The organism is Lysinibacillus sp. fkY74-1 (assembly GCF_053165895.1).
The window spans coordinates 4,207,868-4,265,538 of sequence record NZ_CP170173.1 but is presented as its reverse complement, the minus strand read 5'-3'; the positions used below and the strand labels follow the sequence as shown (position 1 = coordinate 4,265,538).

General features: G+C 37.4%; 59 protein-coding genes, 1 riboswitch and 2 other annotated features (1 of these 62 cut by a window edge). Of the genes, 46 read left to right on the top strand and 13 right to left on the bottom strand.

Annotation, left to right across the window (positions count from 1 at the left end):
* On the bottom strand, nucleotides 1-348 hold the 5' portion of the coding sequence (locus tag ACE1MS_RS21080) for an exosporium glycoprotein BclB-related protein (protein ID WP_031416594.1). The gene continues 267 nt to the left of window position 1, outside the view; the window shows 348 of its 615 coding nt (coding positions 1-348); its start codon is at nucleotides 346-348; its stop codon lies off the left edge, out of view.
* Between the two features lie 169 nt (nucleotides 349-517).
* Nucleotides 518-1,717 (bottom strand): hypothetical protein, encoded by a 1,200-nt coding sequence (locus tag ACE1MS_RS21075; RefSeq protein ID WP_197150602.1) that lies wholly within the window; start codon nucleotides 1,715-1,717, stop codon nucleotides 518-520.
* Nucleotides 1,718-1,952: 235 nt separating this feature from the next.
* On the opposite strand from ACE1MS_RS21075, the gene ACE1MS_RS21070 reads away from it, so the two are divergent.
* The 4 genes from ACE1MS_RS21070 to ACE1MS_RS21055 all read left to right on the top strand — a co-directional run bounded on the left by ACE1MS_RS21070 (nucleotide 1,953) and on the right by ACE1MS_RS21055 (nucleotide 4,258).
* Nucleotides 1,953-2,591: a BMQ_0737 family morphogenetic spore coat protein gene (locus ACE1MS_RS21070; RefSeq protein WP_012295911.1), complete on the top strand. Its 639-nt coding sequence runs from the start codon at nucleotides 1,953-1,955 to the stop codon at nucleotides 2,589-2,591.
* An 86-nt stretch (nucleotides 2,592-2,677) separates the two neighbouring features.
* The gene (locus ACE1MS_RS21065; protein ID WP_036217671.1) at nucleotides 2,678-3,256 is read left to right on the top strand and encodes a hypothetical protein; all 579 of its coding nucleotides are present in this window, start codon (nucleotides 2,678-2,680) and stop codon (nucleotides 3,254-3,256) included.
* Entirely contained in the window at nucleotides 3,246-3,527 is a 282-nt protein-coding gene (locus ACE1MS_RS21060; protein WP_230584499.1) for a hypothetical protein, read from the top strand. Before ACE1MS_RS21065 ends, ACE1MS_RS21060 begins: the two co-directional genes overlap by 11 nt.
* 11 nt (nucleotides 3,528-3,538) lie before the next feature.
* Nucleotides 3,539-4,258, top strand: coding sequence for a hypothetical protein (locus tag ACE1MS_RS21055; RefSeq protein WP_447402598.1), 720 nt, complete (start codon nucleotides 3,539-3,541; stop codon nucleotides 4,256-4,258).
* Between the two features lie 76 nt (nucleotides 4,259-4,334).
* On the opposite strand, the gene rpmG is transcribed toward ACE1MS_RS21055, so the two are convergent.
* Complete coding sequence (gene rpmG / locus ACE1MS_RS21050) at nucleotides 4,335-4,484, bottom strand: 50S ribosomal protein L33 (protein ID WP_012295907.1); 150 nt, start codon at nucleotides 4,482-4,484, stop codon at nucleotides 4,335-4,337.
* A gap of 175 nt (nucleotides 4,485-4,659) precedes the next feature.
* Between rpmG and ACE1MS_RS21045 the strand changes: the two genes are divergently transcribed.
* On the top strand, nucleotides 4,660-5,847 hold the full coding sequence (locus ACE1MS_RS21045; RefSeq protein WP_012295906.1) for a GTP-binding protein: 1,188 nt from the start codon (nucleotides 4,660-4,662) through the stop codon (nucleotides 5,845-5,847).
* 18 nt (nucleotides 5,848-5,865) lie between these two features.
* On the opposite strand, the gene ACE1MS_RS21040 is transcribed toward ACE1MS_RS21045, so the two are convergent.
* Both ACE1MS_RS21040 and ACE1MS_RS21035 read right to left on the bottom strand, forming a co-directional pair.
* Nucleotides 5,866-6,408 carry an isoprenylcysteine carboxyl methyltransferase family protein gene (locus ACE1MS_RS21040; RefSeq protein ID WP_012295905.1) on the bottom strand — a complete coding sequence of 181 codons (543 nt, stop codon included), beginning with the start codon at nucleotides 6,406-6,408 and terminating at the stop codon, nucleotides 5,866-5,868.
* A gap of 1 nt (nucleotide 6,409) precedes the next feature.
* Nucleotides 6,410-7,492: a type III polyketide synthase gene (locus tag ACE1MS_RS21035; protein ID WP_031416591.1), complete on the bottom strand. Its 1,083-nt coding sequence runs from the start codon at nucleotides 7,490-7,492 to the stop codon at nucleotides 6,410-6,412.
* A gap of 391 nt (nucleotides 7,493-7,883) precedes the next feature.
* On the opposite strand from ACE1MS_RS21035, the gene rsgA reads away from it, so the two are divergent.
* The 4 genes from rsgA to metG all read left to right on the top strand — a co-directional run bounded on the left by rsgA (nucleotide 7,884) and on the right by metG (nucleotide 12,124).
* A complete protein-coding gene (gene rsgA, locus ACE1MS_RS21030; protein WP_171821127.1) occupies nucleotides 7,884-8,963 on the top strand; it encodes a ribosome small subunit-dependent GTPase A in 1,080 nt (359 codons plus the stop codon).
* A gap of 10 nt (nucleotides 8,964-8,973) precedes the next feature.
* Entirely contained in the window at nucleotides 8,974-9,399 is a 426-nt protein-coding gene (fosM, locus tag ACE1MS_RS21025) for a FosM family fosfomycin resistance protein (protein WP_031416589.1), read from the top strand.
* A gap of 15 nt (nucleotides 9,400-9,414) precedes the next feature.
* On the top strand, nucleotides 9,415-10,062 hold the full coding sequence (locus ACE1MS_RS21020) for an HAD-IA family hydrolase (RefSeq protein WP_447402597.1): 648 nt from the start codon (nucleotides 9,415-9,417) through the stop codon (nucleotides 10,060-10,062).
* Nucleotides 10,063-10,172: 110 nt separating this feature from the next.
* Nucleotides 10,173-10,433: a binding site (T-box leader), on the top strand.
* A 56-nt stretch (nucleotides 10,434-10,489) separates the two neighbouring features.
* Entirely contained in the window at nucleotides 10,490-12,124 is a 1,635-nt protein-coding gene (metG, locus tag ACE1MS_RS21015; RefSeq protein ID WP_036162391.1) for a methionine--tRNA ligase, read from the top strand.
* Nucleotides 12,125-12,171: 47 nt separating this feature from the next.
* On the opposite strand, the gene ACE1MS_RS21010 is transcribed toward metG, so the two are convergent.
* Both ACE1MS_RS21010 and ACE1MS_RS21005 read right to left on the bottom strand, forming a co-directional pair.
* Complete coding sequence (locus tag ACE1MS_RS21010; protein ID WP_447402596.1) at nucleotides 12,172-13,743, bottom strand: 2-isopropylmalate synthase; 1,572 nt, start codon at nucleotides 13,741-13,743, stop codon at nucleotides 12,172-12,174.
* Between the two features lie 92 nt (nucleotides 13,744-13,835).
* Nucleotides 13,836-14,074: a binding site (T-box leader), on the bottom strand.
* Between the two features lie 495 nt (nucleotides 14,075-14,569).
* Entirely contained in the window at nucleotides 14,570-16,264 is a 1,695-nt protein-coding gene (locus tag ACE1MS_RS21005) for a methyl-accepting chemotaxis protein (RefSeq protein WP_012295897.1), read from the bottom strand.
* A gap of 311 nt (nucleotides 16,265-16,575) precedes the next feature.
* Between ACE1MS_RS21005 and ACE1MS_RS21000 the strand changes: the two genes are divergently transcribed.
* The 4 genes from ACE1MS_RS21000 (at nucleotide 16,576) to ACE1MS_RS20985 (ending at nucleotide 19,074) form a co-directional block, all read left to right on the top strand.
* Nucleotides 16,576-17,070, top strand: coding sequence for a DUF1648 domain-containing protein (locus tag ACE1MS_RS21000; RefSeq protein ID WP_197224175.1), 495 nt, complete (start codon nucleotides 16,576-16,578; stop codon nucleotides 17,068-17,070).
* Between the two features lie 145 nt (nucleotides 17,071-17,215).
* Nucleotides 17,216-17,533 carry a hypothetical protein gene (locus ACE1MS_RS20995; protein ID WP_197224174.1) on the top strand — a complete coding sequence of 106 codons (318 nt, stop codon included), beginning with the start codon at nucleotides 17,216-17,218 and terminating at the stop codon, nucleotides 17,531-17,533.
* A gap of 138 nt (nucleotides 17,534-17,671) precedes the next feature.
* Nucleotides 17,672-18,049, top strand: coding sequence for a VOC family protein (locus ACE1MS_RS20990; protein ID WP_012295893.1), 378 nt, complete (start codon nucleotides 17,672-17,674; stop codon nucleotides 18,047-18,049).
* A gap of 44 nt (nucleotides 18,050-18,093) precedes the next feature.
* Nucleotides 18,094-19,074 carry a GNAT family N-acetyltransferase gene (locus ACE1MS_RS20985; RefSeq protein WP_036164845.1) on the top strand — a complete coding sequence of 327 codons (981 nt, stop codon included), beginning with the start codon at nucleotides 18,094-18,096 and terminating at the stop codon, nucleotides 19,072-19,074.
* Nucleotides 19,075-19,122: 48 nt separating this feature from the next.
* Here the strand turns inward: ACE1MS_RS20985 and ACE1MS_RS20980 are convergent, their stop codons facing one another.
* On the bottom strand, nucleotides 19,123-19,560 hold the full coding sequence (locus tag ACE1MS_RS20980; protein ID WP_012295891.1) for an Rrf2 family transcriptional regulator: 438 nt from the start codon (nucleotides 19,558-19,560) through the stop codon (nucleotides 19,123-19,125).
* Nucleotides 19,561-19,750: 190 nt separating this feature from the next.
* On the opposite strand from ACE1MS_RS20980, the gene hmpA reads away from it, so the two are divergent.
* The 11 genes from hmpA to ACE1MS_RS20925 all read left to right on the top strand — a co-directional run bounded on the left by hmpA (nucleotide 19,751) and on the right by ACE1MS_RS20925 (nucleotide 27,406).
* Nucleotides 19,751-20,917 (top strand): NO-inducible flavohemoprotein, encoded by a 1,167-nt coding sequence (hmpA, locus tag ACE1MS_RS20975; protein ID WP_036164842.1) that lies wholly within the window; start codon nucleotides 19,751-19,753, stop codon nucleotides 20,915-20,917.
* Between the two features lie 180 nt (nucleotides 20,918-21,097).
* Nucleotides 21,098-21,358, top strand: coding sequence for a metal-sensitive transcriptional regulator (locus ACE1MS_RS20970; protein WP_012295889.1), 261 nt, complete (start codon nucleotides 21,098-21,100; stop codon nucleotides 21,356-21,358).
* 42 nt (nucleotides 21,359-21,400) lie between these two features.
* Nucleotides 21,401-21,742, top strand: coding sequence for a rhodanese-like domain-containing protein (locus ACE1MS_RS20965; RefSeq protein ID WP_031416581.1), 342 nt, complete (start codon nucleotides 21,401-21,403; stop codon nucleotides 21,740-21,742).
* 11 nt (nucleotides 21,743-21,753) lie between these two features.
* Nucleotides 21,754-22,053, top strand: coding sequence for a rhodanese-like domain-containing protein (locus ACE1MS_RS20960; RefSeq protein ID WP_012295887.1), 300 nt, complete (start codon nucleotides 21,754-21,756; stop codon nucleotides 22,051-22,053).
* Nucleotides 22,054-22,116: 63 nt separating this feature from the next.
* Nucleotides 22,117-22,665, top strand: a complete 549-nt coding sequence (locus ACE1MS_RS20955; protein WP_031416580.1) for a sulfurtransferase TusA family protein — start codon at nucleotides 22,117-22,119, stop codon at nucleotides 22,663-22,665.
* A 16-nt stretch (nucleotides 22,666-22,681) separates the two neighbouring features.
* Entirely contained in the window at nucleotides 22,682-23,077 is a 396-nt protein-coding gene (locus tag ACE1MS_RS20950) for a DsrE/DsrF/DrsH-like family protein (protein ID WP_012295885.1), read from the top strand.
* Nucleotides 23,078-23,161: 84 nt separating this feature from the next.
* Nucleotides 23,162-24,289, top strand: a complete 1,128-nt coding sequence (locus tag ACE1MS_RS20945) for an MBL fold metallo-hydrolase (RefSeq protein ID WP_031416578.1) — start codon at nucleotides 23,162-23,164, stop codon at nucleotides 24,287-24,289.
* A 145-nt stretch (nucleotides 24,290-24,434) separates the two neighbouring features.
* Nucleotides 24,435-24,662, top strand: a complete 228-nt coding sequence (locus ACE1MS_RS20940) for a sulfurtransferase TusA family protein (RefSeq protein ID WP_012295883.1) — start codon at nucleotides 24,435-24,437, stop codon at nucleotides 24,660-24,662.
* A 68-nt stretch (nucleotides 24,663-24,730) separates the two neighbouring features.
* The gene (locus tag ACE1MS_RS20935; RefSeq protein WP_012295882.1) at nucleotides 24,731-25,516 is read left to right on the top strand and encodes a sulfite exporter TauE/SafE family protein; all 786 of its coding nucleotides are present in this window, start codon (nucleotides 24,731-24,733) and stop codon (nucleotides 25,514-25,516) included.
* Between the two features lie 2 nt (nucleotides 25,517-25,518).
* Nucleotides 25,519-26,223, top strand: a complete 705-nt coding sequence (locus ACE1MS_RS20930; RefSeq protein ID WP_036164834.1) for a DsbA family oxidoreductase — start codon at nucleotides 25,519-25,521, stop codon at nucleotides 26,221-26,223.
* A 232-nt stretch (nucleotides 26,224-26,455) separates the two neighbouring features.
* Entirely contained in the window at nucleotides 26,456-27,406 is a 951-nt protein-coding gene (locus ACE1MS_RS20925) for a c-type cytochrome (protein WP_447402595.1), read from the top strand.
* A gap of 38 nt (nucleotides 27,407-27,444) precedes the next feature.
* Here ACE1MS_RS20925 and ACE1MS_RS20920 read toward each other — a convergent pair whose 3' ends face one another.
* The gene (locus ACE1MS_RS20920) at nucleotides 27,445-29,139 is read right to left on the bottom strand and encodes an FAD-dependent oxidoreductase (RefSeq protein WP_031416575.1); all 1,695 of its coding nucleotides are present in this window, start codon (nucleotides 29,137-29,139) and stop codon (nucleotides 27,445-27,447) included.
* 249 nt (nucleotides 29,140-29,388) lie between these two features.
* Between ACE1MS_RS20920 and ACE1MS_RS20915 the strand changes: the two genes are divergently transcribed.
* Together ACE1MS_RS20915 and ACE1MS_RS20910 are read left to right on the top strand one after the other, a co-directional pair.
* Nucleotides 29,389-31,377, top strand: a complete 1,989-nt coding sequence (locus tag ACE1MS_RS20915; protein ID WP_031416574.1) for an ABC1 kinase family protein — start codon at nucleotides 29,389-29,391, stop codon at nucleotides 31,375-31,377.
* Between the two features lie 348 nt (nucleotides 31,378-31,725).
* Nucleotides 31,726-32,862 (top strand): C40 family peptidase, encoded by a 1,137-nt coding sequence (locus ACE1MS_RS20910; protein WP_012295877.1) that lies wholly within the window; start codon nucleotides 31,726-31,728, stop codon nucleotides 32,860-32,862.
* Between the two features lie 84 nt (nucleotides 32,863-32,946).
* On the opposite strand, the gene ytvI is transcribed toward ACE1MS_RS20910, so the two are convergent.
* Entirely contained in the window at nucleotides 32,947-34,005 is a 1,059-nt protein-coding gene (gene ytvI / locus ACE1MS_RS20905; RefSeq protein ID WP_012295876.1) for a sporulation integral membrane protein YtvI, read from the bottom strand.
* 90 nt (nucleotides 34,006-34,095) lie between these two features.
* On the opposite strand from ytvI, the gene ACE1MS_RS20900 reads away from it, so the two are divergent.
* From ACE1MS_RS20900 to ACE1MS_RS20805, 20 genes are all read left to right on the top strand, one after another.
* Nucleotides 34,096-34,647 carry a hypothetical protein gene (locus ACE1MS_RS20900; RefSeq protein ID WP_012295875.1) on the top strand — a complete coding sequence of 184 codons (552 nt, stop codon included), beginning with the start codon at nucleotides 34,096-34,098 and terminating at the stop codon, nucleotides 34,645-34,647.
* Nucleotides 34,648-34,734: 87 nt separating this feature from the next.
* Nucleotides 34,735-35,280: a glutathione peroxidase gene (locus ACE1MS_RS20895; protein ID WP_012295874.1), complete on the top strand. Its 546-nt coding sequence runs from the start codon at nucleotides 34,735-34,737 to the stop codon at nucleotides 35,278-35,280.
* A gap of 102 nt (nucleotides 35,281-35,382) precedes the next feature.
* Nucleotides 35,383-35,582, top strand: a riboswitch (cobalamin riboswitch).
* Nucleotides 35,583-35,746: 164 nt separating this feature from the next.
* Complete coding sequence (locus ACE1MS_RS20890) at nucleotides 35,747-36,304, top strand: hypothetical protein (protein ID WP_031416569.1); 558 nt, start codon at nucleotides 35,747-35,749, stop codon at nucleotides 36,302-36,304.
* Nucleotides 36,288-37,238: an ABC transporter substrate-binding protein gene (locus tag ACE1MS_RS20885; RefSeq protein WP_447402594.1), complete on the top strand. Its 951-nt coding sequence runs from the start codon at nucleotides 36,288-36,290 to the stop codon at nucleotides 37,236-37,238. Before ACE1MS_RS20890 ends, ACE1MS_RS20885 begins: the two co-directional genes overlap by 17 nt.
* Nucleotides 37,239-37,373: 135 nt before the next feature.
* Nucleotides 37,374-38,138: a tyrosine-protein phosphatase gene (locus tag ACE1MS_RS20880; RefSeq protein WP_031416567.1), complete on the top strand. Its 765-nt coding sequence runs from the start codon at nucleotides 37,374-37,376 to the stop codon at nucleotides 38,136-38,138.
* Nucleotides 38,139-38,287: 149 nt separating this feature from the next.
* Complete coding sequence (locus tag ACE1MS_RS20875) at nucleotides 38,288-39,643, top strand: MATE family efflux transporter (RefSeq protein ID WP_012295870.1); 1,356 nt, start codon at nucleotides 38,288-38,290, stop codon at nucleotides 39,641-39,643.
* Between the two features lie 2 nt (nucleotides 39,644-39,645).
* A complete protein-coding gene (locus tag ACE1MS_RS20870) occupies nucleotides 39,646-40,479 on the top strand; it encodes a putative RNA methyltransferase (protein WP_207889507.1) in 834 nt (277 codons plus the stop codon).
* Nucleotides 40,480-40,558: 79 nt separating this feature from the next.
* A complete protein-coding gene (locus ACE1MS_RS20865; protein WP_031416562.1) occupies nucleotides 40,559-41,161 on the top strand; it encodes a lysophospholipid acyltransferase family protein in 603 nt (200 codons plus the stop codon).
* 61 nt (nucleotides 41,162-41,222) lie between these two features.
* A complete protein-coding gene (locus ACE1MS_RS20860; protein ID WP_031416560.1) occupies nucleotides 41,223-41,684 on the top strand; it encodes a low molecular weight protein-tyrosine-phosphatase in 462 nt (153 codons plus the stop codon).
* A 201-nt stretch (nucleotides 41,685-41,885) separates the two neighbouring features.
* Complete coding sequence (locus tag ACE1MS_RS20855) at nucleotides 41,886-42,605, top strand: YebC/PmpR family DNA-binding transcriptional regulator (RefSeq protein ID WP_031416559.1); 720 nt, start codon at nucleotides 41,886-41,888, stop codon at nucleotides 42,603-42,605.
* 71 nt (nucleotides 42,606-42,676) lie between these two features.
* Entirely contained in the window at nucleotides 42,677-43,972 is a 1,296-nt protein-coding gene (locus tag ACE1MS_RS20850; protein WP_447402593.1) for an arsenic transporter, read from the top strand.
* 76 nt (nucleotides 43,973-44,048) lie between these two features.
* Entirely contained in the window at nucleotides 44,049-45,797 is a 1,749-nt protein-coding gene (locus ACE1MS_RS20845; RefSeq protein WP_099805363.1) for a methyl-accepting chemotaxis protein, read from the top strand.
* 207 nt (nucleotides 45,798-46,004) lie between these two features.
* On the top strand, nucleotides 46,005-47,747 hold the full coding sequence (locus ACE1MS_RS20840; protein WP_012295862.1) for a methyl-accepting chemotaxis protein: 1,743 nt from the start codon (nucleotides 46,005-46,007) through the stop codon (nucleotides 47,745-47,747).
* Between the two features lie 77 nt (nucleotides 47,748-47,824).
* Entirely contained in the window at nucleotides 47,825-48,400 is a 576-nt protein-coding gene (locus ACE1MS_RS20835) for a YdcF family protein (RefSeq protein ID WP_036162374.1), read from the top strand.
* 77 nt (nucleotides 48,401-48,477) lie between these two features.
* The gene (locus ACE1MS_RS20830; protein WP_036162372.1) at nucleotides 48,478-50,175 is read left to right on the top strand and encodes a M3 family oligoendopeptidase; all 1,698 of its coding nucleotides are present in this window, start codon (nucleotides 48,478-48,480) and stop codon (nucleotides 50,173-50,175) included.
* Between the two features lie 210 nt (nucleotides 50,176-50,385).
* Nucleotides 50,386-51,483, top strand: a complete 1,098-nt coding sequence (locus ACE1MS_RS20825; RefSeq protein ID WP_012295859.1) for an AI-2E family transporter — start codon at nucleotides 50,386-50,388, stop codon at nucleotides 51,481-51,483.
* 11 nt (nucleotides 51,484-51,494) lie between these two features.
* Nucleotides 51,495-52,118: an NUDIX hydrolase gene (locus ACE1MS_RS20820; RefSeq protein WP_012295858.1), complete on the top strand. Its 624-nt coding sequence runs from the start codon at nucleotides 51,495-51,497 to the stop codon at nucleotides 52,116-52,118.
* A 130-nt stretch (nucleotides 52,119-52,248) separates the two neighbouring features.
* Nucleotides 52,249-52,710, top strand: coding sequence for a hypothetical protein (locus ACE1MS_RS20815; RefSeq protein ID WP_012295857.1), 462 nt, complete (start codon nucleotides 52,249-52,251; stop codon nucleotides 52,708-52,710).
* A gap of 23 nt (nucleotides 52,711-52,733) precedes the next feature.
* Nucleotides 52,734-52,925: a hypothetical protein gene (locus tag ACE1MS_RS20810; protein WP_012295856.1), complete on the top strand. Its 192-nt coding sequence runs from the start codon at nucleotides 52,734-52,736 to the stop codon at nucleotides 52,923-52,925.
* 18 nt (nucleotides 52,926-52,943) lie between these two features.
* Entirely contained in the window at nucleotides 52,944-53,552 is a 609-nt protein-coding gene (locus tag ACE1MS_RS20805) for an alpha/beta hydrolase (RefSeq protein WP_447402592.1), read from the top strand.
* A 48-nt stretch (nucleotides 53,553-53,600) separates the two neighbouring features.
* Here ACE1MS_RS20805 and ACE1MS_RS20800 read toward each other — a convergent pair whose 3' ends face one another.
* The 3 genes from ACE1MS_RS20800 to ACE1MS_RS20790 form a co-directional block, all read right to left on the bottom strand.
* A complete protein-coding gene (locus ACE1MS_RS20800; protein ID WP_036164811.1) occupies nucleotides 53,601-55,712 on the bottom strand; it encodes an MMPL family transporter in 2,112 nt (703 codons plus the stop codon).
* Nucleotides 55,713-55,819: 107 nt separating this feature from the next.
* On the bottom strand, nucleotides 55,820-56,836 hold the full coding sequence (locus tag ACE1MS_RS20795) for an inorganic phosphate transporter (protein ID WP_012295853.1): 1,017 nt from the start codon (nucleotides 56,834-56,836) through the stop codon (nucleotides 55,820-55,822).
* A 21-nt stretch (nucleotides 56,837-56,857) separates the two neighbouring features.
* On the bottom strand, nucleotides 56,858-57,478 hold the full coding sequence (locus ACE1MS_RS20790; protein WP_012295852.1) for a DUF47 domain-containing protein: 621 nt from the start codon (nucleotides 57,476-57,478) through the stop codon (nucleotides 56,858-56,860).
* Nucleotides 57,479-57,671: the final 193 nt, after the last annotated feature.

Sequence of the window (57,671 nt, the reverse complement as noted above, 5' to 3'; positions counted from 1 at the left end):
TAGTGTTAAAGCGGCAGTTGCTGAAATTGTTGCAGCAATAGATGTAATTGTTCCTGGACGTGGAACAGTAAAAGCTTCTGTGGCAAGAGAACTTGTTAAATCAATATTAACGCCAGCAAGAGCTACACCTGGAACAGATGTACCAAAACCAACAAGGCTTACAGTACTAACTAAACCAGTTGCAAGAGATACTAATACAACAGGAATTGTTCCTGAAGAAAATGGGATAATGGAACCTGTAGCTGCTGGTGGAGTAATACATGCCGCATCAATACCGATAAATGGTCCAAGGGCAGTACAATCACCATTGCCTTTAGAGCAACCACACATTGAGTTGTTAAAACACATTTTTACACCCCCTTTCTTCATTATTCTATTCATATGTGAAAAGGGGGGAAGGGCAAATATCTACCTCTCCTATAAATTCAATGATTTCATAAAATCAATTTTCTATTGAAACAAAAAGACATCCACTATGTGTTTTCATACATAGTGGACGTCTTATAAAGTGATAAATTTAACTCCATCTTTTAAAGAAATCAAAAAATGAATTTTTTCCCTTCTTATTTTCTTCCTCAATCGGCATATTTACAGGATCAGGTTGCTTATTTTCTTCTTCCAGGGATGGATGAACCTCATAGACTGCTTCAGAATTATACACTTCGACATACTCTTCTGTTTCGATTGAAGGAGAATGATGTGTTTCAACTGTGTCAGCTGGCTGTGCTACTGTTTCTGAAATGACTTCGTTGAGAGGCTCACTAGCTATTGCAGTAGTGTCTTCACTAACTGTCTTGCTAAGTTTCTCTGAATTAACCTGTTCAAACGATCCTTTAGTTACTTCGGAAATCTCATGGTTGTTACGTTCATTTTCCGTTGGCACAGCCTCTGTAGGATCATCTAATTTTTCGGTTCCAGTACTCGATTCATGAACAATAGTTGATAGTAAATGATCATTCTCGATGTTTTCCTCACTTAAAGTGGGCTGTACAGCAGATGGATCATAAACACTTACTGGAACTTCCTTTGCATCCGTGGCATTTTTAAAATGGAAGGTGGATTCAACTGTCGTGTTTCTGAATAAACCATTGTATATATGGCTTGGATGCGTATTAATGGATTGAAAATATTGCTGATTAAAATGCCGCTCTTCTGGTTTAGCTACCTGCTGGTCATTGTGAGGAGGTGGAGCCCCATTATTATTGACATTTTGTTGGTGGTTTATGGCTTTACCTGCCAAACTTTGTAATAGTCTATAAGATGGTTGTGCTGATGTTATCGTAGTTTTATCTGCTGTCTGTGTCATTCTAGGTTGTTGTCTAGGCAAATGAGTAGCCGAAGTTTGAGAAGGCATTTTAATGGCGGGAGAAATGGTTGTTGTATCATTTCCTTCAACAGTTAATAATTTGTTTAAAACTGCTAAAATTTCTTGATTCATTTCTTCCATGGTTTGATTCAGAGACTCAATCTGTATGGAAAGAAGCCTTATTTGATCATCATATCCTTTTATATAGGAATTTTGCTTAGTATCCAATGTCTCTGTAATCCCCTCTAAATGGGCTATCTGTGTTTTCAGTCCATCAAACCCCTGCTTCATATAAAGGAAATCTTCAATTGACGATCCCGTTTTTAATGATGATAACGATTCTCTATAGGTTTCAATTTTTTGCTTTAAATTTTCAATTTCTTGAGTGGTATACAATTTTGACTCCTCCATTGTAGTTCACCCCTTTCATTCCATTATTAGTTTATTAAAAATATTGACTTTCTGTTACAAATATACCTGTTCCTTCAACATTTTAGTTCTTATTATAAAGAAAGAACTGTAAGACAAAATGATTGTCGCTGATTTTTATAAATATCCAATGTAACTATTTATTAGCCCATGCACTTATAGCTGAAAAACATATGCTACAAACGAAAGATAAAAAACTTATGGAGGTGTCAAAAGGATGCAAGAACATATGCCATCCCAGGCGCAGGAACTGATTTGTATAAATGTTGATAAGGTATATGACTGGATTGTAAAGGAAATGTCATTTGATATTTCACCAACTGGAGCAATTACATTCCCAGGCGTAACAGCAGCTACTGACTTAACAGGTGCTATTGTTACATGTCGAGTAATTCCAGCAGCTACAAATCCAATTGTGATCCTAAACCGTGAGAATCGCCAATTCTCTATCGATGGATCAACTGTTTGTCTACAACATTTAAATATTCAAAAGAATTTCATTCTTACGATCGTTGTTACATTACCAAATGGAACAATGTTCACAAGCGCAGAGATTCCTGTTTCACGCTGTGAGCAAGTGACATTATGTGCACCTAAGGGTACAGATGTAGAAATTCTATATACAGATTTAGATTGCTTCGTTTGTACAACTGGTACACTTACAGCTGCAGCAGGTGCAATTACGTTTTCTGCGTTAACAATTACTGTTGCTGTTTGCCAAAGCATTCAATCAACATTCCCAGTTACTGTGGAATTTTTAGCAACTTTCTGCGAACCAAGAGCAGATTTACCATTCACATGTCCAACTGCGGTTCGTCCACAACAATGCCCAGTTATTTTCCCAACTGTTGGTTAGTAGTGCTAACAAATAGAGGAAAGTCATATCATGAAGAGAGGGTTATCCTCTCTTTTTTTTTATGAATCATAGTAAGGGGGCATTAAGTGATAACACGAATAGAAGACAAGATACAAGCGGTGAAAGAACAGACAAACATGTATGTTCAAGAAATAAAAAAGCTGGTAGAAGAGCTAGCAGTTCAAAATAAGATTAGTCTAATCAGTTATTTTACATCCTCGTTCAATATATCCTATGACTCTGAGCAAGAAAGTCTTTGTTTAGGCTCCTACCATATTCGTAATATTGGTCAAACACCCGTCACAAATCCATATCTATGTATTAAATTACCGAAAGATTCTCCGTTTTATTTCTCGGGAAGGTATGTTCACGAAAATTACACACCTACTTTAAAGACACAGGGGCAAAGTAATTGGGAACGTTTTAATGACAAGTCTAGTAAAGAGGAATATTGGCTTAGACCAGTAGGGAAGTCCACCATCGAACCAAATGAAACGATTTCATTTACCAATTTTCAAATTAAATGGTCCCATAATTTATCGTATTCTGGCACTATTATGGGTTTTACATATTGTGATCAGCTAACAGATGGTGTGGTTGTGTTAAACCCAATTAATCTCAATGGAATTAGTCAAACGCAGGAGGGAAACAGTGGTGGATCATGAAAAACAAGAGCTTAGTAGCGTAATCCAACAATTGCTGAAGGACCAGCTTAACCGCCGTAATGTACAAGATAATAGCTTTGCCTTTCTTGAAAAAGATACATTGCAACAATTAATTGGCTATCTTGTCTCTGGGGAAAAAAATAATATCTTTGAACAACATGAACATTCGAAGCTACAAACAAAGTGGTTAAAACAACTAGATGAGGTGTTAGATGACAGTAAAGCACAGTTTGAAGAAGTCATTGAAATTCTAAAAAGTTTTTCAGGCTAGGAGGTGCAAGGATGGACAACGATATTGTCAAAAACAATGATCCTCTACAGCTCCAACAAATGATAATTTTTTTAAGGGCCGAATTAGCCAAATATAAAAATGAAGTGAAAAGGCTAAGGGATAGTGATTATTATGCATTAGTGCTACGGCTTGAACGGGAAAATATACAATTAACAAGACTCAGAAAAGATCTCTCGATGGAGCTATTAAAGTTGAAGAGAGATTTTGATAAGGAATTGGAAGCATATGATGAAGAGATACAAAAACGAGAGTTACAAAGGAAAAAACAAATTACTTCGATAGAGTCCTTATTAAAAGAGCTAAATGAGTTGCGAGCAGAAAATAAGTTATTAAAGGACAGCGTTAACGTATCTAATGAAGATAAAAACTATAGGTCAATGATTGAAGGGCTTGATAAAAGATTACATGACTTTACCATCGTTACAGGTGGACAAATGGAACGTATCGTAGAGACAATAGAACAATCCTATAGAGACAAAGTAGAGACGGACAGCCTATGTCAACAATTAGTCAAAGAATTAGAGACGAAAAATCAAGAAATCGAAAAACTAACGAATGAGATAAAAGGCTATAAAAATCAAACTGATGACAGTAGAGTAAAAATGAATGGATCTATTAATCTAGACGAGCAGATCGATTATAGATTACGAATGCTTGATGAACTCGATCAAAAATTGAACGAGCTTGCATTCGAAATAAATAGAGAATAGATGGGATAAAACACTGTTTCTAGGGGGTAAGCATACCCCTTTTGAAACAGTCCCCAATTAATTAACTACTGCTAAATTACTTTGTTTCACGATGTAAAGTAGTTCGTTTTAAGCGAGGGGAATACTTTTTAAGCTCCAATCTCTCTGGATTATTACGTTTATTTTTCGTCGTGATATAGTTTTTATCACCAGTTTCTGTGCAGGCTAGAGTTATTTGTACGCGCATAATTATGCCTCCTTTTAAATAGTAATGATTACGATTTAAACAATATATTTTAGGTTGTAAATTGTCAAGTTTAATTTCGTATATAATAAAAAGCTTTGCATTTTATAAAATTATATGTTTTAATTACAAATTGTAAATAGTAATTATTACGATTTAAGGAGTTGGAGAGATAACAATGAAAATACCTGTGACTGTATTAAGTGGATACTTAGGTTCTGGTAAGACCACAATGATGAATCATGTATTGCAAAACGAAAAGGATTTACGTGTTGCTGTTATTGTGAATGATATGAGTGAAATTAATATTGATGCTGAGCTTATTGCAAATGGCAGCGGTATCTCACGAACAGAAGAGAAATTTGTGGAGTTATCCAACGGCTGTATTTGTTGTACATTGAGAGAAGATTTATTACAGGAGGTGGAACGTCTTGCGAAGCTTGGCAATATTGATTATATATTGATTGAATCGACAGGTATTAGTGAGCCGATTCCAGTTGCACAAACATTTAGCTATTTAGATGAAGAGCTCGGCATAGATTTAACGAGATTTTGTCAATTGGATACGATGGTAACGGTCGTAGATGCGCATCGCTTTTGGCATGATTTTCAATCAGGAGAGAGTTTATTAGAGCGTAAGGAAGCAATTGGTGAATTAGATGGACGGGATGTTGCAGACCTTCTTATTGATCAAATAGAATTTTGTGATGTCCTTGTATTAAATAAGTGTGACTTAGTTTCAATAGAAGAGTTAGAACGGTTGGAGGGTATATTGCGCGCACTACAGCCCGAGGCAAAAATAATCCGAACGGTTAATGGTGAAATTGATTCTACTGACATTTTGAATACAGGCCGTTTTGACTTCGAGCGTGTATCAGAATCAGCTGGCTGGTTAAAAGAATTAGAGTTGGGGCATGAAAACCATATGCCGGAGACGGAGGAGTACGGGATATCTTCATTTACCTATACAAGTAGAAAGCCATTCCATCCGATGCGCTTTGTCGAGTGGTGTGACCACATGCCCCAATCAATTGTGCGGGCAAAGGGGATTGTTTGGAGTGCTAAACATCAAGATGTTGCGTTATTGCTATCACAGGCAGGTTCATCTGCAAAAATTGAACCTGTTTCTTATTGGGTAGCTGCACTACCAAAAGCTCAGCAGGAAGATGTTTTCCAACAAAGTCCAGAGGTGTTGGAAGACTGGGATAGCGAGTTTGGAGATCGCATGACCCAACTTGTTATTATTGGTATTGACTTAGATAAAGAACGTATTTTCAAACAGTTGGACAGCTGTTTATTAACAGATGAAGAGTTTCGTAACCCGTGGGAACAACTACAGGATCCGTTTAACTGGGAATGGCATTAATAAAAAAGAAGATTTCGGCTACGACTCCGAAATCTTCTTTTCAAACACTCGATTATAATTAGTGGCATCTCGTAAAGCCTTTTCTTCTATTGGGATTCGTACAGATAGCATTGTAATGTTTAATAGTGTAAAGCAAAACGCTGTAAAATATGCCTGGAACATAAGAGGTAGAAGGAGAATTTCCAAGCAAACGACGGCATAATTAGGGTGGCGCATAAATTCGTAGGGACCTTTACGCACAACTTGTGCGTGAGGTAGAATGAGAATCTTTGTATTCCAAAATGTTCCCAAAGAACGGATACACCATATACGCAATGCCTGAACGGCTACAAACAAAATAAAAAGTAATGGGAATAAGGGCGAAATACCATTGTTATTTGTTACTACTTCAACAATTAGAAACAAGAAGAAACTAATATGCATAGTGACCATATAAGAGTAGTGAGAGTTACCTACCTCATAAGCTCCCTGAGAAAACATCCATTTCTCGTTTCGTTTAGCAATGAAAACCTCTGTCAATCTTTGTAGAATGACAAGCGTCACAATTAAATAGAAGATCATGCTACTCCCTCCAGTTTAATAATACAGCTTCTGCACAAAAACCAGGGCCAAGAGCGACGAGTAAACCTGTATCCCCCACTTGTCCTTCATGTAACATAAATTGTTTTAACACGTATAACACGGTTGGCGAAGACATATTACCATGTTGTCGTAATATTTCCCGAGAAATGTCGGTTTTTTGAGAAGAAAGATAAAGAGTGTCTTCATAGGCTTTTAATACTTTTTTTCCTCCAGGATGTGCAATGAAATGAGTAAGCTGTTCACTGTAAATTCCTTGTTCCAGTAAAAACTGTTCAATATATGGTCCAAGCCAACTAGTAATAATAGCCGGAATGCTTTTTTGAAAAATGACATGAAGCCCATTATTTTTAATGTCCCATCCCATTACATTTTCTGAATTAGGCATCCATTTAGAGCCTGTCGCTAGAATAGCTGGTGATGGTTTTTTTGTATCAATCATGATTTCATCGCCACACACGAGCATACAGGCAGCACCGTCAGCAAAAAGCGAAGCCCCAATTAAATTACTTTTAGAAAAATCGTTTGGCTGAAATGTGAGGCTACATAATTCAACACAAACAACAAGCACCTTTGCATTTGGGTGTGCTTTACAAAAATCAAAGGCTCTGCTAACACCCGCTGCTCCTCCCGCACAGCCTAAGCCCCATAATGGAATACGTCTTAATCGATCGGAAAAAGTAAGCTTGTTCATAATACGAGCATCAATGCTAGGTGTTGAAATTCCCGTACTACTAACAAATATGATGGCATCGATTTCTTCAGGAGAAATGGGTGAATGTAAGAAGGCTTCATTTTGTAAGCATGCCTGAATGACGCTTACGCTGTATTGTGTAGCTAGTTCAATATATAAATTATTTCGCTCCTCAAATGAGTGATTTGTACGATGCCACTCAGGTGGTACACAAAAATGACGTGTTTCAATTCCACCATTTTCGAAAACCTTTAGATAGCGTTCTAATTTTGGGATTTTTTCGTAGAAAAGCTCTTTTGTTAGTTCCTCTGCATTTGATTGCTGTAATGTGTAAGGTGGTTGATGTGTGCTAATAGAAATGATTTTAGGCAATTCAACATCTCCTCGCATTTATTGGTCTTGTACATTCTATGCGTTGAGGAAGTAGATACATGCTTATAATATTGTATTTGACAATTTCTAAAATTTTGTATATATTGGTAACAACTAAATGGAAAGTAGGTGATGTGACATGATGAATAAATCTATTTTTAGCGAACTGCAATTCGGTTTGTTTCATTTCACACGCCTAATATATACAAAGAGACGTCGTGCATAGCTCGATGTACTTGTATATCCTTTAAACGTGCGTGTGAAACCTTGTAACTGCCGAATTATGCAGGTACAAGGTTTTTTTATCGTGGTTCAAATTTGCTGAATCAAGATAATTGCTTCTTGTGGAAGTCTGCACAGAAGCCTCATAGAAACGCATATTTAGGAGGAAATTAATTTGAATTTAACAACATTAGGTTTTACAAAATATTTTGAAGAGCAAATATTAGAAATGAAAAAACAATCTAAGTTTAAAAATTGTGTGCCTGCGAGGGTCACTTTAGAGCATAAGCATTCCTATCGAGTGTTAGCTCAAGAAGGGGAATGGCTTGCAACAATCGCTGGTCATTATGCCTATACATCTTTAGCTCGTGAAGACTATCCGGCAGTGGGCGATTGGGTGCTGGTAGAGAAAATGCCTGGTGAGGAACGAGCAATTATTCATCAGTTATTCAAACGAAAATCTGTCTTTTCGCGAAAAGTTGCTGGTCTAGAGATACAGGAACAGATTGTTGCATCGAATGTGGATATTGTGTTATTAGTCATGAGCTTGAATGCTGATTTTAATATTCGCCGTTTGGAACGATATTTAGTAGCTGCCTGGGATTCAGGTGCAAAGCCCATTATTGTTCTTACAAAGGCAGATTTATGCGAGGATGAATCAAGCTTAGTAAAAGAAGTTGAGTCAGTAGCATTGGGTGTAGATATTTTCGTAACGAGTGCTATTTCTGGAGAAGGCTTAACGGAAATTCAGGCCTTATTTACTGAAGGGGTCACTGGAGCATTGCTGGGCTCCTCCGGTGCAGGAAAATCTACATTGACGAATGCTCTGTGTGGCGAAATGCTGATGAAGGTATCAGACATTCGTGAAGACGATGCAAAAGGACGTCATACAACGACCCATAGAGAGCTAGTGATATTACCCTCAGGTGGCTGTTTAATTGATACGCCCGGAATGCGTGAGCTACAGTTATGGAATCAAGGTGATAGTTTATCATCCAGCTTTCAAGATGTTGAGGAATTAGCAAAAGCTTGCCGTTATCGTGATTGTACCCATCAAAAAGAGCCGCATTGTGCAGTGCGAAAAGCTATTGCTGATGGTGAACTTGATCAAAATCGTTTGCAAAGCTATTTTAAGCTACAAAGAGAATTAGCTTACATGGAACGTAAAACAAATGTCCAGGCAAAGCTCGAGGAGCAACGTAAGTGGAAGCAAATTTCTAAAGGTGTTAAAAAGGGAAAAAACAAATAGGAGCACACATATGACAGTACAAAGCATAAATCATCTACTCTTTTCAGTGTCTGATCTAGAGAAATCCATTGCATTTTATGAAAATGTTTTCGGTGCTAAGTTACTTGTAAAGGGAAACAGCACAGCCTATTTTGATGTAAATGGGCTGTGGCTTGCCCTCAATGTTGAAAAAGATATACCGCGCAATGACATTCAATATTCCTATACACATATCGCTTTCACGATCTCTGAGGATGAGTTCGATAAAATGTATGATAAATTAGTACAATTGAAGGTTCTTATTTTAGATGGCCGACAAAGAGATGAAAGAGATAAAAAATCAATTTATTTTACCGATCCTGATGGACATAAGTTTGAATTTCATACGGGGACTTTACAAGATCGTTTGGATTATTATAAGAAGGAGAAGTTACATATGGAGTTTTTTAATCATTAAGCAAGGAGTGATTTTATGACGAAAGCTTTTATTTTTGATATGGATGGCACTTTATTTCAAACAAATCTTATTTTAGAACCTGCGCTAGATGCCACATTTGATGTGTTGCGTACAAAGGGCTTATGGCAGGGAGAAACACCCATTGAAAAATACCGTGAAATTATGGGTGTTCCTCTACCGGTAGTATGGGAGACCTTATGTCCAATGCATTCAGTAGACATACGTGAGGAGAGCAATGTGCTCTTTCATGTAAAGTTGACGGAGCAAATCCGTAGTCGTAAAGGTGCGCTTTATCCACATGCTGAGCAAACTCTTGCCACATTGTCAAAAAGCTATCCGTTATACATAGCGAGTAATGGACAGGTTGACTATTTACAGGCAATTGTAGAAACCTATCAATTAGAGCGATTTATAAAGGGGACTTACAGCATTCAATCCATTGCTAGCGGTCATAAATCAGACTTAGTGAAAAAAGTAATGCAAGACAATGGAATTCAGGACGGGGCGGTAGTTGGTGATCGTTCTTCCGATATTCAAGCTGCCAGCGATAACGCGCTACTTTCAATAGGTGTTCGCTTTGACTTTGCTCAGGACCATGAATTGCAACAGGCACATATTGTGATAGATGATTTAACGGAGTTACTAAACATAGAGTTAGGCTAATTATGATAAATCCATTAACATTAGGTGAGCCTATTCGAAAAAATGGAAGCGACTTAACGACAATTATTGCATTTCATCGTAATAAAGCGTAGAATAGTGCCAATCCTATAGATAAAGCATTGAAAAGGAAAAGTAGATAGGAATAGCATTTTGTAGAGAGCCTCTGTTGCTGGAAATGAGGTAAATGAATCCTTTTGAAAATGACCTTTGAGCTTCGTACCGAAAGCTTATAGCAAGTAGATTACGACGAGATGGGCACTCGTTACAACAGCGGCAGTATCTCTTACTTTAAAAAAAGACGTACTGAATAAGGCAAATAGTGTGAGCTATTTGTAAATATAGGTGGTAACACGGGTAGACTCGTCCTAATCAGATTTGATTAGGGCGATTTTTTTTACCATTTTTAATGAGAGGGGAGCAATTTAGAATGACTATCGTTATTGGAGGCGCTTGGCCGTATGCAAATGGCTCTTTGCATTTAGGACATGTAGCCGCATTATTACCAGGTGATATTTTGGCCAGATATTACCGGCAAAAAGGTGAACAAGTATTATACGTATCGGGTAGTGACTGTAATGGTACACCAATTTCTATTCGTGCAGCTCAGGAAAACACAACAACCGAGGCGATTGCTAATCATTATCATGAAGAATTTAAAAAATGTTTTAATAAGCTAGGATTTACTTATGATTTATACACAAGAACGGATGCAGAGCACCATCATGAATCCGTTAAGGGCTTATTTTTACAGCTACTTGCCAACCACTTTTTATATAAAAAGAAAATTGAACAGGCTTACTGTGAGACAGATCAGCAATTTTTGCCAGATCGATTTGTAGAGGGTATATGCCCAAATTGTGGTGCAAAGGCGAGAGGAGATCAATGTGATAACTGCTCGGAAATTTTAGACCCACTAGATTTAATCGATAAGAGCTGTAAAATATGTGGGAATGAGCCAGTAATTCGAGAGACAGAACATTTTTATTTTACCTTTAGTCAATTTCAAGGGAAATTAGAGTCCTTCTTATCCGAGGCAAAGGCAGAGAAACGTTGGAGGGATAATGCATTAGGATTGACAGAGCGCTACTTAGCAGAGGGCGTTCCTGACCGAGCAGTAACGAGAGATTTACCAAATGGAATAGATGTTCCGGTTCCTGGCTTTGATGGTAAGAAAATATATGTGTGGATTGAAGCAGTGGCGGGGTATTTAACTGCTAGCCTAGAATGGGCAAAGCAACATCATATGGCGATTGAAGACTTATGGAATGAAGAAACGATTTCGTATTATGTCCATGGTAAGGATAATATTCCATTCCACACAGTTATTTGGCCAGCTATTTTGATGGGACTAGGTGTGCAAGCTTTACCGACACATATCGTATCTAATGAATATTTAACATTAGAAAAACGCAAATTATCGACGAGTCAAAACTGGGCAGTATGGGTTCCTTATATTTTAAGTCGTTATGATGCTGACTCTATTCGCTATTTCTTAACGACTAATGCACCAGAAAATCGCGATACTGATTTTTCATGGCGAGAATTTATTTACAGTCATAACGGTGAATTACTTGGTGCCTATGGTAATTTTGTGAACCGAACATTGAAATTTATAGAGAAATCCTTTGCTAGTCAAGTGCCACAGGCTGAAGTGGATAGTACTATTCGTAAACAAACTATTCAGCTATTTAATGAAGTGGGTATTCTTATTGAGGGTGGCCGTTTCAAGCAAGCGTTAGAGACCATTTTTGAGTATATTCGTGGAGCTAATCGTTACTTCGATGAACAACAGCCATGGTTACAAGTAAAAGAAAATGTGGAGGCGGGCAATTGTACACTAGCTACCTGTGTCTATATCATTGCCAATCTCGGACAATTACTACAACCATTTCTACCGTTTTCAGCAGCGAAGGTAAGAGATATGTTAGGAATAGATGAAATAATGTGGCATGAGCAAGTAGAGTTACCTAAAACCATTGAAGACATAACACCTTTGTTTGAACGGCTGGACATTGAACTAATAGAAGAAGAATATCAAAAGTTAGTAAGGGATAGTCGCTAGACTTGAAAAAGCAGTATGGCTGAATGAGGCCATACTGCTTTTCTTGTTTAATTCATAACAGGTGTTAATTTGGCCACGACAATGCTATTGATGGCATTCATATAGGCTAGGGCACTAGCTTTTAAAATGTCAGTATCTGCAGCTTTTGCCATATACTTTTCACCCTCATGCTCGATCGTGATTTTTACTTTTCCTAGCGCCTCTTTGCCGCGCGAAACACTATTGATATTATATTCCACTAGTTTTACATCCATGCTTGTAATTTCTGCAATGGAAGAATAGAGAGCATCAATTGGACCTGAGCCAACTGCGCTAGCCTTCAATACTTCGTTACCTTTCCGTACTTTAACGCTCGCTGAAGGGAAACTTGTATTGCTGACGACTTGTAAATCTTCAATATCAAAGAATTGGTCACTATAGTGAGTTGCATTCTTGTGAGAAGCATCATGTTTTTCATAATAGCTTTCAACAATAACGTATAAATCGTGATCGTATACTTCCTTTTTGGCATCCGCTAGCTTTAGGAAACCTTCAAAGATTCCCTCAAATTCATCTGTAGAAAGATTTGAAAACCCTAACTTTTCAAGAGCATTTTTCACAGCATGTCGGCCAGAACGTGCTGTCAGTACTAGCTCCATATCATCAAGACCAACGTCTTCAGGGTGCACAATTTCATAAGCATCACGAGATTTTAGTAATCCGTCCTGATGGATACCCGATGAATGGGCGAATGCATTATCTCCCGTAATAGCTTTATTGACTTGAACATCTAAGCCCATAAAACTAGAAACAAGACGAGAGGTATTAATAATTTCTTTAGTGTTAATACGAGTATCAGCATTATAGATAGTGCTACGCGTTTTTAGTGCCATAACGACTTCTTCTAATGCCGCATTACCTGCGCGTTCACCGATACCATTAATTGTACATTCGACTTTGTCGGCACCATTTTTTATGGCAGCAAGCGTATTTGCAGTTGCCATTCCAAGGTCATTGTGGCAATGAACGCTAAGAAGGACACTGTCGTCTAAATTTTTCATACGGTTGTTTAATTTAAAAATCATCTCACCAAATTCTTCTGGTTCTGCAAATCCGACTGTATCAGGTACGTTAATCATAGTGGCACCAGCCCTCATAACAGCTTCAATTGTTTTCCAAAGATATTCAAAATCTGAACGAGATGCATCCTCTGTGGAATATTGAACTTGAGGCAAAAGAGTTTTGGCATACTTTACAGCATCTACTCCAATTTGCAGAATTTGATCTTTTGATTTACTAAATTTTTTCTCCACATGTATATCGGATGTCCCAAGAACCATGTGAATCATAGGGTTTTCAGCGTATTTCACAGCATGGTAGACGGCATCAATATCTGCCTTTACTGCACGTGCTAATGCTGTAATCATAATATCGCCAGTAGTACCGACCTTCTCAGCTACAGCTTTGACAGCATCAAAATCTCCCTGTGATGAAGCGGGGAATCCAGCTTCGATAATATCGACACCTAATTTTTTCAGTTGCTGTGCTATTTCTACTTTTTCATATAAATTTAGCTTAGCTCCTGGCACCTGTTCACCATCACGTAATGTTGTATCAAATACCCAAATTTTTCTTCCCATTCTTTAACACTCCTCTTGTAGTTATCAGTATCTAAAAGCTACACGTAGGCCAATGATTCACTAAAAAATAAAAAAACTCGTCTCTATTTAAAAATAGAGACGAGTTTATGCTCGCGGTACCACTCTAATTGACCTTCTCTGTACAGAAAAAGTCCCCTTATCGACAGCTATCACTGTCTATCCTGTTAACGGGGGAAACCGACATCCCTTACTAGACTGTTCAGGGAGTAGCTCATGGACGAGTTCAAAATGTGTGTCTACCGATTTACACCAACCATCGGCTCTCTACAAGTACATCACCATTTTTACTATTTCCAATCTTGGCCTGCAATGTGTTGTTGAAAGCAATATTACTTGGATATTAATAACCTGTCAATAATTTTCTAAAAATTTTTTTAATTCTGTCTAAAGTAGTGCTCGTTTTGATAAAAATTTGATAATTGTGAAGTAAATAAATGGCTACTAAAAAAGCAATGTCTGTTAGAAAATAAAAGTTGTGAATGAACGTTAGAAAGGTAGAAGAAAAGAAGAAATTTGTCTTTGATTTAGAAGGTACAATTTGCTTTAAAGGAAGTCCTTGAATGGGGGGTTATCAATGCGTATAGACATGTAGACAAAGTGTGCATGCAGTTATTTTTTTGCCTCCTTTAGAGCAATACGTAAATCTATTGTGTTTGTTTAGGGAAGCGTCAGGTTGGTAAGAGAGCTACTTTACAAGTTGCTAGTGAGGAAGCAGCCATTATATGAAAAATATAAGTGAGTGAAAGCCTATACATATATAGAAAAAAACTGCTCGTTTCCTAGAAGGAATTCGAGCAGTTTTCATTTATTCTATTTTAAAGCGAGAGACTTCTGTTTGAAGCTCCTCAGCCATATTTGAAAGTGTTGCTGCGGAAGCAGCGACTTCCTCGATAGTTGCTAACTGCTCCTCAGAGGCAGAAGCGACATTTTGTAAATTACTAGAAGACATTTGAGCGATTGTTGCTATTTCATCGAAGGATGCATAAATTTGTTCCGCACTGGATGACATTTCTTCTGAAACTGTAGTAGCATCTTGAATTTGCATGGACACTTGTTCAATTAACTCTACAATTTTAGAGAAGCCTTCTTCAGCTACCTGTACCACCTGCATACCGATTTGAACCTCTTGTGTCCCTGTATCCATCACCTTTACAGCACGGTTTGTATCTTGTTGGATTTCTGCTATTAACGTAGCAATTTGCTCTGCAGATTTTTTGGATTGCTCTGCTAACTTTTTCACCTCGTCTGCCACGACGGCAAAGCCTCTCCCGTGATCACCCGCACGAGCTGCCTCAATAGCGGCATTGAGTGCTAATAAATTTGTTTGCTCTGCAATATCTGTAATAATGCCAATAATGTTACCGATTTCTATAGAATGACCGTCTAAATTCTTAACTACGCTTGCAGATTCTAATACAGCAGTATTAATAGTAGTCATTTGTGAAATCACTCGATGTAATGATTTATTGCCCTTTTGAGCCTCTGAATTCGTTTCCATTGCTAGTTCCGAAACCGCCGCCGTAGTAGATGCTAATTGCTGTATGCCCTTTGTCATATTTTTCATCGCTTCAGAGCTTTCTGTAGCATTTTTACCTTGAGCTTCAGAGCCACTTGCCACTTCTTGAATCGAAGAAGTAATCTGCTCTGTCGCTTGGATGGTTTGGTCAGCACTTGCTGTTAATTCTGCAGCAGAGCCACTAACTTGTACAGTGTTGTGACGTACATTTGTAATTAAATCTTTCAAATTAACGGCCATTTGATTAAATGCTTGGGCTAAGTCACCCACTTCATCACGATTTTTAATACGAATCTGTTCAGCCGTTAAGTCACCTTCTGCTATTTTTTTAGCTGCCTTAGCCATACCGTTAATTGGTCGAGACATTAGACTACCAACAACCATTGCAATTATCAGACTTATGACAACTGCAAGAACCCCAAGAAGTATCATTTGGAACTTAATATCTTGAATTTGTTGAGATGTGGCAGCAATTTTTCCGTCAATATATTCATGTTGATAATTGGAAAGGTTTTCAACGCGTTCGTCAAATTGTTTAATAATGAGCCGCCCTTGCGTACTATCGAGCTTTTCGTACTTTTCCGTTTCACCTGAAGCCTTTAACTCAAACATACGATCGGCAAACTGCTGAACATTTTGCTCGCTTTTATTAATAGCTTCTAGAAATTTAATGGATTTTTCGGTCGTCAGAGATGCCATGAGCTCTTCAGATTTTTGTTTAAATTCTGTCCGAGAGTCTTGATTGCTTTGGAGATTTTGTTTATCTCCAAGCAGTAAATAGCCACGCAAACTAACAATCTCTTGTTTGGCAATAACGCGTAATTCCTGAATAGCGATAGATTTAGTTGTTTGCTCCTCCAATAATGTACGATAAGTTTTGTTCACAGAATCAAGCTGCTTTATATTTAAGCCGATAGTAGCAACTAGAACTAAAATAACTATAAAAAAACCGAGTAATAATTTCTTGTAGATAGTAAATCGCATAGATGAAATTTCCTTTCTCAGTATTTAGTAGAAATGTTACAAATTAATGAAATATGTATATATATCATTTATATCAGAAAATATGAATTTTACAAAGTATTATGAGTATTTCTACTGTAATAAATAGTTTAAAGGTGGCAGAAATTTGTGATTGAAGTAATAAAAAAAGAAGATTTTTTGCTAAAATATGCTAGAAATAAAGCGATAGTTAATGGTGTATATTGAATATTAATCCAATATTCATAAATTTTGAAACTTATAGAGAAGTCAAAACGTAAATTACATATGAAGATGAACTGAGGTGGCAGGTAATGTATAGGCCTATTTTAAAAATACCTAAAACAAAGTCTGAAAAGGTTTGTGATTATATTGGAGTTATAATATTCCTCTTATCTATCCTTTATATTTCAGTTATGTGGGGTAAATTGCCTGAAGAAATTCCTGTTCATTTTGATGGTAAAGGTGAGGTTGATCGATGGGGTTCGAAAATAGAGCTCATTATTCTTCCGTTTATAGGTGTGTTTTTATGGATAACAATGAGCCTTTTAGAGAAAGCTCCACATATCCATAACTTTCCGGCTCGTTTGAATGAACAGAATGTAGCAGCATTTTATTTGAACAGCAGAAAAATGTTAAACGAAGTAAAAAATTTCTGTCTTATTTTATTCGCATGCTTATCATTCCAAATGGTACGAATTGCTCTGGGAGAGACTACTTCCATAGGATGGTGGTTCTTGCCAACTGTCATAATTGGGATAATGATGCCGATTATTAAAGGCATAGTAGGTACGCGCAAAATAAAATAAAGCTGAACTGTAAACGCTTGGAATATTTCGAGCGTTTATTTTTTGTTTCCAAGCTGTCATTTATTCAGTATACTATCAAAACTAAGATGCAAATGTATGAGCATTTCTTTAGCGGCTTAAAATGAGGGGGAGAAGAGGTGTTTAAATGATGCAAAAGAAATTTAAATTAAAGGATGATTTATCTATTTCCATTCATATCCAGCCACCTCATTCGATAGTAGACGATGTTTTTCACTCTAGAGAGGCACCGTATGACCGTATTATTTCTTTTGCGTTTTCCATAGATGCCATGGTAACTTATTTACAAAAAGTGGTAATAGATAATAGTCTAATGGAGCAAGGCTATTTATTTTTTGTTTATCCTAAAAAGGGTAATAAAAATATGAACAATTTTTTTATCGAGATGAAATTTCCTCAGCAATCCATGTGGATGAGGAAAGGTATGCTGATGGTAGTGATTTAAAGTTTTCTAACCTAATGTCATTAGATGAAACTTTTTCAGTCTTAAGTATTAAGATGGATGGTAAAGGAAGAGGCAAGAAGAAATAAGCCAATAGTCAATGTGTAAGGGATTATGTATGATGAGGGAGCGAAAAAATAGATGAAAAGCGCGACAACTTTTTTAATGTTTCAAGGGCAAGCACATGAAGCTATTGAACAATATCGGCGATGGTTTACAGATTTAGAAGTTGTGCATGTAGAATATATGGAAAATTCTCAGCAGGTAGCAATGGCCACCCTACAATTAAAGGGGTTAAAACTAATGGTGAATGATAGTGTCATACAACATAATTTTTCGTTTACGCCATCGACCTCTATCTTTCTAGAGTGCGAATCTGAGGAAGAAATAAAGAATTTAGTAGCCCAAATAGTGGAGAGTGGGCAAGCGTTGATGCCACTTGATCATTATGGATTTTCAAAGCGATTTGCGTGGATTCAGGATCGCTTTGGTGTCTCCTGGCAGCTATCGTATAGTTGAGAATGGAGTACGACAATAGAATGTTAATAAAAGGGGAATAGAAGATGACGGTAACTTTAGTGAGACATGATATCAAATATGCTGAGGCCATGCATGAGTTGTCTTCTATGCCACAGGTTCGAGATGCACTTGGGTTACCTGTTGGTAAAGTAGAAGATACTATACATTTTATCAAACGTGAATGTATCGATGAAGAAGAAGGGAAGACCGTTCCTCGAGTTGTTTTAAATGAAGAGGGACAGCTAATCGGTGTAACGGCATTAATGTTTATAGACCAACAAAAAAATAGTTGTCATATCGGTTCTTGGCTCGGCCATCCATTTTGGGGGAAAGGTTATAATCTTGAGGCTAAAACAGCTATTTTAGATATCGCCTTTTTTGAGCTTGGATTAAAGCGCGTTTTTGCGGGAGCTAGGAAGGTGAATATTCGTTCCCAAAAGGCACAGGAAAAGCTGAGCTTTATTCGATTAGGGGTGGAAGAAGATTATCCAGAAGAGCATTCATGGTTAGAAGCTAAGGAGAAACAACCATGTGTTTTAAATGTTTTTGAACGTGAGGATTTTGTACGATATCGAACATCTCTAAAAAAAGTAAATGGGAGTCGAGAGGCCTTTTTACCACAACTTTTACTTGCAGATGAGAGTGAAGAGGCTATCCAAAAATACCTAGATGAGGGTACCTTATTTGAAGTAAAGTGTGGAGAAAATCTTGCGGGAGTAGCATTATTAATCCCTCAATCTAATACAACCATCGAGCTGAAGAATATTGCCATTGTGCCAAAATTCCAAGGGAAAGGGCTTGGCAAAGAGGTATTGAGACAACTCACGACATTTTGCGAGAAGGAAGGCTATGAAACGCTTTTAGTTGGAACAGCAAATTCAAGTATTGATAATATAGCCTTTTATCAGAAGGCAGGCTTTCGCATGGAGTCTATTGAAAAGGATTTCTTTCGTGTCTATCCAGAGCCCATATATGAAAACGGCATTCGTGCATTAGATATGATTTTCTTTACTAAGCAATTGTGAATATTTTCATAAAGAAATACCCGTCCAACATAGGTTGAGCGGGTATTTTTATTTACCTAGCAGGAGAGCCATTAATTTTTCCTTCGAATGTAAAAAGTCATCTAATGTGTAGCGATCCAGTACAGTCAAGTAAGCCTGTAAAGCTTCGTATAGTACACCTTTTAACTGACATTCAGGAGCTATTTTACATAGATTATTCTCTTTATCGAAACATTCTACTAAATGAAAATCCTCTTCTGTATGACGAACAATTTCACCAATGGTGATGGATTTTGGATCGATGGCTAAGCGAATACCGCCACCTCTTCCGCGAATTGTTTCTATATAGCCTAACAATCCAAGCTGGTGCGTCACTTTCATTAAATGGTTTTTCGATATATTATAAGCCTCTGAAATCTCTTGAATAGTTGATAATTGGCCATCTTCTTTAGCACCTAAGTAAATAAGCGTACGAAGAGAATAGTCTGTGTATAAAGTTAAGCGCATAAGAACACCCTACTTTCTATAATTCAAAACAATTATAGCATTTTTATAATGAAGTATAATATTTTCAAACCTTTTTTAAAGATGTATTTAAAATACATTAATTATGTCCATTTTGTTAAAGATGTATTTTACATATTGCTTTAAGAAAATGAAAGCGTTATATTGTAATCACGAAAGGATGGTAAGCGATATGTTAAAACAAGAAACTATTCAAATCATTAAGGCAACAGTTCCTGTATTAGAAGTTCATGGTGTAGAAATTACAAAGACGTTTTACAAAAATATGTTTCAAGCTCATCCAGAATTACTGAATATTTTTAACCACACTAACCAAGAAAAAGGTCGTCAGCAAACAGCATTAGCAAATACAGTTTATGCTGCGGCCGTTCATATTGAAAATTTAGAGGCTATTTTACCAGCAGTCATGCTTATTGCACATAAACACCGTAGTTTAGGTATCTTACCTGAGCATTATCCAATTGTTGGTGAAAACTTACTAAAAGCGATTAAGGAAGTACTTGGCGACGCGGCGACAGACGATATTATTAATGCATGGGCTGAGGCATATGGCGTTATTGCAGATGTTTTCATTCAAGTAGAAGAAGAGTTATACCAAAAAGCGGAAAATAATGGTGGGTGGCGTCTATTTAGACCATTAAAAGTGGCGAAAAAAGTGGTAGAAAGTGACTTAGTTACATCTGTTTATTTTGTCAATGAGGATGGCTCAGCATTGCCAGCTTACGAACCGGGACAATACATTAGTATTCGTGTGAAAGTTCCTGGTGAAGAGTATTTAATGAACCGTCAATACACACTTTCTCAAGCAAGTGCAGAAGATGGTTACCGTATTTCAGTAAAACGTGAAAGTGATCAGACGCCAAACGGAAAAGTGTCAAACTTTATTCATGATGACTTACAAGTTGGAGATTTAGTAGATGTAAGTGTGCCAGCAGGATTATTCGTTTTAGAAGAAACTACTGCTCCTATTACATTTGTTAGTGGTGGTATAGGTGTAACACCATTAAACAGTATGCTACAATCCCTAAAAGATGATGCAACGAATAAAGTTAACTTTATCCAATGTGCACGCAATGAGAAAGTTGTAGCGTTTAGCGATGATATTCAAGGAAAGGTAAATGCGCTACCTAATGCATCGTATACGGCTCTATATTCTGATGAAAACAAGCAAATTACGAAAGAATTATTAGCAGAAAGAGTGGCTGATAATGCTGATGTCTATGTATGTGGACCTGTAGGCTTTATGGAAGCAGTTATTAAAAACTTACAAGAAATTGGCGTTAAAGATGAAAAAATTCACTATGAATTCTTCGGACCGGCTATGCAATTAGCTAAATAATATAGTGGAATCCCTGTGATGAGTAATGACTCATAGCAGGGTTTTTTGTATAAGTCGATACCGATAGTGGTCTTCAAGAAAAAGAGTTGAAGCTTTCATGTTGACAATATACCTATTGGGGTATAATATGAATCTCGTAAGTAAGTTCAATCTATCGTTTTGAAAGGAGGCTGGAACAGAATGGCTTATGACTCTAAAACAGCTAATCGAGTAAAGCGGATGGAAGGTCAATTACGCGGAATCTTACGCATGATGGAGGAAGGTCAAAACTGTAAGGATGTGATTACACAGCTGTCGGCCGTGCGTTCAGCGGTTGATCGGACAATAGGAGTTATTGTTAGTGAAAATTTATTAGATTGTGTCACCACTGCTGAGGGCAATGCGGAAAAGATGAACTCAGCCATTCAAGAAGCAATGGATTTAGTGGTGAAAAGCAGATAGTTTTATATACCCTTTAACGTATAAAAAAGGAGGAGTGATAACTTGGAAACATGGATCGTTATTGCAATTATTGCAGCATTTTTCATTTGGCGAATGAAACCAACAAAGGGTGTTCAATCTATTTCTACAGTCCAATTAAAAAATATGCTGAATGATAAGGATAAGATATTTATCGACGTACGCACGCCAGCGGAGTTTAAAGGACGCCATATCTCTCAGTTTAAAAATATGCCGCTTGGGTCCGGCTTTGACAAACTACCGAAGGATAAAGAAGTGGTTGTGATTTGTCAAAGTGGTATGCGTAGTAGTCAGGCATGTAAGCAATTGAAAAAGCAAGGCTTTGAGCGTGTTACAAATGTTCGCGGTGGAATGAGCGCGTATTAGGAGGAAAGTAAATGAAGGAAATTACAGCAAAGGAAGTAGAGCAAGCAATCATTCAGGGGAAAAAACTGAGCCTGATTGATGTACGAGAGGTAGAAGAGGTAGCGGCTGGTCATATTCCGGGTATAATCCATATTCCACTTGGTTTATTAGAGTTCCGCGTACAGGATTTGAATAAGGATGAACCGTATATTATGGTTTGCCGATCAGGTGCTCGTAGTGCTCGTGCTACCGAAATTTTAGAAGGTAAAGGCTTTCATGTTTCAAATATGGTTGGTGGAATGTTGTCCTGGGAGGGCGAAGTACAATACTAGCTTATAGCTATATTTTTTTGTTGAAAATAATACCCTTATGGGTATATGGAGGTTGTAATGAGAATGAAGGCAGATTTTCAGCTAGATGCCAAGGGCCTTTCTTGCCCGTTACCCATTGTTAAAACGAAAAAAGCAATGGCTGATCTTATAGACGGTCAAATTTTAGAAGTATGTGCGACAGATAGAGGCTCTAAAGCTGATATTGCAGCTTGGGCAGAAACTGTAGGTCACCAATATATTGGCACTTTAGAAAATGAAGGGGTGCTCAAGCATTATATTCGCAAATGTACAAACGATCAAATAGAAGAAATTTCGTTTGATCAAACGATTGATTTAGAGCAAATCATCAATCGTGACGGATTAATTCTTGATGTGCGTGAAGAAGCAGAGTTTGCCTTTGGGCATATCGAGGGCGCTAAATCTATTCCAATGGGTGAATTGGAAGCGCGACTGTCAGAGCTTGATAAAGAGCAAGAGATTTATGTTATTTGTCGTACTGGAAAGCGCAGCGATATGGCTGCACAGAAGCTAGCCTTACATGGTTTTATAAAGGTCTTTAACGTTCTACCAGGAATGACATCCTGGCAAGGTAAATTAACAAAAAACATTTAATAGGAGGAATTTTATCATGTCAAACAAAGTAGCAATTATTGCAAGTAACGGTGGTTTATTTGATGCGTATAAGGTGTTTAATATTGCAACAGCAGCAGCAGCTTCTGAGAAGGAGGTAGCGATTTTCTTCACGTTTGAAGGATTGAATCTCATTCATAAGCAAGGGATGCATGCGTTACCAATACCTGCTGGAGCAGAGCAATTTGAGGAAGGCTTTGCGAAAGCGAATGTTCCTGCCATTCCTCAATTAGTGGACATAGCCCAAGAATTAGGTGTTAAATTTATTGCTTGTCAAATGACTATGGATGTAATGGGCTTATCGACAGATGATTTTATTGATGGTATTGAAGTAGGAGGAGCTGTTACTTTCCTTGAGTTTGCAAAAGATGCAGCACCATCACTAACTTTCTAAAGAATTCTTTTGTACCAGTAAGGCGGAGGGGAATGCCTCTCCGCTCTAAAAAACTTTGAAATTATACCTATGGGGGTTATATACATGCCGATGCAGAAATGGAATGCTTCACAAATTGCCAAAAAGGTCATTAACAATGAAGAATTGTTTATTTTAGATGTTCGTAATGCAGATGCATTTGAAGACTGGAAAATAGAAGGACATCGATTTGAGTACTTAAATGTACCATATTTTGAACTGTTAGATGGTGTTGAGGAGATCTTGCCGAAAATCCCCTCCAATAAAAAAATTCTAGTCGTTTGTGCTAAAGAAGGATCATCATTGATGGTGGCTGAAATGCTATCGGAAGCTGGTCGAGATGTTGCCTATTTAGCAGGTGGTATGAAATCTTGGAGTGAATATTTAGAGCCTATTAAAGTGGGTGATTTAACGGGTGGGGGAGAGCTGTATCAATTTGTCCGTTTAGGGAAGGGCTGTCTTTCTTATATGGTGATATCTGAAGGTGAGGCAGCTATCATTGATGCTGTTCGCTTTACAGATGTATTTATAAGTTTCGCTGAACAGAAGAATGTGAAAATCACACATGTTTTTGATACACATTTACACGCCGATCATATTTCAGGTGGACGTCATATAGCTGAGGCAACTGGTGCGGTCTATTACTTGCCGCCGAAAGATGCAGAAGAGGTTGTATTTTCCTATATACCGTTAGTTGATGGAGTGACTGTTCAAATTGGTAATTCAAAAATAGATGTAGGAGCTATTTACTCACCAGGTCATACAATTGGCTCTACATCATTTGTAGTCGATAGCAAATATTTGTTAACAGGGGATATTTTATTTATCGATTCTATTGGACGTCCTGATTTAGCAGGCCTTGCTGAGGATTGGGTTGGAGATTTACGAGATACACTTTACAAACGTTATCGAGAATTATCGGGTGAGCTTATCGTGTTACCAGCTCATTTTATGATAATTGATGAACTTAACGAAGATGGGACAGTAGCAAAACGACTAGGGGATTTATTTGTACAAAATCATGGTTTGAATATTTATGATGAAGTTGAATTTAAACGTGTCGTGACAGATCAATTACCACCACAACCTAATGCCTATCAAGAAATCCGTCAGGTAAATATGGGGAAAATAACTCCCACACCAGATGAACAAACTGAAATGGAAATCGGTCCAAATCGCTGTGCTGTTCGATAAAATTTGCTAAAAGTACAATAGGTACGTCTGTGTATTATAAATGTGGATATTCCAGATATTGAAGGTGCTCATCCTTCAGGAATCTAAAATAACAAGAAGAACCGGCAAATCGCTTACAACTTTTGCCGTGCTGAAGGGGATCAATATGAAGTCAAATTTACAATTAGATGCAAAAGGTCTTTCGTGTCCAATGCCCATTGTGAAAACAAAAAAGGCGATAGATACATTAAATACTGGAGAAATTTTAGAAGTTCAGGTGACAGATAAAGGGGCTTTAGCGGATATTCCTGCTTGGGCAAAAGCTGGAGGTCATAATATATTAGATCAATCTGAAGAAGCAGGTGTTATTACGTTTTTAATTCAGAAAGCTTAAGGCTAATGGAGGGTTGTCTATTAAATAGAACAACCCTTCTTTCACTTTTCGGAAGGAAGGAAAAATGTATGGATATTACATGGATATTAACGATCTTTTTGATTGGTTTTCTTGGTTCGTTTGTATCAGGGATGTTAGGTATTGGTGGTGCCATTATTAATTACCCGATGCTACTGTATATTCCACCATTATTAGGATTTATGGCCTTTTCAGCTCATGAGGTTTCCGGAATTATTGCCATACAAGTATTTTTTGCTTCCATAGCTGGTGTATGGGTATATCGTAAAGGTGGATATTTAAATAAATCACTCATTATCTATATGGGTGGTGCTATATTAACAGGAAGTTTTGTTGGTAGTTTTGGTTCCAAATTTTTATCAGAGGCAGGCATAAATATAGTTTATGGTGTGCTAGCCTTAATAGCCGCAGTCATGATGTTTATTCCCAAAAAACAAATTGACGATCAACCTATGCAGGATGTTACTTTTAATAAAACATTGGCCATTTTATTAGCCGTAGTTGTTGGTATTGGTTCAGGTATTGTCGGAGCAGGTGGTGGGTTCTTATTAGTCCCCATTATGCTAGTGGTTTTAGGAATCCCTACGCGTATGACCATTGCGACTAGTTTAGCGATTACATTTATCTCCTCTATAGGGGGAATGGTTGGAAAATTAATGACAGGACAAGTTGAATATTTCCCTGCGCTCATAATGATTATTACCAGTCTTATAGCGGCCCCACTTGGTGCAAAGGCTGGGAAAAAATTGAATACCAAAAGCTTGCAAGGCATTTTGGCAATGCTCATATTGGCTACTGCCATTAAAATTTGGGTAGATATTATTGGGGGGGGATAACTTTGAAAATTGAAGTTTTCACGGATTTTACTTGTCCATTTTGTTATATTGCCAAGCTAGAATTGGAACGTGCAATTGATACAAGTGGCTATTCGGGACAAGTAGAAATTGAATACAAGGCTTATCAAATAGCTCCGGATACGCCTAAAGTAAATGCACCGACTTTTTTAGACGCGTTGGCTATAAAGTATAACGCAACACGTGAAGAAGTATATGATATGACAGCGAATATGGCATCCAGAGCTGCAGAAGTTGGGTTGTATTATAATTTTGAAAAGATGAAAACAGCTCACACAGAAAAAGCACATCGTTTAGCAAAATGGACGCAGCAATTTGGTCAAGCATCGGCATATACAGAAGCACTGATGGCTGGTCATTTTATGGCTGGCGAAGATGTGAATGATGATTCTTTTTTATTAAAAGTGATTGGGCAATTAGGCTTAGATATAAATGGGGCGCAGGATGTTCTAGCTACTAATGCCTTTCTTGAGGCTTTAAACCTGGATCGATATGATGCGCAGCAACTTGGTATACAAAGTGTCCCATTCTTTGTATTTGAAAATCGTTATGGCATTAAAGGGGCAGAGCCAAATGAAGTCTTTGTGCGAACTTTACATCAGACAGCTAAAATAGTGGGAATTCAGCCAAGCATTAAATTAGTGGGAACAGGTGAGGATACGTGTACAAATGGGGCGTGTAACCTGTAAACTGATGAATGGGTGTCGAGTACTTAAAGTACTCGACATTTTTTTTGATTCAACTACATACTGCAAGAGGTATTAAGTCTTGATTTTGGTGTAGTAGTACAATAAATTATGGTTAATTTATCCATTTTTATCATCTGAATGGTTCTATTTTATAGTAGTGTGAGAAAAATCACATCTAATAAAATGCTATGTTGCTAAAATATAAGTGAGTATACAAAGGGGGGTATTATAGATGAAACCTATAGTAGCAGGAGTAGCAGGGACAGTATTGTTAGTAGGCACAATTTTTGTAGCAACAATTATTAGTGACAAAATTACAGTTGATTCGATTGTGGAGGAGAACGATACGACAGTGCAGGCGCAATTACCAACGACAGCAGCTGCTCAGTCAGTTGTCTACGCTCCACCAAGTATTGATGAAGTGCCAGAAGGACCTATGAAAGAGGCAATATTAAACGGCTATGAGCTTGTTAATAATACGCAAGTTGCGGCGGACGAATATGTTGGGAATCAATTATCATGCACAAGCTGCCATGCTGGTGCTGGCTATGACGAGCAAGCATCTTCATTAGTAGGAGTAATGGCCAATTATCCACAATATATTGGACGCTCGGGTGGTGTAGTTACAATTGAAGAGCGCATTAACGGCTGTATGGTTCGTAGTATGAATGGTAAAAAATTTGAAATGAATAGTGATGAGCTAGAGGCTATGGTCGCTTATTTTGCATATATTTCTGAAGGTGTTCCAATTGGAGCAAAACGAGAATGGGCAGGTACTAGTGATATGAAGAATGTACCAATTCCAAATGTTGATAATGGTGAGGAGCTTTATGGTCAGTCCTGTATAGCTTGTCATGCGGCTGATGGCTCTGGAACTGGTGCTAATACTGGTCCAGCATTATGGGGAGATAATTCATTTAACGACGGTGCGGGCATGGCACGTATGTCAAAAATGGCTGGCTATATTCAAAATAATATGCCAGTAGGTGCAGCAGGGACGTTAACAGATCAAGAAGCAGCTGATTTAGCAGCGTTTATTTTATCTCAAGATCGCCCTGAATGGCCAAATCACGATAAAGACTGGCCAAAAGGCGGAAAACCAAATGATATTATGAGTAAAGAAAAACGTGAGCAAGTTAAAAATGGTACTATTGATTGGGAAAAGGTACTATCTACAAACTAACGAAAAAGGGATGCCGTTTTATGGGCATCCCTTTTAAGTTATTTAAAATTATAAGCAGTAACAATTTTATCTCTGTTTGTTGTGATATCTGTAAAATATTCATATAGGCTAATACCGAGAAATGACCCACTTACGTTAAAGACATTAGAGAAACCGCTATTCTGAAGGGCCATAACGGCATTATAGCTACGTTGACCGGATCGGCAATGTACATACACAGGTTGATCCTGCGGTATCTCATGCATTCTTTCTCGAAGTTCACTTAGAGGAATATTGTGTGCATGAAGGAGATGTCCAGATTCAAATTCATTCTTTTCACGTACGTCTAAGAAGTAGGCTTGATTTTCAATAAGTGGTCTCACTTCATCTACTTTTATTTGTTTGAAGTGTCCGTGTAATAGATTTTGAGCTACAAGAGCTGCCAAATTGACAATATCACGGGCAGTGCTAAACATTGGAGAATAGGATAGCTCTAGCTCCTTCAAATCTTCTAAAGTACCACCCATGGAGATGAGGGTTGCTATCACATCAATCCTTTTATCTGCATTGCCTTTACCTATAGCTTGGGCTCCAAGGATTTTACCTGTGGGTGTTTCATAAACGAGCTTAAAATGAAGAGCATGACTATTTGGCATTAAGCCTACTTTATCTGGAGCTATCAAATAAACGCTTTTAGACTGAAAGCCATTTGCTCGAGCTGTTTTTTCGTTCAAACCAGTTGATGCACATACGAGGTCGAAAATTTGTACACTTGAAGATCCAATAACCCCTTTATTGTGTTGAGCGATGTTAAACATATGATTAGCTGCAGCACGTGCCTGTCGCTGAGCGGGACCAGCCAAAGCGAGGCGCGTCTGTTTATGGGTAAGTTGATGGAATACTTCAATCGCATCTCCCACAGCGTATATGGAAGGATCAGATGTCACATAATTAGCATCAACCAGAATGCCCCCTAGTTCACCGATAGTTAGCCCAGCCTCTTTAGCTAAGTGGATTTCAGGACGAACGCCAATCGCTAACACTACTGCTTGTGCTGTCAATTGTTTTCCAGAATTTAACGTCACATAATCTGGAGTAACCTTTGCAAGACCGTCATTGACAATGACTTGAACCCCCTTATCAATCATTTCCTTGTGCAATATTTGAGCCATATCAACATCAAAAGGAGCCATAATTTGTTGGCCGAATTCAACTAAAGAGACATTATAGCCTGCTAGCTTCAAATTTTCTGCTACCTCTACACCAATGAAGCCCCCGCCGACCACTGCAATGTCCTGTACATGATCTGTTTGTAGATATCGATTTAAACGCTCAATATCAGTCACGTTTCTAATGGTAAAGACGTGCTCAGAATGAATACCCTCTAAGTCGGGGACGATAGGACTTGCTCCTGGAGATAAAATTAACGTATCGTAACTTTCCTCATACTCTCTATTTATTGTTAAATCCTTAATAGTGATGGTTTTTTGCTCTCGGTTAATACGTACAACTTCTTGCTGAACACGAGCCTCGATATTGTATTTTGCTTGAAAGCCTTGAGGCGTCATTAAAATTAATTTGTCACTATTTTCAACAATCCCGCTTAAATGGAAGGGGAGAGAACAATTAGAGAATGAAACATTTGGCCCTTTTTCAAACATAATTATTTCTGCCCTTTCATCGAGACGACGGATACGAGCAGCAGTGGATGCCCCACCTGCAACGCCACCAACTATTAAAAATTTTTTACTCAATTGTAAACACTCCTTTTAAAATTAATACATAATAGGGTATATAAGTGCTTTTAAATAAAGGTTGAAGTTCTCTAAATAGATAAATTATGCAGTATAAACACTACAATTAAATAATATACCCCTAAAGGTATTTTATCAAGTTAATAACTTAACAAATTTCCTTAGGTGTACCTTGTGACAGCAAGTTGATGTATAAATTTGCTATACTTACAGTAGTAGGAAATGGAACTGATATGGGAGGTGACGCTGTTGATTTTTTTGAAGTTTTTGTTCCAAATCATGATAGTATCGGGTTTGATTTATATTGTGAGCGGACGATTAATTGGCTCAAATATCAATTTTGTGCGAAGAGTGCTTTCAGTCGTTATTAGTGTGACATTAACCTCTTTTGTTTACTGGTACTCTTATTTGCGTCATACAGATTTTTTGTCTGAAACAATGATGCAAACAGTGACAGAGGTCAGCACATTAATTTGGATAGGGAGTATGCTACTCATTTCTATGTTGCTGTATTTGGTTTTTGAGCTCTTTGATCCAAGTGGCATAACAACGGGAGATCGCAGAAATGGCCAAAAATCTTTGCTATTACGACTGCGTAGCTATTGGCGACAGCAGAAACGATTGCGACAAGTTTTAAAAATTGCTGTTACAAACGGTGTCGTACAAACGATTAAATATGCAAGGCAACGTGAAAACGAAAAAGAGCTGGCGATTGCATTGCGAGCAACATTAGAGCAATGTGGTGGGATATTCATTAAATTTGGACAAGTACTATCTACACGTAAAGAATTATTTTCACCCATCTTTATAGATGAGCTAGAAAGGCTACAGCATCGTGTGAAGCCTTTACCAGTAGAGCAAGTAACAGATATTTTAGAGGGCTCACTTCCTCAACCTATGGATGAAGTATTTAGTCAATTTCAAATGGAGCCCATTGCAGCGGCCTCAATCGGTCAGGTGCACAAGGCCCGACTAAAAAATTATGAAGATGTTGTCGTCAAGCTTCTGCGTCCTGAAGTAAAAGGGATTATGCGCGATGATCTTGAAATATTAGAGGAATTTGCAAATTGGCTTTCATCTAAATCTACATGGGCAGAGTCACTAGGCTTTCGTGAGCTTGCTGGTGGATTTGCAGATGGGCTACGTGAGGAGATTCATTTAGATATTGAGGTACGTAATACGCTACAGGTAAAGAACGCATTAGCTAAAAGTGATTATAAGGTCCGGATTCCGAAAATTTATACAGCTTACAGTAATGAAAATATTATTGTGATGGAATATATTCGTGGACATAGTGTGGCGGATGGGGGAGCTGAATTCAATCGTCTGTCCATTGATCGCAGACAATTTGCTAGAACGGTATTATATTCTTTTTTCGAACAGATGCTTTTTTCAGGTATTTTTCATGCTGATCCTCATCCTGGAAATATTCACATTGATGAGAAGGATGGTACACCCGTATTGCTCGATTTTGGAGCAGTTGGAAGATTGGGGGCCACACAACAAGAGGGTTTAAAGCTATTCTTGATGGGTATTCAGCTCAACGACTCCAGCGTTTTGTACGATGGCTTAACACTATTAGTGGAAAATGCGGATCATGCGGAACGCGCAAGAATGGAACAAGCAATTGATCAAATTTTACTAAAAATCTCATATGTAGATCGCATACCAACAGAAGAATTAATACATGCTTTATTTACCGTGGTGCGGGATTTTGGACTTGCCTTTTACCCTGCGGTAGGTTTAGCACTCCGCTCATTGGTGACATTAGATGGAACATTAAGGGTAATTGATCCACGTTTTGATATTTTTACGGAAGCTAAAGATTTTTCTGCTACATATATGCGTGCTTCTTTCCTAAAGCCATTTAAAGAACCTATGGCTACAAAAGAACGGTTGCAAGAGGAATTATCCATGCTGATACCAACTTTGCGTAAAATGCCAAGAAGAGTGGATCAACTAATTCAGCGTGTAGAAAGTGGGAAAATTATTTTACATCACGATATATTTTCTGATGAACATAATGCCCGATTCATCACCCATTTGTTTTCACGATTTGTACTGCTTTTAGTAGGGATTACATTTGGAATTATATCTGTTGCCCTTTTGGCAATCTCACAATTTATTCATGATTCTTATGCAGTGTACCTAAACACTGCTGCTTATTTAGGGTTATTTTTATGTGCAATTTTGTTAGTAAGGTTATCAATACAGGCATTGCGTTCCATGAAACAGTAGGTAGGGATCAATTCCCTGCCTCTTTTTTTTGAAACATTTCTGAGTAATATTACAAAAACATTACAAAGTAGATCCTGGGACTAATGTCGAATTAGCTAAAAACAGATGTATGTAGAATAAATAAGTGCGTTGTAGAATAATTGGTATTTTACGCGAATGTTACAGAAATGTTTCGAGTTTTACTAATGTATTAAATAGATAGGAAATAGTATAAAAGTTATGCTGGAAATGCTAAACTTTAAAAGGCTAAAACAAATATATAAGAACAAATGATTAAATATAGAATCGTTCAACAGATTACATAGAGTATTCAGAGCGAAATTGATAAATGAAGGGAAATGAAGGTACGTGGGTAAGCGCAATAAATGGCGTAAGTCGATGGTGCTAGCTTTAGCACTAGCAGGCGGCTTATTATTTAATACAATTCAACCAACAGAAGTACATGCTGAAGAAACTTCTCAACAAATGATTGAGAAAAAGGCTGAAATAGATGCACAGGTTAAAAAATTACAAGAAGAACTAACGAAATTACAACAAGAGATCGACGAAAAAGTAAAAGTATTTAAACAAGTACAAGCGGAAATTAAAGAAGTGGATGCTAGTATTGTTGAAACAAAAAAACGTATTGAGCAACGTTCTAAAATCTTAAGTGAACGTATGGCTGCATACCAAGCACAAGACAACACAGTCGGTGTTTATTTAAATGTAGTTCTTGAAGCAAAAAGCTTTGCCGATTTAATGGACCGTGTCGTAGCGGTTAAAACATTAATGGATGCGGACCAAGAATTAGTGGATCAACAAGAAGCTGACAAAGCGAGCTTAGAGCAACAAAAAGCTACATTAGATGAAAAACAAAAAGAGCTTCAAAAACAATTCCAAGAGCTTCAACAAAAAGAAAGCGAAATGGAAGTGAAAAAGGCTGAGAATGAAGCAAAATCATTAGCCTTAAAAGCTCAAATTGCTACAAAACAGGAAGAAGAGCGTTTAGAAGCAGAACGTAAGGCAGCAGAAGAGGAAGCGGCTCGTTTACGTGCTCTTCAAGCAGCAACACCAGTAGTACAAGCTACTCAAAATAACGGTGATGGTGAACAACCACAAAAAATTATCGTTGGTTCAGGCGCTGGTACTGCCTCTTCAGGTGATGCAATTTCTACAGCAAAACAATTCCTTGGTCGTCCATATGTATGGGGTGGTAATAATCCAACTTCAGGGTTTGACTGTTCTGGTCTTGTACAATGGTCTTACAAACAAGCAGGCGTTTCTTTACCACGTACTGCATCACAACAATATTTAGCAACACAACGTATTTCTGCTGGTGAAGCACGTGTTGGTGACTTAGTATTCTTTAGCTATGGCTCAGGTGTAGCGCATGTAGGTATCTACTTAGGTAACAACACAATGATTGATGCTCAAAATAATGGTGTTGTCATTGAATCACTTGATTGGTGGAATCAATATTTAGTAGGCTTTGGTCGAATTCAATAAGCCACCATATTATATAGACGATTAACTTGATAAAAAGGTCATCTTTGTAAAGGAAAAATACAAAGATGACCTTTTTTATTGGGATTAAATTTTAAAGTTCACTTTAATGATGCCTGTTTCCTTCAAGGCGATAAAGAAAATAATGACAAAGGGTCCAATAAGCAAACCGATAATTCCAAATAACTGTAGACCAATAAACATAGCAATTAATGTTGGTAAAGTTGATAAACCGATATGGTCTCCCATTAGTTTAGGCTCGACTACACGACGAATAATGAGTAAAATAGCAGCTAAGATGAATAATTTTACAGCAATAGCTGTGTTTCCCATTAAAAGGTGATAAAACCCCCACGGTGCTAGAATAATGATGGAGCCTAAAAAAGGGACTATATCTATCAGCCAAATAATAATAGTCATCGTTATGGCGTATTTCGGCTGGATTAATAAAAGTCCAACAAGTGTAACGCCTCCAATAATGAAGCTTACAAATAAATGTGCTTTCATATAGCCTAATGTTGCATCCTTTAAACGGTTTAAAATAATTTTTATTTTCTTTGCTGTATTAGGCTTTAAATACTTATAAGTAATGCGCTTCAATTTTGGCAGATCAAGCATAAATAGGAATAGGGCAATCATATAGACGAGAAGACTGATAAATAGCCTTGGAATCTCTGAAAAGAAGGCTGAAACTTTGCTATAATTAAAGAAACTTAAAAAAGTTTCTTCAATTTTCTTTATGAAATCCATTGTGGTTTTTTGAAGCGAAGTACTAACTTCAGGTGGAAAGTCTTCAGTGTATTTAGAAATATTTTCTTGCATATGAAGCCACATATCTGATAGCTTGGAAATATAATAGGGAGCTTGCTTAGACAATAAAATTATTTGCGTCATGATCTGTGTAATTGAAATATAGCAAATAATAGAAATTATAATGACACTCACTATGTATATAAAGGCAACTGCAATTTTTCGAGACATTTTCCAGCGCCTTTTAAAGAACATGACGATCGGTTCAAGGAAAAATGCGCTAATAGCTGCTAATATTAACGGCATAGATACAGGAATAATAAAATAAGCAGCTATAATTAGGGACAGAATCACTAGCAATCGAAAAATCAATTTCCTAGCATTAAATTTATTCATAAACTCACCTTCTTTGCGAAAAAAATTAAGTTAAGTGTACCATAAATAAAGTTTAATGACGTTCTGAAACAATAAAGGTAGGGATAAATTATGGAAAAAGAGATTTTGCAACTTTTTAATAATCTAACAGAGCGTAATCGAGATATACAATATGAATCTTACGAGGAACTGATGAAAATTCTGCAGGAGCCCGTAGATTGGACATATGCAGTGTGGGAACAGCTTGTACAAGCACTTACATATAAAAATGGCCATGCCCGTGCACTTGCCGCGCAAATTTTATGTGCTTTAGCTGCAAACAGTGATCCCGAAGAAAGAGTATTGGAAGATTTTTTAAAGATTTGGGCTGTGACCTATGATGATAAGCCTGTCACGGCAAGGCATACATTACAAGCTATTTGGAAAATTGGTTTAGCAGGCCAAGTACAAAGCGATTTAGTTGTATCTTTTTTAGCCAAGAGATTTCAAACTTGTTTAGATGAGAAGCATCCTACTCTCATTCGCTATGATATTATTGTATCCTTAAAAAAATTATATGATCATACGAGTGATTCTAAATTATTAGACATAGCACATCGATTAATTAATGAAGAGCAAAATGTTAAATATAAAAAGAAATATAAGTCAGCCATCCGTTCCTAGTAACGAGATGGTGTTTTTTGTGCAAACTCTTTGGTTATTGGAGAATAGTCAATTATAATATATGAAAAAAACAAAAGGGGTTAGGGAATGAGCATTTATAATTATTTAGTACGAAAGCCGAATGGTGAAATTTTATCAATGGAAACATTTCGCGGAAAAACATTGCTAATAGTTAATACAGCTAATCAGTGCCGATTTACATATCAATTTGAAGACTTACAAAAAATGTACGATAAATATGGAAAAAATAATTTTGTCGTTCTAGGTTTTCCTTGCGATCAATTTGGCCACCAAAATCCAGAAGATGGAGAGGAAACTGCGCATCTTTGTAAAGTAAACTACGGAGTTACATTCCCCATTTTTGAGCTTATCCAAGTAAATGGTGAGACGACACATCCTTTATTTAATTATTTAAAACATGAAGTCGATTTCCGTGAATTCGGGAAAGCAAGCATGCAGGAGAAAATGCTGGCTGAGGCGATCGTTCAATTTGCTCCAAGTTTCTTAGATGGTCGAAATATTCGCTGGAATTTTACTAAATTTTTAGTAGATGCAAGCGGAAAAACCGTAGCTCGCTTTGAGCCTACAGACTCACAGCTTGATATTGAGCAAGCAATTGAAAAAGTATTATAGTCGAGTAACTTTAATGCTATGATATCGCCTATAAAACGAGTATCCTTTTTGTACGTAACTATTTTTTCCTATCAATCTATGATAAACTGCATTACAAGTGAATTATTCTTGCAGAATAAAGGTGCTTGCTAGCATAATCGGGAATTCGGTAAAAGCCGAAGCTGTTTCCGCAACTGTAAGTACAGCCATTATAAAGATTAGCCACTGTTTCGTAGGAAATGGGAAGGTTCTTTATAGCTATTATATATTTCATATAATAGCATTGTACAAGCCAGGAGACCGACCTTTATTTGAACGTATAACAACTCTTCGGAAGCTAGGAGGATATACGGCAAATACATAGGCAGTGTCGTGTTTGTATGACAATCATTATGTTATTTTCGTCGTTCCTTTGCGTGAGGAGCGACGTTTTTTTATGTACTGAACAAGCGAGAATTTTCATTTGGAAAAATGGGGGGATAGTAGATTGAAAAAAGATGCACGTTATTCTTGTTATCCTTTTATGCGTGAGAGGGCTTCAACTGTCGATTTTGAGATTCGCACAGATAGTTTAACAACGCATATAGGGGTTGCACTAGCTGTAGTGAAGAAAGAGGATGTCCAGGCTGTTGCAGATGATTTAATGCAGATTTTACCTATGGCTTATCATGTTAATGGCTCTGTTCGTGGAAAGCTAGCAGTTACAGATGAAGATCTATCCTGGTTAAGTGCGCGCTATGATTTTTATGTTCGTCATGTGAAGGATGAGATTCAAAATTTTGTTTTACCTCAAGGAACAGAGGCGGCGGCTGCTCTACATCTTTGCCGTAGTGAGGCGAAAAAATCGTATCGAACTTTACACAAGGTTTCAGAAGAACAAGAGGTGCCGTCTATTCTCTTTGATTATTTAGGCTTATTAGCCAATGTATGTTTTGTAATGGCTGTCTATATGAATCAACAAGCCGGAATAGCTGAAATTCCGTTTATGAGTAAATCCTATCCAATGAAAAAGAAAAAGGTGAATAATAATGAAGAAACTATTTAATTTACACTGGCTATCGGTCTTATTGCTAGCGCTCGTTTTAGCAGGTTGTGGTACCGCGGGAGATACAAAAAATAAGGATGTGTCTCAAGATGAACAAAAGATTGAGCAAACAAGTTATAAAGTAACCGATGATCGTGGTGTGGAAATAGAGTTTAAGGAAGTGCCAAAAACAGTTGTGTCTTTACAACCTAGTAACACAGAAATTCTATTTGCACTAGGGGTTGGCGATAAAATTGTAGGTGCCACTGAATATGATACTTATCCAGAAGCAGCTCAAAAAATCGAACGTGTTTCTGATACTGTGAATTATAACAGTGAGCGAATTATAGCGTTAAAGCCAGATGTTGTGATTGCGTATACGATTGGTAAGAAGGATGCACTTAAGCCACTCGAAGATGCAGGAATTAAAGTGTTTGTTATTCAATCAGCGGCTACATTCGATGATGTATATGGAGATATCGAACAAATTGCTGCCGTTATGGATGTGAAGGATAAAGGAAAGGCATTAAACGAAGAAATTAAAGCAAAAATCGCTGATGTGAAAACAAAGGTTAAAGAAGTAAAAACACCCAAAAATGTTTATTTAGAGATTAGTCCAAAGCCAGAAATATATACAGCAGGCTCTAGCACTTTCCAACAAGAAATACTAAATACGGCAAATGTAAAGAATGTGTTTGCAGATTTAAATGGCTGGAAGCTAGTATCTGAGGAAGATGTTATTGCGAGAAATCCAGACGTCATTTTAACAACAGTCAACTATACAGAAAATCCAATTGGAGAAATCCTTGCTCGTGATGGGTGGAGTACGGTATCAGCTATTCAAAATAAGGCAGTTCAACCCCTTGACACAGATATCTCAAATCGCCCAGGTCCGCGTATCGGTGAAGCAGTTGAGCTAGTTGCTAAAGCTGTGTATCCAGAGTTATATAAATAAGATCGTAGAAAATGCTAGTTGTTTATTACAGCTAGCATTTTTTATTTTATTACCTAGTGTGAAAATTGGTATTCATGTAGTTTGTTCGATAGAATAAAGATAAGAACACTTATTAATATAGGGAGGTGTAGTTCAGTGAAGCAAGTACAAAAAAATATTTCGTTTGAGGCCGTTTATAATTTCCGAGATATGGGGGGGTATCAAACGAGAGATGGGCGTGTTATAAGGGAGGGCTTATTTTATCGCTCCGCCGCACTTGGTAAAATGACATCGACAGATAAAGAATTATTTGAAACATTAGGTATTAAAACAATTTTTGATTATCGTGACACGAATGAAGTACAACATAACCCTAATCCTGTATTTCCACAAACTCGATATATTCAAATCCCGGCGAAGGGAAAGCATGCTTTTGAAATGCCAACAAATACAGGTGGTAGAGAGTTTTATAAAGTAGTTAACGCTGATATGTTCAAGGACTTTTATGCACAAATGCCTTTCCATAATCCCTCTTTTAAGGAATTAATGTTGACGATACAAAACCCTGATAATTTAGGACTAGTCCATCATTGCGCAGTTGGAAAAGACCGAACAGGAATTGGCGGAGCTCTTATTTTATTGGCTTTAGATGTACCTGAGGAAACTATTATGGAAGATTATTTAGATACGAATATCCATTTGCGTCCCATGGTAGAAAGAATGGCTCAAACGATTGAGCACCAATATAACGAACAAGAATTACAGCAATTTTATGCTTTAATGTCTGCTCGTGAAGACTACTTACAGGCAGCACTTGACGCTATGGATCATCGTTATGGCTCAAAGACAGCCTTTTTGGAGCAGGAGTTTGGCCTAACAGCCGATAAGCGTGAGCAATTACAGTCCTTTTGCTTAATTTAAATAAAAACCCTTTCACAAATTTAGTGAGAGGGATTTTTTATGTGGAAGCGCTGTCTTCCTATAAATCTCTTTACAGTCTGAAATTTTATGATAAGATACAATAGATTTTTAAGAAAAGTGTAGGAGAAGTGAAGGTATTGGCAGACACAATGAAAGGAACGAATAAGTTAAGTCTATTCCATTTAACATGGCCTATCTTTTTAGAAGTATTTTTATTTATGTTAATGGGACTAGCCGATACTTTTATGCTTAGTGCTCTATCAGATAATGCTGTATCAGGGGTTGGTGCAGCAAATCAATATATTCATATCGCTATTTTAATTCTTGAGGTAGTCGGCAATGGTGCGTCCATCGTTGTATCACAATATTTAGGTTCAAAACGTTTTTTTGAGGCAGCGAAAATATCCGCTCTAGCAGTCACAATGAATTTGGCAGTTGGACTTATAATGAGTGTTCTATTTTTCTTCTTTGCTAGTCATTTAATGTCGATGATGAACTTGCAAGGTGAAGTACTCCATTATGCTCAAAGTTATTTAGTTATTATTGGGAGTTTTATTTTCCTTCAAGCAATCATTAATGCCCTTGCAGCAATTATTCGTGTTCATGGTTGGACGAAGCAGACGATGTATGTATCACTTGGCATGAATGTACTGCATGTTGTACTTAATTACGGCTTAATCTTTGGAAATTTCGGATTACCAGAGCTTGGTGTAAAAGGTGCAGCCATATCCTCAGTGATTAGTAGAGGATTAGCGATGCTCGTATTTTTCTGGTTGCTTTATCAAGTGATGGAAGTACGAGTAAAGCTACATTACTACTTCGAATATTCTAAGGAATATGTAAGAAAAATTTTAAACATTGGTTTACCGTCTGCCTTTGAGCAGGTTCTTTATCAGTTTTGCCAGATCATATTTTTATATTATGCCACATATTTAGGGGCAGAAACTTTGGCGGCGAGACAATATGCTATGAACATATCTATGTTCACCTATTTATTCGCTATTGCCATTGGGACAGGAACGGCCATCATTATCGGCAGGCATGTAGGTGCTGGAGAAAAGGACGAGGCTTATCATCAACTATGGAAAAGTGTCCGAGCAGCATTTATTTTTACCATTATTATGGTTGGTGTAGTGACCATTTTCCGCAAGCAGCTTATGCATATTTTTACAGATAACCCTGAGGTCATAGCTATCGGAGCATCTGTTTTGGCGTTAAGTATAGTGCTAGAGACTGGTCGAACGATGAATATAGTCGTCATTAACTCCTTACGTGCCTCAGGAGACGCAAGGTTCCCTGTTAAAATCGGTTTTTTGTCGATGGTTTGCATGAGCCTCCCATTAGGTTACTTTTTTGTATTCGTCCTCGATTGGGGTTTGGTAGGTATTTGGTTAGCTATCTCTGCAGATGAATGGGTAAGGGCAATTATTGTATACTTTAGATGGAAAAGCCGAAAATGGGAGCGTTTCGCCCTCATTTCACCGAATGAACAGAAGGAGGAGTAGCAATGGGAGCACTATCTAAACGTGCAATAGGAGCAGCATTGATAGATCAACATATCACACTTTTTGCATGCCCTTTATGTCAGCAATCCATGCACGTCTATGAGCAGGGGAGACTCGTTTGTTCTGCCAATCACTCGTTTGATATTGCCAAGCAGGGCTATATCAACATGCTGACACAGGGCTCTACTTCTAAATATAGTAAGGATCTTTTTGAATCTCGTAAGGCTGTTATTGATAGCGGGGTTTATGATATTGTAGAAGCAAAGATTGGGGAGCTTATTAATTCTGCGAATACAGTGCTCGATACAGGTTGTGGAGAGGGATCGCATTTAGCCCGAATTATGAATGAGAAAAAGAATGGAGTAGGCATTGGTATTGATATAGCTAAAGAGGGAATTTTGGCTGCGGCACGTCATTATCCACAGCAAATTTGGTCTGTTGGCGATTTAGCGAAGAGTCCTTTTTCGCAAGGCAGCTTCGACGCTATTTTAAATATTTTATCGCCAGCAAATTATCAAGAATTTAAAAGGCTTCTTGCGCCTAATGGCTGTATTGTAAAGGTGGTGCCACAAAGCGGCTATTTACAGGAGCTGCGTGCTCAATTATATGCAGATTCGAGCAAGGAAACATATTCTAATGAACAAATTGTTGCTCGTTTCCAAGATAGTTTTGGAGAAGTGAATGTAGAACGTGTTACCTATACGTTGCCACTCGCTAAGGAGCTTGTACCTGCACTACTGGAGATGACACCGATGGGCTGGCATAAAAAAAATGAGACAGATATTGTTTTAAATGAAATTACGATTGATGTAGATCTATTGGTTGGAAAGGTGTAAGATGGTCACCTACAATTGCAGTATACGGATCTTTTCGATTACAATGGGAATAACTATTGAATAAGGTAGGAATGTAACAGTGTATAAATTAGTAGCAAATATTGTTAAAGTAATATTAAAACTAATGGGTTCGAAAGCTCGTGTATATGGAGAAGAAAACTTGCCAAAAGAAGGTGGATATATTATAGCTTGTACGCATACAGGCTATGTAGATATTTTAAACCTCGGCGTTGCCATGTACCCTCAGGAAATTCACTTTATGGCAAAGAAGCAATTATTTGAAATGAAGGGTCTTGGTTGGCTTATTGAACATTTAAATGCCTTCCCAGTGGACCGTGATAATCCTGGTCCAAGTGTTATTAAAATTCCTTCACAGTTATTGAAGGAGGGAAAAGTAGTTGGGATATTCCCATCTGGAACACGAAATGCGGAGGGAACGGACTTAAAGCAAGGAGCCATTACAATCGCTCAACTGGCAAAGGCGCAAATTGTTCCAGCTGCTTACGTTGGTGCACGTAATATAGGAGATGTCATGAAGCGTAATAAAGGCTATTTAATTTATGGCGAGCCGTTTTATGTAACAGGTAAAGGAAAAGAAGGGCGCGAGCAATTCACTCAACACCTGGAACGTGAACTGGTTGCTTTAACAGAAGAATTACAAAATCGTATTGCAGTAAAATAAAATGAAATGGCACTCAGAATCACATTGATTTTGGGTGCTTTGTTGTAGGAGGATAATCGTAATGATACAAGTACTTTTTGTTTGCTTAGGCAATATTTGTCGTTCGCCAATGGCGGAGGCAGTTATGCGAGAGCTAGTGAGGAAAGAATGTTTAGACGATATAATCGTTGTGGACTCTGCGGCTACAAGCTCATGGCATATTGATGAACCTCCTCACCAAGGCACACAGGATAAGCTTAGAGAATACGGTATTTCTACAACGGGAATGCTAGGTAGACAGCTACAAAAGTCTGATTTAGAAAAATTCACATACATTATTGGTATGGATGAAAGTAATATTCATAATATCCGGAAGATATTAGGAAATCCTTCTTCACCAAAGGTTTTTCGTTTTTTAGATTTAACAGAACACCGAAAAGATGTTCCTGATCCTTATTACACAGGGGATTTTCAAGAAACCTATGATTTAGTGCTAGAAGGCTGTACGGCATTGCTAGAAAAAATTAAAGAGGAATTGTTATAGAAGGATGCTAAATAGCGTAAATTTTTACAGCAATTGCTACAGAAAAAATAAGCATAAACATTGGTATATCTAGCTTTGTAAGCATCATTATGTTATTATTTGCAGAGTAAAGATACGATAAGTATTTAATTACCATTTTAAGATGTGCAACTGCATATCTATCATTTTTATAAATCTATCCTTTGAAAGAGAGTGGAAACAATGGGTCGTAAGTGGAATAACATTAAAGAAAAGAAAGCGTCTAAAGATCAAAGCACTAGCCGTATCAATGCTAAATTCGGGCGAGAAATTTATGTGGCAGCTAAATCAGGCGAACCAGATCCAGAGTCAAACCGTGCACTTAAAGTGGTGCTTGAACGTGCAAAAACATATAGTGTTCCTAAACATATTATAGAAAAAGCCATCGATAAAGCAAAAGGTGGCGGTGACGAAAATTTTGATGAATTACGTTATGAAGGTTTTGGTCCAGCCGGCACAATGATTATCGTAGATGCTTTAACAAACAATGTAAATCGTACAGCATCTGATGTACGCGCAGCATTTGGTAAGAATAACGGGAATATGGGTGTTAGTGGATCTGTCGCTTATATGTTCGATTCTACTGCAGTTATCGGTATAGAAGGTAAAACAGCTGATGAAGTACTAGAAATTTTAATGGAAGCAGATGTAGATGCTCGTGATATTCTGGAAGAAGAGGAAGCGGTTATTATTTATGCAGAACCGGACCAATTTTTTGCCACACAAGAAGCATTAAAGGCTGCTGGCATACAAGAATTCACTGTAGCTGAGCTTTCTATGCTACCACAAACGGAAGTAACATTAACTGGCGATGATGTTGCAAAATTTGAAAAATTAATCGATGCATTAGAAGATTTAGAAGATGTACAAAATGTCTTCCATAATGCTGATTTAGGCGAATAATCCAATATATTTATTTATCGAGTAAACCAGTAGCACATAAAGCTACTGGTTTTTATTTAGGGGGTAAAACCATGCAGACTGCATTAGCGATTATTTTGTTTTTAGTGACTTTATTTTTTGTTATTGTACAGCCACGTAAAATATCAATTGGTTGGTCAGCCTGTATAGGAGCTACCATTGCACTGATAATTGGGGTAGTTACATGGCAGGATGTTCTGGAAGTAACAGGAATTGTTTGGAATGCAACATTATCATTCATTGGTATTATTTTAATTTCACTTATTTTAGATGAAATTGGCTTTTTTGAATGGGCTGCACTTCATATGGCACAACTTGCTAAAGGGAGTGGTTTACGTTTATTTGTTTATATTGCCTGCTTAGGTGCAATAGTATCAGCGCTATTCGCGAACGATGGGGCGGCATTAATATTAACACCCATTGTTTTAGCGATGGTTAGAAAACTGAATTTGACGGAAAAAATGATTTTTCCATTTATTATTGCTAGTGGCTTTATAGCAGATACAACATCCTTACCTTTTGTTATTAGTAATTTAACAAATATTGTATCAGCAGATTTTTTTGAGATAGGCTTTAAGGATTATGCAATTCATATGGTGGTACCTAATTTCATTTCTTTAATAGCAAGTATAGCTGTACTTTATTTAGTTTTTCGTCGTTCTATACCACAGTTCTATTCTCTTGAGGCAGTTGAACAACCAAAACAGGCGATTAGAGACACGAAATTATTTTCGATATCTTGGTATGTAATAGTAATTTTACTAGTGGGATTTGTAATCGGCGAAATGTTCCACGTTCCAGTGTCATTTATTTTATGTAGTGTAGCAGCTGTTTTTTTATGGTTGGCAAACCGTAGTGCTTTTGTAGATACAAAGAGAGTTATCAAAGGGGCGCCGTGGAATATAGTGTTCTTTTCCATTGGCATGTATGTGGTAGTCTATGGCCTGAAAAATGTGGGGATGACAGGTATGCTAGCTAGTTTACTAGAACATGCTGTACAGCAAGGATTTGTACTAGCGACCATTACTATGGGTTTTGTAGCAGCCGTTTTATCAGCAGTCATGAACAATCTTCCAACTGTCATGATTAATGCACTAGCGATTTCTGAAACTAGCGCAACAGGCATGATGAAGGAGGGACTCATTTATGCCAATATAATTGGCACTAATTTAGGCCCAAAGATGACGCCAATCGGCTCACTTGCGACATTAATATGGCTTCATATTTTAGCTCAAAAAGGGATTAAAATTAGCTGGGGGCAGTATTTTAAATTCGGCATGATTCTTACCATTCCAACATTATTCGCTGCTTTAATTGCTTTAGTCATTTGGTTATCGTTATTAGCATAGTTTTATTGTCGAAATAGTGAAAATAATAGTACAATAGTAAATAGATTAACTTAGTAGTATGTTAAAGGAGGTAACTATGCGAGCAACAGGTAAATTAAGTAATAGAATTGTGTTAATGTCATTTGTGATGTTAGTAGCTTTGTTAGCATTTTTTATTGTCACAACAATCTATACAGCGAAATCATCTGTCAATAAAACAATGGGGGCACAGGCTGTCGCAGTAGCAGAAAACATTGCGAAACATTTAAACCCAGAGGAGTACGAACAATTATCTAAGGACCCAAGGGAATCCAAATTATATTGGCAGCTAAGAGAAGAACTAAATGAATTACGTGAAGTAAATGGGGTCCTGTATGCCTATACTTTCGCTGTTCCACAGGAAGATAAAAAAGTTCGATTTTTAGTCGATGGTATGCCAGCGGACGACGAAGAAAATGCGGGGGTTATAGGAGAGGAGTCTGCTTCTACATTATATAAAGATATTGAAAAAGTAATGGATGCAGGGAGTTATTATTCTGATATTTTACATAGCGGTTTTGGGGATTATTTGTCTGGTACAGTACCATTAAAGGATGCATCAGGAAACATTGTGGCGTTTATAGGGGTAGATATAGAGGCTAACGAGGTAAGTGGTGTAGCAAATGCTGTACTGACAGCCATTTTGCCAGCATTAATTATAGTAATTTTAATTTTAACCGGAATTGTCATGCTTATAATGTACCGTTACATAAATCGAGCGCTTAAGCCATTAGCGAAATTAGGAGACGCAGTGACAAGTTTTGCACAAGGAGATATAGCGAAGGCAACAATGGAGGTTGAAAAAATCCAACTCAAAGGGAAAAATGAAATCTCTATTTTTGCCCAAGCCTTTCAGGAGGCCTTGCAAAAATTAAAAGAAACATTCCAAACCATTCAGCAACAAACATTCACCTTACAAAATGTGGTGAAAAAGATTGATGAAACTACACAACATGTTGAAACATCAAATGCTCAAATTGCTGATCGTATTGTTGAAATCGCTGCTGGCAGTGAGCAACAACAGCAAAATAATCAAGAAGTTGTATTAACGATGAATGAAATGTCGATTGGTATACAACGACTGGCCGATACAACTTCTGAGATTGCTGAGTCATCTTCAACAATGACAGGTCTAGTGGAAACAAGCGTGAATCATTCTCAAGAGGTCGTATCTCAAATTCAAAATGTGGAATCCTCTGTTTTACGAACGGCTAAACATGTTGAGGAAATGGGGGATAGATTCGGTTCAATTGAAGAGATGGTAACGATTATTACGAGCATTGCAGACCAGACCAACTTATTGGCATTAAATGCGGCGATAGAAGCGGCAAGAGCTGGAGAAGCGGGTAAGGGGTTTGCAGTTGTTGCAGATGAAGTGCGTAAGCTAGCTGAACTGTCTAAAGCATCTGCGGATGAAATACATACACATTTAAACAGCTTTAAGACCATTACAGAACGAGCATTACATGAAATGTCTGGAAGTTCCATAGATGTACAAGCAGGTAATAGGGCTGTACAACGTATCGGTGAAAGCCTAGAAAAAATATTAAAATCAGTTGTTGAGGTAAACAATAAAATTCAAGATGATTCTGCTGTTATTGAAGAAATGTCGGCAGGCTCTGAAGAAATATTAGCTACTACAGAGCAGATGAATGATATCGCTCAGCATAGTGTGCAAGGAACAAAAGAAGTAGCAATGGCTTCCGACTTACAAGTAACAATGGTTTCCGAACTAAATGAGGTTGTAGCAATGTTAGATCAAACATTTAAAGAGGTTACTAAAACAATTAATACGTTCAAATTATGATTATTATAAACTATTTTTCTATGAGGAAAAGTCTTGTAGATAAATAGTTTTTTTATGGTATTTAATAGAAGAATAAAAAAATATAAAGACGAAATAAACCAAATAAGAAGAACTAATTTGCGTTTTATCCATTGCGGAAACTTCCAAATCATAACATAATATAAGTTAATATACTCTTTGGAGGAGAAGAATTTGGGGGTCTAAAGTATGAAGTTTTTACGTTCAATACAGGGGAAACTAGTCGCTATTTCATTGGCACTACTAATTATTCCAAGTTTAATAATTGGCGTTGTTAGTTATAGTAAGGCGAAGAATGGTATGGAGGATATTGGGGAGCAGGTCATTTATAATAGTGTTCAATCTGCTTTGCAAATAATCGAACTCGCCAATGAAAGTGTTGAAAAGGGAGATATACCTTTAGATGTAGCACAGGAACGGGTACGCGAGGCTTTCTTGGGCCCGAAGGATAGTGAAGGGAAGCGGCCCATCAATTATCCAGGTGACTTGGGGGAATATGGTTATATCTATGTATTAGATAATAAGGGAACACTAACAACACACCCTACTCGGGAAGGTGATAATCTGTGGAACGATCAAGATAGTAGTGGAAATTACTTTATTCGAGAAGTAACTGATAGAGCATTGGATGGTGGTGGTTTTACGGAATACGAATTTGAGCTACCAGGTCAGAATGTATTGGCGGATAAAATAATTTATTCAGCAAAAGATCCACATTGGGGATGGATTATTGCATCAGGTACATATATGCAGGATTTTAATGCCGAGGCAAACTCGTTACTATTAGTCATTGGATTGACGTTAGCGGGTGCCGTTATCATAGGTGTCATTGTTGTCATCTTAGTATCTAGGCATTTGGCATTACCAGTCAAAAAATTATCGCAGCGCGTTCGCGAAGTAGCCAAAGGGAATTTAACTGTAGATATTGAACATTTACAGCGTTCGGATGAAATTGGTCAGTTAAATGAGGGCTTCAATGAAATGGTTGATCAACTAAAAACACTAATTTCAGATGTAGAAGAAGCAATAGTAGAAATTCAATCGACATCTGCGAATTTAACAGCAGTTGCTGAAGAAACAAATGCTTATGGCGATGAAATCGTTAAAGCTATTAATGAAGTTTCGATTGGCGCCGTAAAACAAGCATCAGAGGCGGAAGATACAAATCGAACAGCTACTGAGTTTGCTCAGCAAATTGAAGGATTACATGATAAAAATGAATTAATATTAGATGCATCACAACATATGCAAAAGTCAAATGAAGAGGGTATCGTTAATATTGCTAGCTTAAAAGATAAATCACAGGAATCTTCAATGCTTATTCAGAATATTCGATCTGTTTTTGGGAGTTTAATAGTGAAGGTACGAGAAATTGAAGGGATTGTAGGGACCATTACGGAGATTTCTGAACAAACCAATCTACTGGCTTTAAATGCATCTATTGAGGCCGCTCGAGCAGGTGAACATGGCAAAGGATTTGCTGTGGTTGCCGAGGAAGTACGAAAGCTAGCTGATCAAACATCCGTAGCAACAGAGCTAGTTCGTACTACCCTGAAGGGGATTGAAAGTGAAACAAACTTAGTCAATGATGAAATGCAAAAAACTCACGTCATTGTAGGTCAACAAAATGATTCTGTCATGGTAACAGAATCATCCTTCAAAGAAATCAAATTGGCTGTCGAAAAAATCATTTCAATTATTGGAGACATGACTGATGGCGTAGAATATGTAAACAGTGCTAAGAATGATATGATGAAATCCATTGAGAGTATTGCTATGATCAGTGAAAAAAATGCGGCTGCTTCTGAAGAGGTGACAGCGTCGGTAGATGAGCAGCAACGCGCGATTCAGCTTGTTAGTGAATCTTCCAATGATTTAACAGATGAGATTACTGGGCTGCAGGAATCTATTAAACGCTTTATTTTAAGATAAAATTATGGAGGGTGCTTGATATGCGAGCATCCTTTTTTCTGTATTCACGTTAATAAAAGGTAAGGGAGGGTTTATTTGTGAAGAAATGGATAATTAGAGTGAGTGTTGTTCTAATCGTGATAGCCATTGTCCTCTATATTTGGTTGGGGAAAGAAATCGAACGTGGAGTGGAAGCAAATGCAGATGGCTCTGCGAATTATATGATTATACTGGGAGCAAAAGTAAAACCAGGAGGTATACCATCACTTTCATTAAAAAGTAGACTAGAGGTAGCTGTTCAATATTTAACAAAGTATCCGCAAGTGAAGGTCGTTGTGTCAGGGGGACAAGGACCAGATGAAGATCGAACGGAGGCATCTGTTATGAGGGATTATCTCGAGCAAAATGGCATTGATGCTTCGAGAATCATCATGGAGGATCAATCTACTTCCACTTATGAAAATTTAGTATTCTCTAAAGAACTTTTACCAAAGGAAACAAAGAAGATTACGATTGTTTCTAATGACTTCCATTTAAAACGTGCGAAATATCTAGCTGAATCTTTAGATTTTGAGGTAGATGTAGTGTCAGCTAAGACACCAAAGTCAGTAGAAGCTAAACTAAAAATAAGAGAGCGAGCGGCATTGCTAAAAACATATATTATAGGTTATTAAAAAATTGTTTCTTAATAGCTAAGATTTGACATATAATAGAAATATCACGGGGTATATGACAGAAAGAGGGGACTTCAATGAAAACATTTAAAGACTATGAGTACAACCGTCCAAATGTTGCAGGGATGAAAGAGCAACAATTAGCACTCGTCGACCAATTTCAGAAGGCGCAATCGATGGACGAACAAAGTAGCATCATTGAAAAATTAAATGGTATCAGTAATGACTTTGCTACAATGGCTAACCTAGTGTATATTAGGGCATCTATCGATACAAACGATGAATTTTATCAAGCAGAGCGCGACTATTTTGATGAAGTTAGTCCTGAGCTAGAAGAAGTAACAACAGAATATTATAAAGCATTGATTGCCTCACCTTTCCGTGAGCAACTAGAAGACAAATGGGGTCAACAATTATTCGATCTAGCTAACTATCAAATTAAAGGGTTCTCACCAGAAGTCATTGATTTGATGCAAAAGGAAAATAAGCTAGCTTCTGAGTATAATAAGCTTGTAGCATCTGCACAAATTGAATTTAATGGTGAGACTTTAACACTTGCTCAGCTTGGACCATTTGCGGAATCTACTGATAGAGCTACGCGTAAAGAAGCAACAAATGCACGATTTGGTTTCTTTGCCGAGCATGAAGGTGAATTTGATCGCTTATATGATGAACTTGTAAAAGTACGTCATGAAATTGCTGTAAAACTTGGCTATAAAAACTATGTTGAGCTTGGTTATATTCGAATGAATCGTATTGATTACAACGCAGAAATGGTAAAGAAATTCCGTGATCAAGTTCGCGATTTAATTGTTCCTGTTGCGACAAAGCTTTATGAGCGTCAGGCGAAGCGTATTGGGATTGACGATTTAAAATTCTATGATGAAGCGCTGAACTTTTTATCAGGTAATGCAACGCCAAAGGGTGATCCAGAATGGATTGTGGCGAATGGTAAAAAGATGTATGAGGAGCTATCACCTGAAACGGGAGAGTTTTTCAATTTCATGATCGATCATGACCTTATGGACCTAGTGGCGAAGAAAGGGAAAGAAAGTGGCGGGTATTGTACATTTATCGAAAACTATCATTCACCGTACATTTTCTCGAACTTTAACGGTACTTCAGGAGATATCGATGTGTTAACACATGAGGCTGGACATGCCTTCCAAGTGTATTCAAGCCGTAACATCGGCATTCCTGAATACTTATGGCCAACTTACGAATCTTGTGAAATCCACTCGATGAGTATGGAGTTTTTCACATGGCCATGGATGGAGCTATTCTTTAAAGAAGATACAGAAAAATATAAATTTACACATTTAAGTAGTGGTCTTTTATTCTTACCATATGGTGTTGCAGTTGATGAATTCCAACATGTTATTTATGAAAATCCTACAATGACACCAGCAGAGCGTAAGGCAGCATGGAAGAAAATTGAGGAAACATATCTGCCACATCGTGACTATGATCACAATAGCTACCTCGAAGCAGGGGGCATTTGGCAACGTCAGGGTCATATTTATGCTAGTCCGTTCTACTATATTGATTACACGCTAGCACAAATTTGTGCCTTCCAGTTCTGGAAGCGTTCACGTGAAGAGTTTGAAGCGGCTTGGAAAGACTATATTCATCTATGTGGTTTAGGTGGCTCCATGTCATTTACAAAGCTTGTGAAAGAGGCAGGCTTAATTTCACCATTTGAAGATGGCTGTGTTGAATCAGTTATTGGGGAGATTGAGGCATACCTCAATTCTGTAGATGATTCGTCGTTATAACAGATACTGAAATTCGCTACACTTCCACGATTAGTATAGTGGAAGTGAGCGAATTTTTTAGTTTGTCTGAAGGCGGCTTTTTAAGTAAACGCAAAAAATCTGATGATAAATTCGCTCAGAGAAAATTGATTGAGTCAAAACATACTAGGATACTTGCGAAATGGTTAATATATCAGTAGTATCTTGAGTAACGGCGATAAAAGGAAGTGAATGAAAGTGACGAGAAAGGTTTGGTTTCAGGTAGGTGTAGGGATACTGCTTACACTATTAATCATTAAATATTTTATAGAGATTCATTGGATTTTTTCACCACTAGTCATCATATTAAAAGCCATTTTTATCCCTTTATTACTGGGAGGGGTCTTTTATTATGTGACTGAACCGATTCAGAGATTTTTAGAAAAACGTAAATTTCCTAGATGGGCAAGTATATTGACAATTGTGTTTGGCCTAATAGGAATTGCAGGGATTTTTGGCTGGATTATTGGCAACCCGATTGCTGAACAGGTCAATAAATTAGTGAAGAATGCCCCGATGATTAGTTCTAGTATTAGTACGAGTATTCAGCAATTAACCGACTATGTACTGCTCAATAAAGATAACTTCCCACAGCAGGTAAATGATGTAATCGAAAAAATGGCGAATTCAGTGCAAGATGTTGCGATGGTGGCGAGTAAAGGGTTTATATCCTTTTTACAATCCATTGTATCAGTATCATTATTAGCTGTTTTAATACCATTCTTCTTTATTTTTATGTTGAAGGACCATGAGAAATTTGCACCATCTATTTATAAATATTTCAGTGGCGAACGTCAGCAATGGGTAAAGAAAACATTAAGTGAAATTGATGATGTATTACGTAGTTATATTCAGGGTCAACTGCAAATTAGCTTTTTATTAGCACTTATTATGTATGTTGGTTATTTAATTATTGGATTAGAGTATTCATTACTATTAGTAATCTTTGCGTTCTTTATGAATATGATTCCATTTATTGGGCCTTGGATTGCATTTACGCCAGCCCTAATCGTAGCGGTTATTCAGGATCCTATTTTAGTTGTTTGGGTATCCGTCGTGACGCTTGTTGCGCAGCAAATTGATAGTAATTTTATTACACCTAATGTTATGGGGAAATCGCTCGATATCCATCCACTAACTGTTATTACAATTATTCTAGCAGCAGGTAATATAGCAGGCTTTATAGGAATTATTATTGCTGTACCATTTTATGCAGTATTGAAAGTTATCGTATCCAATATTTATGATCAACGTAATGCGATTAAGAAAAAAGCAACGAAATCAGTATAGGAGTCGAAACAATGGAACAAGAAATTGTAAAGGTATTTAATGAACGGCATGAGGAAATTGGGACAGCTACAAGGTCGGAGGTGCATGAAAAAGGTCTTTGGCATGAGACATTTCATTGCTGGCTAGTTAACGAGGACTATATTTATTTTCAAGTACGAAGCTCTCAGAAAAAGGATTATCCAGGTTTACTCGATATTACAGCAGCAGGCCATCTTTTAGCTGTTGAAACAGTGGAGTCAGGTATACGGGAAGTAAAAGAAGAATTAGGGCTCCAAATAGATGTTGAAGATGTTGTCAAAATGGGTATGACCTCTTGCAGTATTGTTTCTGAAAATATGATTGATAATGAATTTTGCCATGTCTACATATATCCTTTCGAGCACGATTGGAATTCCTTTACTTTACAATATGAGGAAGTATCAGGTGTAGTGAGAGCAAGACTAAATGAGGCCGAAGCTTTCTTCTTGGGTAAAACGACGACACTTAATATTGAAGGATACGAATATTTCCCTGATGGTCAACGTGTCAAAATCGTCAGACCAGTTGGAACGGCACAATTTGTTCCTTATCGAGAACTATATGTCGCACATGTTATCAAATTTGCACGTGAAAAAATATTTAATCAAACATCCTAATTTGGGTAGGATAAGCTAGAACATAGCTTATCCTATTTTCTTTGTAAAAATGATGAGAATGTACACAATATAACAGGAAAAAATAAGTTATACTGTTAGATAGATTGTAAAGAAAAGGAGCATTTTTTATATGCTAACATTTGAACAAAAACAAGCAATTATTGAATCATTTTCTGAACTAACGAAAAAGGAAATATCATTAAAACGCTTAAATTATCACTTTATGGACAGTCTTTATGAAAAGACAATTGTAGTTGAAAAGCTCCATCCGAATGGCAATGGCTTTATCTTTGTTGGAGATTTATTGCGCTATGAGCAAGAGGCTAACAAAGGATTAGTAAATATCCGTGATTATGATGAGCAACAACTTCGTGAGATTATTGCGGATGCTATTCAATATCTATCTGAAGAGATAGAGACGGAAGAACCGATTATCGAGATTTGGCATAGTCGAGAGGGTGATCAATTACAGCTAGTATTTGAACAACGTTCTTGGAATGTCTACCATGGGGAAAATCTTGAAGAGGCGTTTGGTACGTATGATACAGCAAAAGAATATTTGCTAGAAGAAGGCTTTCGTAAAAAGAAATAATAAATACGGGGGATTATCATAAAATGAACGGGAAAAAACTAGTGGGAATTGTTATTGTTGTTGTGATTGTGGCGTGTTTACTATCAGTTTTTACTATAACTAATTTTTATAAAAACCATGAGGAACAACCAAATCGTGAAAATCGCGAAATTAATAAGTCGAAGAGCTTGAATTTAATTTTGCCACAGGCTACAATTATCTCGAATTCAAGATAATTGAGAGGTGGACTGTTAATGAAGCATATTTTTTATAAAGGTACAGATGAAACTAAACCCACTCTATTGTTGTTACACGGCACGGGCGGTAATGAAGAAAGCTTAATTGGACTTGCCAAGGAAATTGATGATACAGCCAATATATTAAGTGTACGAGGCAATGTACTAGAGCATGGAATGCCAAGGTTTTTCCGCCGATTAGCGGAAGGTGTCTTTGATATAGAGGATTTAATCATTCGTACAAAGGAACTGAACGATTTTTTGCACGAGGCATCACAGCAATATGGCTTTGATCGTCAACGAATTGTAGCTATCGGTTATTCAAATGGTGCTAATATTGCGGCTAGCCTATTATTCCACTACGAGGATGTTTTAGCAGGGGCAATATTACACCATCCAATGGTGCCAAGACGTGAGATTGAGCTACCGAAGCTTTCTGCAACCCCTGTTTTTATAGGGGCAGGTACGAATGATCCGATGTGTACAGCACAAGAATCAGAGGAGTTAGAGGTCCTTTTAAGTTCGGCCGGTGCGACGGTGACGACGAAGTGGTTTGATTTTGGACATCAGCTAACGATTCCTGAAGTACACGCAGCGAAAGAGTGGTATAACAGTATTTATGCATAGTGGAAAAATCCGCTTCCTTAAACAAGGAGGCGGATTTTTTTTTATTATTTATTTTTCTTTCTTTGAGAAAGGAAGCCACCAATTCCAATCACCAAATAGTTTCATGAGACTTGGTACAAGCATAAGACGAATGATAGTGGCATCAATAGCAACAGCAATGGCTATACCTACACCAATTTGTTTTACAGGCATAACATCTGTGAAGGCAAAAGCTCCTGTAATAACAATCATAATGAGCGCTGCTGATGTAATAATCCTACTTGTGGATGTCAGTCCTTCTATTGTAGCGTGAGTATTGTTGGCACCTTTTAAATATTCCTCTTGGATACGAGAAATTAAAAATACTTCGTAATCCATACTCAAACCAAAAACAAGACAGAAAACAATAACTGGGATAATCAAGACAATGGATCCTGCTTCAATTCCAAAATGTCCATATTGGAAAATATAGACGAGTATTCCGAAGGCAGAGGAAAGTCCAATAATGTTCATAATAATGGCTTTTAACGGAATTAAAACTGAACGGAATGCCAGCATTAAAATAAAGAATGTAGACACGATGATAATGGCTATCGCTAAAACAATTTTATTAGCGATTTCATCAAATATCTCTTGGTTAAATTTTGCTGGTCCTCCGAGTGCAAAGTTAACACCTAAATCTTTATCCATCCAAGTTCTTGCAAATTTTTGAGCAATAGTGGAAGAGCCTGCTGCATCAATGGTTATGGGGATGAATAGCTTTGTATCTTTTGAAAAAGTTTGAATAACCGGTTTTAATTGTTCTGCCACCTGTGGGATTGCTAAAGAAGCAGAGAGTTCCTTAGGTGTTGGAATGTTTGCGGCTGTGTATATAGTTGAAACATTCGTAACGAGTGGATCCTTTAATAGTTTTTCTTGCATAGTGTAAATCAGTTCTCTAGCCTCAGCATCCTCCCAGCCTTCTTTCCGCTCAGCCAATAAATATAAAGTAGATGTTTCACCGAGTCCAAAGGTGTCATCTAATTTATCGTACGCTACACGTGCATCATATTTTGCTGGTAGGGAATCTACCTGAGGAATTTTTAATTGGATATCCTTTAATGGGAGCATGCCAATACCAAGTAATAATAATGCAGCAATGACGATAGCTACAGGATGTTTCATGACAAAACCTGCAAAGCTACGCCAGCGATTTGCTCCACCTGGTTTAACGCGTAGTAGACGCCATTTATTGAGTCGATCGCCTAAAAGCATCATGGTAGCAGGGAGTAAGGTTAAGCCGGAAAGAACAGCCAACAGGACTACTATTGTGCCTCCTAGGGCGATATTATGGAATATTTCAACATTAATAACGATCATTGCACCTAAACCAATCATGACACATACGGCAGAAAAAACGATGGAACGTCCTGCTGTCTGGATAGCAATCTGAATAGCTTCTGCAATAGATGTTTGAGCACGCTCTTCACGGTAACGATTAATAAACAATAGTGCAAAATCAATACTTAAAGCAAGACCAAGCATTGGAACAATATTTAAAACGAAAATGGATAAATTTACACTACCGCTGAGTAATGTCATAATACCGAAGGCAGTTACGACTGTAACAACCCCGATGATAATTGGCAAAATAGAAGCAATGACTGTACCAAAAGCCAATAATAGGACGATAATGGCGATAGGTAATCCAATGGCCTCAGCAGATGCCAAATCCTTTTGACTGGCTGTATTAATGTCAGCAGAAATAACTGGGCCACCTGTAATATGAACGCCGTCTTCTTCAATTAATAAACGGACATCCTCAACGATTTCTGATAGGTTATCAGCATCATTTCTTAGATGGACCATCGCATAGGCAATCCCGTCTTTACGCAAAGAAGAGTCATCTAATGGTGACTGGATAGAATGTATGTCTTTGATATCATTCAGCTTATTTAAAGTTTCTTCAATTTTCTTATCCTGAGCAGGATCGAAAACAACCAAGATTGTATTGGTTGGAATATCGAATGTTTTTGCTAGCTCTTTTGTGACATAGTTATGATCCGCTTCAACAAAAAATCCATCTCCCTGAAGTTTATCGGGAAGTTGTAAAGCAAAATAAGCCATTGCTAGAAAAATAATAATCCACAGGGCTACGATTGCTTTTGCATGTGTGGTAATAAAAGTTGAAAAAGTTTTCATAGTTATTTATGTATCCCCCTTTTTCAATTAGTTTAAAGGATGCGTCACATTTTGTCGTGTGACAAAGTAAAGACTCCTGTCCATTTATTAGACAGGAGCCTTTGTTATTAGAAGAATAATGATAGGACAAAATAAATAACGGATGCCATTACAGCTGAAATAGGCATTGTAATAACCCAAGTAGTAACAATCTTACGGGCCATTCCCCAGTTAACGCCACGTACACGCTGTGCAGAACCAACACCCATAATAGATGAAGAAATAACATGTGTGGTAGATACAGGCAGGTGGATTAGCGTTGCACCAAAAATAACTGTTGCTGACGCTAAATCCGCCGCTACACCATTAACAGGACGGATTTTCATGATCTTACCGCCGACGGTTTTAATAATTTTGTAACCACCAATAGATGTACCTAGACCCATAGCTGCGGCTGCTGCAGCACGTACCCAGAAAGGTATGTCATCACCGCTATGCAACCCTCCAGCAATTAATGCCATTGTCATAATCCCCATTGCTTTTTGTGCATCGTTTGTACCATGCGTGAACGATTGAATGGCTGCGGTGAAAATTTGCATCGTACGGAACCCTTTATTGGTACGATATAAATTAAGATTTTTAAACCATAATTTAAAAAGTGTCATCATAATAAAACCAGCACAAATAGCCAATATTGGTGAAAACACTAACGCCATAATGATTTTAGTAAAGCCACCATAATTTAACACATTAAAGCCAGCAGATGCGACAGCAGCACCTGCGATAGAGCCAATCAACGTGTGGGAAGAACTTGATGGAATACCGAAATACCATGTAAGTAAATTCCAAATGATAGCTGAAATAAGTGCGGCCAAAATAACGACTGAGCCAGTTGTATCTCCTTCAAAAGCATTTAAAGAAAACGGATCTACAATGTCTTTTGTTAAAGCTTTAGCAACCCCTACAAAAGTGATAGCACCGATAAAATTCATGGTTGCGGCCATGATGATCGCTACACGAGGTGGCAATGCTCGAGTGGAAACCGAAGTTGCAATAGCATTTGCTGTATCATGAAAGCCATTGATAAAGTCAAATGTTAGGGCAAAGATGACGACCAGTACGGTTAGTATAATGATTGTATTCATTGTAAAGTGCCCATCTCCTAATTATGCGTTACGCATGATGATTGTTTCCATAGTATTAGCTACGTTTTGACAATGATCAGCGATATCTTCAAGTTGTTCATATATATCTTTAAATTTAATGAGGCGAATCGGATCTTTTTCGTTTAGAAACAGTTGTTTAATGGAAGAACGTTGTACTTCATCACATTCACGTTCATAGTCTTTAATTAGAATGGCGTGTGGACGCATACCAATTAGATTCTTTTTCTTTAACTCTTCAGTTGCTTTAACAATTTCATCAGCACTTTTAGAAATATAGCCTAGAAAAGTGCGCATGGATTCATCAATCTCTGTGAGTGAAAACATTTCAAAATGGGCAATACAATGTTCAGTACCATCTAAAATATCATCCATACGAATGGCAAACTCTAAAATATCTTCACGCTCTATAGGTGTCATAAATGATTTGTTTAGCATTACGATCAGTTCGTGAATGAGCTTATCGCCAGCAGTTTCGTAATTTTTCATTGTAATGCTAATCTCTTTTAGGTCAGCTACACTGTTAATACGAAAATCATTTGCGTAATGCACAGCCTCTCTCATATTTTCAGCAATTTTATGCAATGCAATAAAGAAAGGGTCTTGTTTTTTTGAGTTAAGCATGTAAATCGAATCCTCCTGGATATAAATAAATTAATCGACCTCTAAACTTTACTATCATAACAAAATCTTTAATTTATCTACATAAAAATTTTATATTCGACATAAAAATTTACATTGCTGTAATATACAATTCGTTCACAAAATAAAGGGAGAACAAACTGTATTTGTTTTTAATAGTACAGATAAATTCCTT

What these genes read in the sequence shown, in the direction of transcription:
- ACE1MS_RS21075 (WP_197150602.1), bottom strand. Translation starts at nt 1,717, where the DNA reads ATGGAGGAGTCAAAATTGTATACCACTCAAGAAATTGAAAATTTAAAG.
- ACE1MS_RS21070 (WP_012295911.1), top strand. Translation starts at nt 1,953, where the DNA reads ATGCAAGAACATATGCCATCCCAGGCGCAGGAACTGATTTGTATAAAT.
- ACE1MS_RS21055 (WP_447402598.1), top strand. Translation starts at nt 3,539, where the DNA reads ATGGACAACGATATTGTCAAAAACAATGATCCTCTACAGCTCCAACAA.
- rpmG (WP_012295907.1), bottom strand. Translation starts at nt 4,484, where the DNA reads ATGCGCGTACAAATAACTCTAGCCTGCACAGAAACTGGTGATAAAAAC.
- ACE1MS_RS21045 (WP_012295906.1), top strand. Translation starts at nt 4,660, where the DNA reads ATGAAAATACCTGTGACTGTATTAAGTGGATACTTAGGTTCTGGTAAG.
- ACE1MS_RS21040 (WP_012295905.1), bottom strand. Translation starts at nt 6,408, where the DNA reads ATGATCTTCTATTTAATTGTGACGCTTGTCATTCTACAAAGATTGACA.
- fosM (WP_031416589.1), top strand. Translation starts at nt 8,974, where the DNA reads ATGACAGTACAAAGCATAAATCATCTACTCTTTTCAGTGTCTGATCTA.
- ACE1MS_RS21020 (WP_447402597.1), top strand. Translation starts at nt 9,415, where the DNA reads ATGACGAAAGCTTTTATTTTTGATATGGATGGCACTTTATTTCAAACA.
- metG (WP_036162391.1), top strand. Translation starts at nt 10,490, where the DNA reads ATGACTATCGTTATTGGAGGCGCTTGGCCGTATGCAAATGGCTCTTTG.
- ACE1MS_RS21010 (WP_447402596.1), bottom strand. Translation starts at nt 13,743, where the DNA reads ATGGGAAGAAAAATTTGGGTATTTGATACAACATTACGTGATGGTGAA.
- ACE1MS_RS21005 (WP_012295897.1), bottom strand. Translation starts at nt 16,264, where the DNA reads ATGCGATTTACTATCTACAAGAAATTATTACTCGGTTTTTTTATAGTT.
- ACE1MS_RS21000 (WP_197224175.1), top strand. Translation starts at nt 16,576, where the DNA reads ATGTATAGGCCTATTTTAAAAATACCTAAAACAAAGTCTGAAAAGGTT.
- ACE1MS_RS20995 (WP_197224174.1), top strand. Translation starts at nt 17,216, where the DNA reads ATGATGCAAAAGAAATTTAAATTAAAGGATGATTTATCTATTTCCATT.
- ACE1MS_RS20990 (WP_012295893.1), top strand. Translation starts at nt 17,672, where the DNA reads ATGAAAAGCGCGACAACTTTTTTAATGTTTCAAGGGCAAGCACATGAA.
- ACE1MS_RS20985 (WP_036164845.1), top strand. Translation starts at nt 18,094, where the DNA reads ATGACGGTAACTTTAGTGAGACATGATATCAAATATGCTGAGGCCATG.
- ACE1MS_RS20980 (WP_012295891.1), bottom strand. Translation starts at nt 19,560, where the DNA reads ATGCGCTTAACTTTATACACAGACTATTCTCTTCGTACGCTTATTTAC.
- hmpA (WP_036164842.1), top strand. Translation starts at nt 19,751, where the DNA reads ATGTTAAAACAAGAAACTATTCAAATCATTAAGGCAACAGTTCCTGTA.
- ACE1MS_RS20970 (WP_012295889.1), top strand. Translation starts at nt 21,098, where the DNA reads ATGGCTTATGACTCTAAAACAGCTAATCGAGTAAAGCGGATGGAAGGT.
- ACE1MS_RS20960 (WP_012295887.1), top strand. Translation starts at nt 21,754, where the DNA reads ATGAAGGAAATTACAGCAAAGGAAGTAGAGCAAGCAATCATTCAGGGG.
- ACE1MS_RS20955 (WP_031416580.1), top strand. Translation starts at nt 22,117, where the DNA reads ATGAAGGCAGATTTTCAGCTAGATGCCAAGGGCCTTTCTTGCCCGTTA.
- ACE1MS_RS20950 (WP_012295885.1), top strand. Translation starts at nt 22,682, where the DNA reads ATGTCAAACAAAGTAGCAATTATTGCAAGTAACGGTGGTTTATTTGAT.
- ACE1MS_RS20945 (WP_031416578.1), top strand. Translation starts at nt 23,162, where the DNA reads ATGCCGATGCAGAAATGGAATGCTTCACAAATTGCCAAAAAGGTCATT.
- ACE1MS_RS20940 (WP_012295883.1), top strand. Translation starts at nt 24,435, where the DNA reads ATGAAGTCAAATTTACAATTAGATGCAAAAGGTCTTTCGTGTCCAATG.
- ACE1MS_RS20935 (WP_012295882.1), top strand. Translation starts at nt 24,731, where the DNA reads ATGGATATTACATGGATATTAACGATCTTTTTGATTGGTTTTCTTGGT.
- ACE1MS_RS20925 (WP_447402595.1), top strand. Translation starts at nt 26,456, where the DNA reads ATGAAACCTATAGTAGCAGGAGTAGCAGGGACAGTATTGTTAGTAGGC.
- ytvI (WP_012295876.1), bottom strand. Translation starts at nt 34,005, where the DNA reads ATGAATAAATTTAATGCTAGGAAATTGATTTTTCGATTGCTAGTGATT.
- ACE1MS_RS20900 (WP_012295875.1), top strand. Translation starts at nt 34,096, where the DNA reads ATGGAAAAAGAGATTTTGCAACTTTTTAATAATCTAACAGAGCGTAAT.
- ACE1MS_RS20895 (WP_012295874.1), top strand. Translation starts at nt 34,735, where the DNA reads ATGAGCATTTATAATTATTTAGTACGAAAGCCGAATGGTGAAATTTTA.
- ACE1MS_RS20885 (WP_447402594.1), top strand. Translation starts at nt 36,288, where the DNA reads ATGAAGAAACTATTTAATTTACACTGGCTATCGGTCTTATTGCTAGCG.
- ACE1MS_RS20875 (WP_012295870.1), top strand. Translation starts at nt 38,288, where the DNA reads ATGAAAGGAACGAATAAGTTAAGTCTATTCCATTTAACATGGCCTATC.
- ACE1MS_RS20870 (WP_207889507.1), top strand. Translation starts at nt 39,646, where the DNA reads ATGGGAGCACTATCTAAACGTGCAATAGGAGCAGCATTGATAGATCAA.
- ACE1MS_RS20860 (WP_031416560.1), top strand. Translation starts at nt 41,223, where the DNA reads ATGATACAAGTACTTTTTGTTTGCTTAGGCAATATTTGTCGTTCGCCA.
- ACE1MS_RS20855 (WP_031416559.1), top strand. Translation starts at nt 41,886, where the DNA reads ATGGGTCGTAAGTGGAATAACATTAAAGAAAAGAAAGCGTCTAAAGAT.
- ACE1MS_RS20850 (WP_447402593.1), top strand. Translation starts at nt 42,677, where the DNA reads ATGCAGACTGCATTAGCGATTATTTTGTTTTTAGTGACTTTATTTTTT.
- ACE1MS_RS20845 (WP_099805363.1), top strand. Translation starts at nt 44,049, where the DNA reads ATGCGAGCAACAGGTAAATTAAGTAATAGAATTGTGTTAATGTCATTT.
- ACE1MS_RS20840 (WP_012295862.1), top strand. Translation starts at nt 46,005, where the DNA reads ATGAAGTTTTTACGTTCAATACAGGGGAAACTAGTCGCTATTTCATTG.
- ACE1MS_RS20830 (WP_036162372.1), top strand. Translation starts at nt 48,478, where the DNA reads ATGAAAACATTTAAAGACTATGAGTACAACCGTCCAAATGTTGCAGGG.
- ACE1MS_RS20825 (WP_012295859.1), top strand. Translation starts at nt 50,386, where the DNA reads ATGAAAGTGACGAGAAAGGTTTGGTTTCAGGTAGGTGTAGGGATACTG.
- ACE1MS_RS20820 (WP_012295858.1), top strand. Translation starts at nt 51,495, where the DNA reads ATGGAACAAGAAATTGTAAAGGTATTTAATGAACGGCATGAGGAAATT.
- ACE1MS_RS20815 (WP_012295857.1), top strand. Translation starts at nt 52,249, where the DNA reads ATGCTAACATTTGAACAAAAACAAGCAATTATTGAATCATTTTCTGAA.
- ACE1MS_RS20810 (WP_012295856.1), top strand. Translation starts at nt 52,734, where the DNA reads ATGAACGGGAAAAAACTAGTGGGAATTGTTATTGTTGTTGTGATTGTG.
- ACE1MS_RS20805 (WP_447402592.1), top strand. Translation starts at nt 52,944, where the DNA reads ATGAAGCATATTTTTTATAAAGGTACAGATGAAACTAAACCCACTCTA.
- ACE1MS_RS20800 (WP_036164811.1), bottom strand. Translation starts at nt 55,712, where the DNA reads ATGAAAACTTTTTCAACTTTTATTACCACACATGCAAAAGCAATCGTA.
- ACE1MS_RS20795 (WP_012295853.1), bottom strand. Translation starts at nt 56,836, where the DNA reads ATGAATACAATCATTATACTAACCGTACTGGTCGTCATCTTTGCCCTA.
- ACE1MS_RS20790 (WP_012295852.1), bottom strand. Translation starts at nt 57,478, where the DNA reads ATGCTTAACTCAAAAAAACAAGACCCTTTCTTTATTGCATTGCATAAA.